This window comes from Clostridium lapidicellarium, from assembly GCF_041224415.1.
Classification (GTDB): domain Bacteria; phylum Bacillota; class Clostridia; order Clostridiales; family Clostridiaceae; genus Clostridium_B; species Clostridium_B lapidicellarium.
The window spans coordinates 1-51,625 of sequence record NZ_JBGFFE010000025.1 but is presented as its reverse complement, the minus strand read 5'-3'; the positions used below and the strand labels follow the sequence as shown (position 1 = coordinate 51,625).

The window sequence follows — 51,625 nt, the reverse complement described above, 5'->3', positions numbered from 1 at the left end:
TAATAATTAAAACTTTTTGGGACATTTTCAAAATTAGTTGACATAGCTTTTTTCAATTTTAATAATATAAATACAATATTGCTGAAAAAAGACAAAATAGATACAGTATATTTCACTGTATCTATTTTCTGCTATACATTAATATTAGATCACTTTTTTCTGATTATTGACTTTGGTATCAGTAATAGTACTGTGTTTATATCCATATACAAAATAAATGATTAGTCCGAAAGCAAGCCATACTACAAATCTCATCAGGGTTACCTTTTGGAGATGTGCTACTAAGAAGGAACAGGATATTATTGCCAGCAGAGGAACAACAGGTGAAAACGGCACTTTAAAGCTTCTTTCTCTATCAGGCTCCGTTCTTCTTAAAACTATAACCGATGCAGATACTATTATAAATGCTGCCAGTGTACCTACATTAGTCAATTCTGAAACAATTCCGATTGGAGTAAAACCAGCTACGGCCATAGTTATAATTCCTACCAGAAGAGTACTCTTCACAGGGGTATGGAATTTCAAATTAACATGTCCAAAAACTTTCGGAAGCAGTCCATCTCTTGACATTGCAAACAATATACGGGTCTGTCCAAACATCATAACAATTAAAACTGAGGTCAAACCACAGATTGCACCTACTGAAATCAGTGCCGAACCCCATTTATAACCTACCTGTTGAAGGGCAAATGCCACCGGAGCAGCTGTATTTTTAAACTTAAAGTAAGGGACCATACCTGTTAATATAGCCGATACCAAAATATACAATATGGTACAAATAATCAATGAACTTATAATTCCTCTTGGTAAATCCTTTTGAGGATTTTTAACTTCTTCCGCTGCAGTAGACACAGCATCAAAACCTATATAAGCAAAGAAAATTACCGACGCACCAGCAAAAACTCCTTTCCAGCCATAGGGCATAAATGGATGCCAATTAACTGGATTAACATGTCCTATTCCTAAAACTATGAATAACAATACAACCGCCAATTTTATAAAAACTATTATATTGTTTGTGGTAGTACTTTGTTTTACACCTACTATCAAGACACCGGTTATGACCACAAGTATAAGTACTGCCGGTAAATTTATAAATCCGCCTTCAAAAGGTGCCTTTGTAATAGCTGCCGGAAGTGTAGCTCCCAGGCTTTCCAGTATACTGTTAAAATAACCGCTCCAGCCTATGGCAACCGTACCAATTGCAAATGCATATTCCAGAATCAGATCCCAGCCTATGACCCATGCCCAAAATTCTCCCAATGCGGCATATCCATAAGTATATGCACTCCCGGCTACCGGAATCATCGCTGCAATTTCTGAATAGCACAGTGCAGCAAATCCACAGGCCAAACCTGCTATCATAAACGAAATCACAAGAGCTGGTCCAGAATAATTTGCCGCTGCTATTCCCGTAAGTACAAATATACCCGTACCTACAATTGCACCTATACCCAACATAGTAAGTTCAAAGGATCCCAGGACTTTTTCCAAAGATTCCTTGCCTTTAGTTTCCGCTATAAGGCTATCTATGGATTTCCTCCTAAATATATTCTTCATAAAATCATTGCCCCCTAAATATTTATATTTTTCATAAACTAGACTTAAATAAAATTTCTAAATTCAAACAATGCATTGTTTTTTAATTTAAAATTATAAATTTATATGAATGTTTTTATTATAATACCACCATTTGTTATACAAATCAATATCATTTTATGAATTTTTTCATTATTTTATTATTATTTTATTATTTTAACTGCTTTATATTTATAATTAATTAATTATGTATACGTTTAATGAAAGTATATGTTTTAATTTATTCATAATTATATACTCACTCACTACAATTTATTGATGCATGTTTATCCTTTAATGGGTCTTTAGTTATAAAATCAAGATTTATCAAAATATTATCAATATTAATATAGCATGTTGATAAGGTATACATTGCAATTACAAACTGAGTTTCTACATATTAACGTACATAGCTGCTTTATTTCCATTCATTCATTATTTTGAACTTGAAAGGATAAATGAATATATCTTTTCAATTCTACTAAAAAATGCAATTTTACAACAAAAAAATAAAGCAGCCAAATTTATATAAATTCAGCTGCAGTCCATAAACTATTTAGCCAGGTTAAGTATTTTCACAACATCGTCTTTTCCAATCTTTACAAAATTACCTACCGTCTCAGTGCCATTGTCGGTACATTTATTTGCCATTTCCTCTATCTTACTTTCAGGTATATTTCCCTCTTTCAAATTGGTTGGAAGGCCCATTGACTTAAAAAATCCAGTAAGCCTTTTTATGCCTTCAAGTGCAATATTTTCTGGAGAGTCATAGGAAAGATCTACATCCCAAACCCTTACTGCAAATTGTACAAATCTATTTACATCGTGTTTATAAACATATTTCATCCATGCAGGGAAAACAATTGCAAGCCCTGCACCATGGGCAATATCAGTTTCACCGCTTAATTCATGCTCAATTTTATGAGACGCCCAGTCTCCAATTCTACCTGTACTCAAAGAATCGTTGTGAGCTATGGTTCCAGTCCACATGATTTCCGCTCTGGCATCATAATTTTTCGGCTCTTTCAGAACTATAGGTGCATTATTTATAACAGTCCTGAGGGCAGCTTCACAAAGTCTGTCCGTAAGATCCACATGTTTTACATTTGTAAAATATCTTTCCATTATATGGGCCATAATGTCAGCAGCCCCGCAGGCGGTTTGATACGCCGGAAGTGTAAATGTAAGTTCGGGATTCATAATTGAAAAGGCAGGTCTTATAAGTACTGTATTCAGTCCTTTTTTATACCATCCATTTTCATTCATGATGACCGAACTGTTGCTGGCTTCCGTTCCGGTGGCAGGAAGAGTTATCACGACACCTACGGGCAGTGTTTTCTTTACTTTAGCTTTTCCACAGTAGAAATCCCACACATCACCGTCATAGGGTACCCCAATTCCAATTGCCTTGGCAGTATCTGCAGCACTTCCGCCGCCTACAGACAATATAAATTTTATTCCGTTTTCCCTGCAGATCTTTATGCCTTCCTTAACAGGACCCAACCTTGGATTGGGTTTTATTCCCGGAAGTTCTATAAATTCAATGCCATTTTCCTTCAGGGACTTCACCACCCTGTCATAGAGCCCGGATCTCTTTATACTTCCACCTCCATAACAGAAAAGAATTTTTTTGGATTCAGAATACTCTTTTACTTTTTTTCCAACAAACCTCTCAGTGCCCCTGCCAAAAATAATTTCTGTAGCATTTTTAAAAACAAAATTTTCCATACATGTCCCTCCTCAACAAATTACCTATAATATATTTTAGCACTTATTAACTTATTATTAAATAATTGCATACATGAAATCAAAGTCTTAAAATTCACTTTAGTTTTAGCTTGGAAAGAGCCTCTGCCAATGATGAATTTATAGGTTTTTCATTTTCCCTCTTTATTTTTCTCATATATTTTGAAACATCTCTCCTGTTCAAGCCATTTTCAGATTTCTCAAACCTCTTGTTAAAAAGTGATGCTTTTTCTCTAAAACTGCAATTAGGACATACATATATTCTCCCCTGGCCTTCTCCTCTGAGTTCAAGTTTTTTATGACATTCAGGACACCTTATATTTGTAAATCTACTTATATTTTCCCTATAGCCGCACGCCCTGTCCTGACAGACATACATCATTCCTCTTTTTCCCTTTACCTGAAGCATGTATTTTCCACAGCGCGGACATTTCTTACCTGTAAGATTATCATATACAAATTTATTGCTGCTCTTTTTAACATCATCCACCAAATCCACTGCATACCTTCTCATTTTTTTTGAAAACACGAGGGGCTTTTCCCTTCCAAGACTTATATTTTCAAGTTCTCTTTCCCATTTTGCCGTCATAAGAGGCGATTTAAGTCCTTTAGGCACCAGATTTACAAGCTGTTTTCCCTTGGAAGTCGGAACAATTTCCCTGCCTTTTTTTTCAACATAAAACATATTAAACAGTTTCTCTATTATATCCGCTCTGGTAGCCACAGTGCCAATACCCCCGGTTTCTCCCAGAGTTTTGGCATTTTCCCTGTCCAATTTAACATATTTTTGAGGATTTTCCATGGCAGACAAAAGAGTTCCTTCAGTAAATCTAGCCGGCGGTTTTGTCTGAAGTTCGTTCAATTTTACGGCTCTTATGTTTAAAGTATCTCCCTTTTTTATTTTTGGAAGTACCTGGTCATCTTTCTCAGTTTCTGTTTTTACGCTTTCTCCTCTCTCATATACCTTCTTCCATCCACTGGATTTTACTACATTTCCCCTGGCCGTAAACAATTCTCCGGCAATGTCTGCCTTTATGGAAGTCTGGACATATTCATAGGGAGGAAGCATAACTGCTAAAAATCTTCTTATAACCAAATCATACACGTTCATTTCCTCGGGACTTAATTTAGATAGCTGGACTCTTTGTTCCGTTGGAATTATCGCATGATGATCTCCAATTTTGCTGTTATCCACAAAGCTCTTGCGGGCAATTATCTTTCTACCCATTATCTGCTGTGCAAATTTTTTATAGTTTCCAAGTGAGATCGCCTTCAATCTTTCGGGTATAGTTTCAAATACATCCGTTGGAATATATCTGGAATCAGTTCTGGGATAAGTTAATACCTTGTAGTTTTCATAAAGTCTCTGCATTATGGAAAGAGTCTGTTTTGCAGAATAGTTAAATATCCTGTTGGCATCCCTCTGAAGCTCGGTTAGATCATACAGGGCCGGTGAAAACTTTCTCTTATCATTTTCCATTACATCAACTACACTGCATGGCTTGCCATTGGTCCTTCTCACAATATCTTCCGCCCTGTCTTTATTAAAAATACCAGTTCTGCCGCCATTTTTATCAGCCCATTTCAATTTGAATCTGTCGGAATGGGCAGTAATCTCGTAATAGTTTCTTGGCTTAAAATCATGTATTTCCCTCTCCCTGTCAACTATCATAGCCAGTGTAGCGGACTGCACCCTACCTGCAGTAAGCTGTGCATTGTATTTGCAGGTAAGGGCACGGGTTATGTTGAGCCCCACTATCCAGTCGGCCTCCGCCCTACACTGTGCTGCCCTGTATAAATTATCATACTTGAAAGAAGGTTTTAGGTTCTTAAACCCCTCTCTTATGGATTTATCTGTCTGAGAAGATATCCAAAGTCTTTTAAGAGGTTTTTTTATTCTGGCCTTTTCTATTATCCACCTGGCCACCAGTTCCCCTTCTCTTCCCGAATCCGTGGCAATCACTATTTCCTCTACATCTTTTCTGTTCATCTGGGACTTAACAACATTGAATTGTTTCCCGCTCTGCCTTATAACTACCAATTTCAGTCTTTGAGGAAGCATGGGCAGATCTTCCAAATTCCAATTCTTATATTTTTCATCATAGGCCTCCGGATCAGCCAGTGTAACCAAATGACCCAGAGCCCAGGTCACCACATACCTGCCTCCCTCAAGATAGCCGGTATTTTTTCTATTACATCCAAGTACTCTGGCCAAATCCCTCCCCACAGAAGGTTTTTCAGCCAATACCAATATTTTACTCATATTTATTTCCTTTCATCATAGATTAACCTTGAAAAAAATAGGGATAGTATCTTAAGACTACCCCTGTAATTCTCCTTATTTCATTATAATATTTATCGTCAATATTTACAAGGTGGGAAGTAGATTCACATATTCCGCTTTCAATTTATACACGGCATAATTTTTCAAGCTGCCATTTTGGATATACCTCCCTTTATTTTTATGAGTCAAGGTCTTCAATACTCTGTAAATTTCAGCGGGATATACTATTTTAGTCAATTTTCCAGAAACACATATACTTTTGAACAGCTTGTACTTTTTAACTTTACTCTCAAAGTAAACATTGATCATGGAATTATCCTCCATATTTTTGGCATCCTTATAAACGACAAAATATATATCTATACAATCATTTACAAATTCATCTATATTTAAAATACGCATTTTATCAGGTTCATCCACTGTAACGGAGTATGTTTTCTGGTACTGATCTATATATTTCATCGCATCATTTAATATTGCACTCATTCATATCCCTTCTTTCTCAACATTCACCGTAATATTTTCAATATTTATCTTATCCCGGCATTATCAATTATTAAAAAAAGATTAAATTTTACCTATTGTCAGAACTCAATTTCTGCCATAAGTTAAATTTAACCTCCAGTTTTCCAGTTGGCCAATTAAAATATTAAATTTGGTTACAGAACCAAAAACTTCCCATGGAGAAACCACGGGAAGTTGTATCCTTTCATTTCTCATCTCTCAGGTTAACCTGCTGGAATTGGCACCATTGAATAATATAAATTCAGGTTGCCGGGCATCATAGGGCCAGTCCCTCCACCACTCTTGATAAGAATCAATATTTAATTATTATACTTATATTTTATAATTATCAAAGTATTTTGTCAATATCCTGTTCCCACTTTATTCTAATCTCTTTTCAATTGCCACAAGCATTGGCGGACAATTTATTTGATTTATAAAAGACGTACTTATTACAGTATATTTTTTTTGATCCAGACTTTTCAAATAAGTCCCCAGAACATCTTTTTCAACCTTCCCCTGCTCATGTCCACTGTACACTACCAAAACTACAACTCCATTTTGCCGAATAAGCCTGATGGATTTTTTAAGGGCAGCCAGTGTAGTTTCCGTCCTGGTGGTGATATCATGATTCCCCCCTGGAAGATACCCCAGATTGAATATAACAAGTTTTACCTTTTCATGTATATATCTGTCCATGTTTTCATGTCCGTCATTTATAAGCTCCACCTGTCTTGATAAATTTCTTTCATCTAAATTCTTTTTTGTAATGCCAACTGCCTCTCTCTGTATATCAAAAGCATATACTTTTCCCGAAATGCCTACAAGTTCTGCCAAAAGCACAGTATCATTACCCTTTCCCATGGTGGCATCTACTGCAATATCTCCCTTTTCCAATTTTTTTGCACACAGATCTCTCGCCAGTGCAGCTGCATTGGTAAAATAGTTCTCAGCCATGCTGTTCAACTTCCTTTGACTCATATGATACTAATAAGTATACTCCAAATTTTCCTTTAAATTAAAGAAATCTGAATAATCTATTTCAAAAATTGGTTTTTTTACTCTCGATATATCTATCTTCTTGCTGATGAGCTGAGTCAATATGCCTGCATAGGACAGATCCCCCTGAATTATTGCCCCATATATCACACCTTCTTTATGCACTATCTTTTTATAATTTCCACCTTTGATTTCTATCTCTTCATTATAGGTTTCATCCGGTGCTGACACCAATCCCAGGGACATAGTAGCCAGCCCCAAAAAATTCATGGTATTTTTACTCCCGAAAAAATCTGTCATTAAAAGTCTATTGCCTGCCATATTGTTGGCTGCCACAATCCCTTCCTTTACTGCCGTAGGCCAGATAGGATTCCTTCCGGTCACATCACCTGCACCATAGACATCATCTACATTTGTCTGTCCTTTCTCATCAATGACAAGACCGGATCTATCCGCTTTTACATTACTTTTCTTTAAAAAGTCAATATTGGCTCTTACACCGGCAGCCGGTATTACAAGTTCACAGGGAATTTCCTCCCCTGTATTCAAAAGCATCTTTTTAGGGTTATTGTTCCTGTCAATTACAAGTTTTTCTGCTTTAACTTTTAGTTTTAAATTTACACCTTTTTCTCTAAAAAGTTCATGGTATTTTTCTGCAGCACACTTGTCCAATTGAAGTGCCAAAACCCTATCGTTCATTTCCACAACATATATATTTAGTCCGTGGTTTAAAAGCCCGGCAACTGCATCAACTCCGATAAGCCCTGCCCCAAGCACAACTACATTTTTTACACTTTTTACAGCTTCTTTTATTCTTTCAGCATCCTCCAAAGTTCTCAACCCAAATACATTATTTGCTTCCCTTAAGTTTTCAACAGGAGGTATAAAGGATCCGGCACCGCTTGCTATAAGAAGTTTGTCATAGCTCAGCTCGGTATTATCTGAAAGCCTTATACTGTGTTTACCATCATTGAGCTCAGTAACCTTTACTCCATTTATCCATTTTATATTGTACTTTTCAAAATAGTTTTTTTCTGTAAAATCAAGCCCTTTTATATCCCTGTCACCGCTGATATATCGGTGCAGTATGCATCTGGAATAGACATACCTATCCTCCGAAACCATTATTATTTCCGCATTTGGCTGAAGCTGTCTTAGAGTTTTGGCACCATTTATACCAGAAGCGGACGCCCCTATCACAATATATCTCATGGATTTCACACCTCCTCCAAAGTAATGGCAGACATGGGACATCGCTCTACACACTGCGGCCTGCCGCTTTCCGTATGCTGACACATATCACATTTCATAATCTCTTTACTGTTTTCACTGTCTGCTTTCAATACCCCGTAAGGACATGCCATTATGCACATAAAACAACTTGCACACCGTGATTTATCATATCCCACTATTCCAGTCTCTTGATTCTTGCTCATGGCACCTGTCATACAGGTATACACACATTCGGGCTTGTCACAATGCCTGCAGAATATAGGGGCGTATCTTCCGCTGCTGCTCATGGTAATTCTGCTTCTGTTGTCCGCACAATTATGGGAGACAATACAGGCAGTAGTACAGGTAAGACAACCTATACACCTGTTCCTGTCTATTTTTATCCTCTTCAAAATCATCATCTCCTAGAGTTTTGAATTTTTTTCACATTTACAGCTGTACACTTATAGGAAGGCTCCCTTGAATATCTGTCAAATACAGATGGTGTCAGGAAATTTGTTTCTATATAGTGAATCGGGGCAAATAGCTGGTTTTCGCCGATATTATCCGTAGGTATAACCTTGAATTTACTTTTACACCCATTTATAGACGATATAATTGCATATTCATTTCGCTTTAAACCCAACCTTTCAGCCAATTTGAAATTCATGAAAATATAGGCAGACGCCATGGAACTGTCCTTTACAAATTCAATTTCCCGGGTTCTAGTCTGTGTATGCCACTGTCCTACGGTTCCCCTCCCTGAATTCAATATGTAGGGAAAATCTTCACCTGCAGCGGCCGGATTTTTTACTGGTTCCTCATAGATAAGCTTAACCTTTCCATTTGGCGTAAAATATCTATTGTCCTCAAACAATCTCCTCTCATCATCCAGTTTGTCGCCCTCTCTAAAGGGCCACTGTATTCCTCTTGAAAAAATTAACTTTTTATAATCCACTCCGGTTATATCACATGGCATCCCCCTGCTGAACTCCTTTATCAGTTCAAAAGCATGTCTTGGTGTTTTCCATTTTTCCAGGGATTTTCCTATTTTGAAGGCCCTTCCTATTCCAAGCAGTATGTCATAATCAGTCAATTCTCCCTTCTCTTTTTTAAGTACAGGTACCACCGCTGAAATACGCCTTTCAGTATTTATAAAAGAGCCTTCTTTTTTTAAAGCCGGGACAGAAGGCAAAAACAGATCACATAGTTTGGAAGTATCCGTATCAGCATATATGTCCTGTACAACTAAAAGCTCCAAATTTTTAACTGCTCTTTTGAATTCCCCATTATTTGCCCAGGAATGTGCAGGATTTGTTCCAATTACCCAAAGTGCTTTGATATCCCCGCCGTTTATTCTGTTGATAATTTCATTATATGGAATAGTAGGTTTTTCAGGTATCATCTTTTCATCCACATCTAAAATAGATGAGATCTCTTTTCTGTGCACCGGATTGTCAAAATCTCTTCCCCCGTATAAAGCCGTGGTGTTGCTGTACAATCTTGATCCCATGGCATTGCACTGTCCAGACAGTGAATTTGCTCCAGTTCCCTCTCTTCCCATATTCCCAGTGATAACTGCAAGATCTATTATGGCCTGGGCAGTTCTCACAGCTTGCCATCCCTGGTTTACCCCCATGGTCCACCAGAATGAAACCTTTTCACCTTTGTGAATCAATCCGGCAAGCTTAATTATATCTTTACCTGAAATGCCTGTCTTTCTCTCTGCATATTCCAGAGAATATTTTTTAACGTGTTCTTTGAATATTTCAAAATTTTCTGAACAATTCACGATATAATCTCTGTCAATCCAGTTTTTATTTATAAGCACATTGGCCAGGGTATATAAAAATACAATATCAGATTTTGGTTTTATACCTATCCACCAGTCAGAATTGACCGCCGTTTCCGATTTTCTCGGGTCAATGGTTATTATTTTTGCGGTTTTATTCTCTCTTATGCGGCTCCAGGCAATGGGATGTGCAACTACGGGATTTGCCCCGACGAGTACAATGGTATCTGAAATTTCCAAATCCTTCAAAGTATAGGGCGGAGCATCAAATCCAAAACTCTGTTTATAGGCCACAGCCGATGTACTCATGCAAAGTCTTGTATTTCCATCACCGCTGATCCCCATATACATTCTCCCTATAAATCCCAGAAGTGCCATTTCTTCAGTCGTTATCTGTCCTGTACTCAAATATGCAGCACTCTGTTTCCCGTATTTTTTCTGAATGGAGTTCATTTTGATTGCAAAGGTTTCAAATGCATCTTTCCACGAGACAAAATGAATTTTTCCCTTTTTATCTCTTATAAGCGGCATTCCCCTGGTTTTGAATTTAGTACATTGTCTGGATAAATTCAATCCTTTTATACAACAGAATCCATCGTTTACAGGATACCCTTTGGTTGGAAGTATTTTCTTTATTTTATTGTCATCCACATAAAAATCCAGATTGCACGCAAGGGAACAATAATTGCATGTAGATTGTTTCACTTTCATGATAGTTAGATCATCTCTCTTTCTTTACGGAATTAATTCTAAGAAAATTCACAATTAAAAATGAAATCACGGATAATACCACAAATATAAGGAACCCCTTTTGATACCCGCTTAAGCTCCTGCCAGTTTTATCTATGAAGGATGCCATAAAAGGCGGTATGACGAAACCCCCGAAAGCTCCCAGTCCTCCGACCCATCCTGAAGCTCCTCCGACTGCATGCGGGACTGCTTTAGGAAGTATCTTAAATACAGCCGCATTTGTGACTCCCATTCCAGCTGCTAAAAGCAGAATTCCCAAAACGGCTATAGGCAGTGAAGAAGTTATAGTCATGCATACTGCCCCTATAAGCATCACAATAAGTGCTGCCGCCGACGTATATTCTCCTCCTCTTTTATCAGATATCTTACCGCCATAAATTCTTATGAGAGATGTGGCGATAGAATACACAGCCGTCAAAAGACCTGCCATTTTCAAATTGAGTTTGAAAAAGCTTGTAAAATAGGTAGGCAGCCAGCTTGTCAATGCTAGGAAACCTCCAAAGGTAGTAAAATACACCAGAACCAGTGCCCAGGTTTTCAAAGTTTTTGCCGAAATCATCAGACTTTCACTGAGCTTGTTATTTGGGAACAGCTCCTGTCCATACTTTTCTGAAGCTATTTTCCTTGCTTCCTCTTTTTCCGCCCCCGAATTAATCAGTTGAAAATACCATGCATTTTTCCCTATGACGGCATAGGCTATGGTACCTATTATCAGAAATATAAGCCAGGCCAGATAAGAACCTGACAAGCCCAGCAGAGGAAGTGCTATGTTTGGAAGCAGCAGCGTAAATATTCCCGGTGCCAGATTCCCAACACCTCCATATATTCCAAGAGCTATCCCCTGTTTATCCTGAGGAAACCAGTAGGAAGCCTGGCTAACTCCTACAGAAAATGTGGCTATTCCGCACCCCGACAGTGCGCCAAAGATCAAAAGCTGGGAATAACACCCGCCCAGATCCTGTTTGAAAAAAGCCATAATCACATACAGGCCGGTCATGCCAACTATCGAAAGCAGGAGCAGCACTATAAATGGTTTTTTACCCCCATTTACATCCACCCAGGCTGCAAAAGGTATTCTGAGAAGCGATCCTGACAAATTCGGTATGGCAACAAGTAATGCCAGCAAAATGGGGTTCAGATCTAGAAAACTGTGTTTGAATACAGAAGCCGTCGCCCCATAAAGAGCCACTGCTGCAAACCCCACAAAAAAACCCAACGTTGCCCCTGCAAGCCCCTGCCTTGAATTCCCCTTCAAGTTCAAATTTTCCATATTTTTTATCACTCCTTTTTAATATGCCGTATAAAGTTTTTCACCAGTTGATATGTTCTTTAACTTCGGCTTCTGGATTAAGTCTTACCCCTTTTAAAGCCCATCTCTTAAATTCCTGATATCCGGTTCTGTCCACAATATACCCCACATGTTCTTTTCCGCCGGGAGCATTTTTATCCATATAGTTTTCTATATAGTCATAGGTATTTAAAATTATTCTTATAATGCTGTCTTCATTGTCTATCCACTTGATGAACTCACGCCCAATTCTGGGATCCTTTTTACCGGTTCTTCCCATTATAATCAGCTTGTAGTATTTTTTACCGTTCCTTGTCCATGCACCTGCCGGGCACTTGCCCACACATTCCCCGCAGCCTATACACTTGCTGCCATCTCTCACAACTTTAAAATTTTCAAAGCTGAGAGCATCTGCAGATCTGAGTTTACAGTTATTGACACAGGACTTGCAGCCTATACACCTGCAGCTGTCATACTGCGGCTCCGTCATCCCTACGATCCCAAAGTCATGCATCCTGGCCTTTATACAATCATTGGGACACCCTGTGAGTGCAATCTTCACGTGATAGTCGTTGGGAAATATGGCTTTTTCTATTCTTTTTGCAAAAGCAGTAGTGTCATAGTTTGCAAAAGGGCATACCCTGCTGCCTATACAGGCGCAGACATTTCTTGCACCTGAAGCCGGATATCCTCCGTTTACATTTTTCTGGTTTATTTCAAGTCCTTCAATAACAGGCTGTATGAGTTCATTTATCAATGCTATATTTTTCATATCAATGCCCGGTATTTCAAATCCCTGCCTGGTTGTAATGTGAATTGTTCCATTCCCATATTCTTCTGAAATTTTTTGAAGCAGGGTAAAATATTTTGCTTTCATATGCCCTCCCGGCACTCTTATCCTTATAGCCGTTTTGCCTCTTTCCTTAGTCACCCTGAATGCGTTTTTTTTCAGGGCTTTTACATCAATATCCATAAACAACCCTCCTCTTCTAATCCACCATATGTTTGGCCTTAACATAGTTAAATACCGGGCCTTCCAGACATATATAGGTGTCATTCATCCTGCAGTGACCGCATTTGCCTAAACCGCAGCACATTTTTCTCTCATAGGAAACCCAAATGTTTTCTTCACTAATTCCCCTTTTTAAGAATTCATCTATTGTAAATTTCATCATCATCGGGGGACCAACTACAATGGCCTGTGCCTGATTCAGATTTTTGATTGGAATATTCTTGATATATTTGGTAATAAGCCCCACATTCCCATGGTAATTTTCATCTGCCCTATCCACCGTTAAAATTACATCGACATTTCTGCTCCACTTTTTTATGCTGTCTTTAAACAAAATATCCTCCGGCGATTTGAAACCCATAAGTACATGGAAATCTGCAATTTCATCCCTATTATCTGAAAAATAGTCTATTATGCTTTTCACAGGTGCCGTACCTGTTCCCCCTGCAGCTACAACAAGTTCTTTATCTTTATATAAATCCACATCAAAACCGTTACCATATGGACCTCTCATAAAAAGCCTGTCTCCTTTACATAAACTGTGAACCACATCTGTAACCCTTCCTACACGTCTTATAGTCAAATCCACATAGCCCTTGCCGATTTCACAAACGGATATGGGCGCCTCACCGCACTTGGGTATGGAGATCTCAAAAAATTGCCCTGGTTTAACTCTTCCTGAGAACTCCATTCTAAAAGTATAATCTATATCAGTATGCTTTTTTACATCCAATATTTTGCTTTCTTTCGGCAGATATATATTCCCCATCTATTTCACCTCCCTGGCTGCGTTATTCAATTTATTCACACAATTTGAAAAGGATATATATTCAGGACATACATCGTCACATCTTCCACAACCAACGCACATATTGTATCCAAATTTCTTTCTAAAATCATAGATCTTGTGCATAACTTTAAACCTCATTCTCTCTCCATTGCTTTTTCTAAAACTATGTCCCCCTGCTATATCCGTATATCCGTCCACCATGCAGGAAGACCAGACTCTTCTTCTTTCACCTGCGTTTTCATTGTCCCGGTAGAAAATATCCTGCATGGAAAAGCACGTACAAGTTCCGCATACCACATTGCACCTTCCACAGGCAATACATCTCGCAGAATACTCATCCCACATAAAATTATTGAAAATATTTTCATCTATATTTTCAGGAATCCTTACTTTTATATCATTTGATTTTACAAAATGTGGTTTTACATCGCACTGCCCTTCATTTTTAAAAAACGGTTCAAAACTTCTGTCCCTGCATTCCACAAAAACCTTTTTATCCTTATATCTCACAAATAAATCATAATCCAGGGTAGTGTTACACCCCATGCTGCAGCAAAAACAATTCTCAAAACTGTGTTCACATTCCATAAGTACAAATTTGACCTTATCCCTCAGCTTCCCATAGTAAATATCTTCGGGTCCATTTCTCAGATAAATTTCATCAATTCTTTTTATGGCATTAACATCACAGCTTCTTAAAAACAGCAGTATCTTTTTGCTGTCCACTTCGGGTTCTTTTACAGAATTTTCAGTAAAATAAAACAACGTCTGGGTAATTGGGAGAAGTACTTCCCTGGGTGAAAAATTTGATTTTTTATTGAACTCTATCTCCTCAATGGTATTGACCTGCATATATCTCACCGAGTCCGTATCAGAAAATCTCCCCTTGCCTTTTAAATTCACCGGGGCATATATCCTATAATGCCTGCTCAGTTTTTCGAGGAAATTATTGAATTCTTCAGTATCAATTAAAAATCCCATTCTTTTTTTCCTCCTTGAAATAAAATATTCAAACAAAGATTGCTATATATTTAACATATCACAAATACGAAAAATATAATGTGACATAGATCACGCTGCAATAAAAAAACTGTGTTTACACAAATTATGTAAACACAGTTTTTTTATTTTACCGCAGCCGCGTCTTTGTCCCATCAGATTCCCCTGAAATACAGTGACAGTACTTTTGGGTCTACGACTATTATCTTCCTATTTTGAAATATGATCATTCCCTTTTTTTTGAAACCGTTCATGCACCTTGAAACAGTTTCCCTGGTACTTCCAAGCATATCCGCCAGATAAGTTATACTCATATTCAAATCAATAAGTGTTCCCTCTTCAGTTTTCACGCCATAATCCCTGGATAATTTCCAGAGTTTGGCTGCCAGCTTTTTATCCATTCTCAGAGGCACTGTATTTTTTAGCTGCCTGTAAAGTCTTCTTATTTTTTTGGCCATGGAATTCATAATCACACATGTGAGATCAAAATCCCCGGACATTATTTCCATCAAATCCTTCTTTAAGAAATACAGAATGCAGCTGTCTTCAAAAGCCTGGCAGCTTATGGATACAGGTAGATTTTCAAAAGTAACTTCATTTATAAATTCCCCGTCGTTCAAGATATAGATAATTCTTTTCTGCCCTTCTTCCGACATCCTGTACATGGTCATCTTTCCATTCAGAATAAAGTAAATTCTATCAACCCTGTCCCTTTCATAAAACAGTATCTTGCCTTTAGGGACATATTCTTTAAAGGACTTTTGTTTTAAGAGCTTCAAAGTAGATTCATCCATATCTTTAAACATGGAAAGTTTATTAAAATCAAAGTTACCAATTTCAATCATAATTGCACCCCTCTTCTACTTACTCCATTTTACCACAGGTTTCCTCGCGGCTTTAACCTCATCCAGCCTCTTAATATAAGTTGTATTTGGAGCGGATCTGACTATATCCGGATTTTTCTCCGCCTCCTCTGCGATTTTTATCATATTTTCCACAAATTCATCCAGAGTTTCTAACTTTTCATTTTCTGTAGGTTCTATCATCATGGCTTCTTTTATAATAAGCGGAAAATATATTGTCGGTGGATGATAGCCGTAATCTATAAGGCGTTTGGCAACATCAAGGGTGGTAACACCATTTTTATTATTTTTCAGCCCTCCAAGTACACATTCATGCTTGCAGGCACCCTCTACAGGCACATTGTAATAATCTTTAAGACTTTCCTTTATATAATTTGCATTTAAAACTGCATTTTCACTGACTTCCCTAAGACCTTCGGCACCCATGCTCAATATATAGGAAAAAGCCCGCACCATCACACCAAAGTTTCCATAAAAGTTCCTGACTTTTCCTATGGAATAAGGCCTGTCATAATCGAGGTGATACCTTTCATTTTTTTTGGACACGATGGGAACAGGTAAAAACTGTGAAAGCTCTTTTTTAGTCCCTATAGGACCACTTCCTGGTCCTCCCCCGCCGTGAGGTGTTGAAAATGTCTTGTGCAGATTTATATGACATACGTCAAATCCCATGTCACCGGGCCTCGTTTTCCCCATATTGGCATTCATATTTGCACCGTCATAATAGAGAAGTCCCCCGGCACCGTGAACAAACTTTGCTATTTTCGAAATATTTTTTTCAAATATGCCCAGTGTATTCGGGTTTGTAAGCATGAGTCCCGCCACTTCGTCATCTAACAGGGACTTTAAAGATTCAATATCAACCGTTCCATCTTCATCAGACTTGACTTCCACTACATCAAAGCCTGCACAGGCAGCCGAAGCAGGATTGGTTCCATGGGCCGAACCAGGTACAATTATTTTCTTTCTCTTAAAATCCCCCCTTTTTTCATGATAGGCCTTTATTATCATAAGTCCCGAAATTTCACCGTGGGCTCCTGCCGCAGGCTGCAGCGATACGGAATCAAATCCCATTATCTCGGAAAGTTTTCCACTCAACTCATACATGAGCCTCAAAGCGCCCTGGACCGTTTTCTCGGGCTGATAGGGATGAAGTCCGGTAAATCCATCCAAATTTGCCATATCTTCATTGATCTTGGGGTTGTATTTCATGGTACAGGAGCCAAGAGGATAAAATCCGGTATCCACACCAAAATTTTTATTTGAAAGCCGTATAAAATGTCTCACAACATCCACTTCGCTCACTTCAGGAAGCTTCAGCTCTTCTTTTTCTATGAACTTTTCAGGAACAAGCTTGGAAATATCCTCCTCAGGTACATCACACTGCGGAAGAGAATAAGCTCTCCTTCCCTTTTTAGAAAGTTCAAAAATAAGTTTGTTGTATTCACCAATCATACTACATCGCCTCCAATACAGAAACCAATTTATCTATTTCGGATTTTGTCCTCTTTTCAGTAACACACAATATCATGGAATTTTCTCCCACTTCATATCCCCCCAATATATTGTGCTGAAGCAGCTTCTCATTCACTTTTCTCACTGGAACTTCAGATCGGATCAGAAATTCGTTAAAAAACGGCCTGTTGAACACCGGTTTATACTTTCCGCTTTCAGTAAGTTTTTTAAAGGCATAATGAACTTTCTGTATATTCTGGCAGGCAACCTCCCTGATTCCTTCTTTGCCAAGTGTAACCAAATATATCAGGGCAGCCAGTGCGTTTAAAGCTTCATTAGAACATATATTCGAAGAGGCTTTTTCTCTTCTTATATGCTGTTCTCTTGCCTGAAGTGTAAGCACAAAACCTCTTTTACCTTCCCTGTCCGTTGTTTCTCCTACAATTCTGCCGGGAATTTTCCTGAGATATTTCTTTCTTGCAGTTAAAAATCCAAAATATGGTCCGCCATAATTCATCCTGCTTCCAAGGGGCTGCCCTTCACCCACAGCTATATCTGCACCGCACTCGCCGGGATTTTTCAGTATACCGAGGGAAATGGGACTGCAATATACTATCAAAAGTGATCTGTTCTTATGGATATACTTTTCCATATCTTCAAGTTCCTCTATTATTCCAAAAAAATTTGGTGTCTGGACTATAACTGCCGCAGTATCTCCATCCAGCTCGGCCTTAAGTCTGTCTATATCTGTAACTCCACATGTTTCGTCTATTTCCACAAGCTCCAAATCTTTAAATCTCAAATAGGTCTCAAGCACTTTTCTGGCTTCCGGATTAACGGTCTTAGATACAATTATCTTTTTTCGTCTCACGATATTTGCAGCCATCTGTGCAGCTTCAACACAGGCCGTGGCTCCATCATACATGGATGCATTGGAAACATCCATCCCTGTCAAATCAGCCATAACAGTCTGATATTCAAATATACTCTGTAGGGTACCCTGGCTTATCTCAGCCTGATAAGGAGTATATGCAGTATAAAATTCAGATCTCGATATTATGTGTCTCACTATGGAAGGTATATAATGATCATAAGCTCCTGCACCTAGAAAACAGGTTAATTCACTACAGCTCCTATTCAATTTCGCAATATCGTCAATATAGGACTTCACTTCAAGTTCGGACATTCCATCATTAATATCCAATTTTCTTTTCAGACGTATGCTCTCAGGTATGTCAGAAAATAAGTCATCTATTTTATTTATTCCTATTTTTTTCAACATAATTTGTCTGTCTTCATCCGTCAGCGGCAAATAAGGATGCATAATATCACTCTCCATCACATAAATTTTTATAATTTTTTGAATCCAAGAGTTCGCTAAGTTGTGAATTATCTGACATTTCAATGCAAATTATCCAGTTTTCATAGGGATCCTGGTTTACATATTCAGGATTATCCACAAGTCCCTCATTTACTTTAATCACCCTGCCCGATACAGGCATATACAGATCTGAAGCTGCTTTTACAGATTCCACCGCTCCAAAGACTTCACCCTTCTCAAATTCTGAATCCACCTCGGGCAAATCAACAAATACAATATCGCCTAAAGAATCCTGGGCAAAATCAGTTATGCCCACATAAGCTTTATTCCCATCATCTGCCTTTATCCATTCGTGATCCTTCGTATAAAATGCTCCCTCTAAAGTTTTCATCTACAACTTCCTCCCCATCATTTTTTATAATTTTTTTTATAAAATCTTTTATTTACAACTTCCGCTTTAAGAAACCTGCCTCTTATTTTTACAAAAATCTCAGTTCCAAGTCTGGAATAACTCGAGTTTACAAGAGCAAGTCCCAAATTCTTCTTTAGTGACGGGGATCTGTATCCCGTAGTCACTTCACCTATCTTCCTATCTTCTTTAAAGACCTCATATCCCTTTCTTGGAATACCCCTGTCTATCATTTCAAATCCAATTATCTTCCTTTTAAGCCCCTCTTTTTTCTGCTTTAAAAGGGAAATCTTCCCTATGAAATCTTTTTTGTCCAGTTTTACAAAAAATCCCAGTCCGGCTTCAAGAGGAGTAATGAATTCAGAAAGTTCATTGCCATAGAGAGGGAGATTCACTTCAAACCTCAGTGTATCTCTTGCACCTAGTCCCACTGGTTTTATGCCCTCTTTCCTTCCGGCTTCAAGTATATTGTTCCACAGATATTCTGCATTTTCAGTACTGGAATAAATTTCAAACCCATCTTCTCCCGTATATCCTGTTCTGGATATCATGCATTTTCTCCCGCAGACCGATACATCCCTCCTGCAAAAGAAAAACTTAATTTCCTCCAAATTCACATCGGTGAGTTTTTGAAGTATGTTTTGGGCTTCAGGTCCCTGAAGTGCCAGCTGTATAATGGAAGAAGATATATTTGCAATTTTCACATCAAAACCATCACAATTTTCAAGCATCCAGTTGATATCCTTTTCAATGTTTGCAGCATTTATGACCAAGAAGAAATGTCCTCCATCAAATCTGTATACTATAATATCATCTACAACTCCGCCATTTTGATAACACATGGGGCTGTACATCACCTGATTGTCCTCAAGCACAGATGCATCATTTGTAATCAAATTCTGTACAAATTTCAGGGCATCTTTTCCCCTTATATCAGCTTCACCCATATGCGAAACATCAAATAAACCAGCTTTTTCCCTGACCGCATTGTGTTCGGGTATTATGCCCTCAAATTGTACCGGCATAGACCATCCTGCAAAATCTATCATCTTTGCACCATATTTTTTATAGGAATCAAACAGTGCAGTTTTCTTTAATTTCTCCACAGCAAACCCTCCTGATCATATTTTTAGATAGCAAAAAAGACATGAAAACAAACTGTTCACATGTCCCTGTTCATTTACCTGAGAGTTTCGATGCAAAACATCTTTCACCTTCGGTACTGCTTTAAAATGCAGATTTTCCAGAGCTTTGTCCCATGACGTTATATTATACCTGAAAGTTTCTGATATAGTTGTGAAAATATATCATTGCTCCTTCGGTTAACATACGTTGTTATCTCACGCCACAATCATCCAAACCAACTTTTATACTACTACATTAATAATACATCCTAAAGCAAATTATTTCAATAAAATATTTCCAATTGAGTATATTATTTATAGGTATTCAATATACTGCTGTATATATCCTCCATCAGGGTCAATCCGCCGCTGTATCCGACGTAACTCCTGTTCAGCACCAGCCTGTGCAGAACTGGAATAGATATATTTATCCAAAATCCATTCAGCTCAGAAGCTATATCCCTGTCCCAGGAACTTCCCAATATAAGAGGCCTGTAATTTTCAAGGGGATATTTTCTCAGGCTTTCATGAATTTTACCTCCGTCTATTTCAAATATAACCTTTGAAGAAAAAGTATCCGACAGGTGGACAAATTCCTGTTTTATGCCATGTCTATATTTTTCAGGAGTGTCATCCGTTATATACTGCTGTCCCGGGACAATTCCAAGTTCATTCACCAGAAATTTGCTTATTCCCAGCGCATAAAAAGAATCCGTTATATTAAAAAACCTATCTGCCATATCATATCTAAATTCTATGAAAAAGTCCAAGGACCTCTCAATATAATAATAAAATCTCTTTTCCTCCTTTTCTATAAATTCTTCAACTCTTTTCCTGTCCAGTTGTGCAAATTCTGCAACAGTTCTCAAAAATTTGCCGGTTTCCTTTGCCCCTATTGGCAGTATTGGATAGTGCAGGTATGGAGTCCCATACTTCTTTTCCAGATGCTTTGCAATATTCAGCCCCACCCAGGGTGAAAGCACCAGATTAAACTGGGCGTCGGGAATTGTCTTCCACTCATTCACCCCTTTCGACTCCGTACCAAAAAGTATATTTACTTTAAGGCCTATTCCCTGAAGCAGCTTTTTTATTCCCAGCAAATTGCCGGTCCAGAAGGAATCTTGATAGGGAAGCACAGACCAAACATTTACAAGACCTCTCTTCACTTTTACTCTCTTTTCCCCTATAAATTGATCTATGATGGCTTCAACCACCATCTCGTGCCCTTTAAAATTACTCCCCCTGAATCCACCTGTCTCGGCGCAGACTATCGGAATACCCCTATCTCTATATTCACTTACTATTTCTTCCACATCATCCCCTATTATGTCCGCAGTGCACCCTGTCAAAACCACTAACAGATCAGCTTTTAAAACTTTCAAAGCTCCATCTATAACCTGTCTCAATCTTTTTTCTCCCCCAAATACAACTTCCCTTTCAGTTGTATTTGTACAGGGAACAGAGCTCCCGCCTGAATATCCTATACCCTGGTATCCCGAGGCGACACTCAGTCCGTCATAAAGCTTGATTCCGCAGCCAGGACCGGAGTGTATTATTGGAATAGCTTTTTTGATGGCCAATACAGACTGTTCCGCTCCCAATGCACAATAATGCCTGGGCTGCTCAACTATATCAGTCGTTTTTGCCATTACATCCACCTCCTAGAAAAGTACAGGGATCCTGCTTCAACCACCAATCGGTATAGGGAAGCTCACAGTGACAGGCAATATTTTTTACAAATTCTTTAGTGGCAAGAACATCAATTATTTTATTGCCATAATTTATAAGTCCCCCGTATCCAAGTCCAAACTGCTCATCCCCCATTAAAAATGTAGGTATTCCAAGCTTTGGTCCCCAGGAAGACATCCCACCGTGTCTGGCTACCAGCAGGTCGGGTTTCAACCTATTGAGTATATTTACCAGTTCAAAGGGCTGCTTGTTGCACACATCATAATTTTCAATGTCGCCATAATTTCTCACTACATGTCCCAAGCTGTCACTTTCGGGATTTCTGTCGTCATAACACGGATCGTGGTGAAATATGGCTGCCCCCACCACTTCCATGTGAAGATCTCTTAAAAGAGCTATGAGACTGTGACCATGGGCTGCCCCAGCAGTTACATACACTCTTTTGCCCTCGAGTTTTTCCCTGAGCCTTTCAAGCTTTGGGGCAATCCTGTGCTTCTCCGATTTTATGAGTTCCTCCACTTCACTTTCCCTGCCGACAGCTTTTCCAAGCTCCCTAAACCACATATCAGTTCCAGTTATCCCATATGGAGGCGGCGACTTGACTTCAGCCACCCCATATTCCTGTTCGAGTCCAGCAGCCAGATATGTCCCCAAGGTAGGACATACCTGCACTGTAGCAGCAGATTCAGATATTCTCTCCAATTTTTCTATATTTGAAAAAGGGACGATGTAATTGGGCTTCAGCCCTATTCGGCCAAATAAATCCGTAAATATATCACTCCCCCAAAAATTAATTACATTTACAACGTCACTTTTCTTTTCAACGGGGGGCTTAACAATTTTCCTCAAAATAGCATGATAAGCAGCATCAAAACCCGTCGTCCAAATTCTTGATCTAAACCCCTCACAGGACACATATGCCACAGGTATGCCCAATTCTTCCTGTAATTTGTCAGTCACGCCTTCCACGTCATCTCCAATAATTCCGGAAGCGCAGGATGCAGTTACAAAAATTGCCTTGGGATTGAACCTTTTATATGCTTCACGCACAGTCTTTTCCAATTTGAAAACTCCGCCGTAAATCATATCTTTTTCCTGCAGATTGGTATTTAGCAATCTGGCATTTTTCAGCGGCATATTTCTTCTCCTCTGTCCCACCCTGTTTGTAAAATTATAATCTTGGAAATCGGCACAGCACCCTATTGGAGCATGATTTATTACCACTGCATCTTGTATCATAGCCAGCTGACAAAGTGCATTTCCCGAGCTGCACCCGAGGCATTGGCTAAAACTTCTTCTTCTGTCGCATAATTTGCCTTTTTTATAGCTATCGCACAATTCTCCGGCAGTTCCGGCAAAACCCGTAATTGAACCCAGCCTGGATTCCCTTACCTCCACTTCCGGGGATTTTATATCAATACCCAATACTACACCTCCTCTTTAAAAAGCTGGCACTACTGCAACTCCATACTTTTTCTTTATAAAATTCTTGACATCTTCTGAATTGAGAGCTTTTACTACTGCTTTTATTTCTTTTCTATTTTCATCGCCCTTCCTCACAACAATTATATTTGCATAAGGTGATTTACTGCCCTCCCTGAACAGTGCTTTATTGGGATCCATCTTAGCTTCAAGTACAAGATTCGTATTTATTACAGCACCGTCCACATCTTTTAATACCCTGGGAAGTTGAGCCGCATCCACTTCCTCGAATTGCAGATTTTTAGTATTTTTGGCAATATCCGAAGGCGTTGCACTGTAATTGGCTATCCCTGATTTCAATTTGATAAGCCCCTCTGTCTCAAGAAGTGCCAGTGCCCTGTATTCATTGGATGAATTGTTAGGTATGGCGATTTTGGCACCATTTTTAATATCATTTTTACTTTTGATTTTATCGGAATAAAAACCCATTGGTTCAACATGGACTTTTCCAGCCACAGCAAAATTATATCCCTTTTCCTTGGCTACGGATTTCAGATAAGGCAAATGCTGAAAATAATTTGCATCTATTTGTTTTTCCTGCAGGGCGGGGTTAAGCTGGTCCTCGTCATCCAGCACCACGACATCTAAATTAATGCCCTCCTTTGCCAGCATAGGTTTTACATGATTTAATATTTCCGCATGGGGCACCGCTGCCGCCCCTATCTTTACTGTAGTATTTTTGTTCTTGCCGCTTCCGCCGTCCGTACTGCCAGAACTATTCCCGCAGCCCGGAAGCAGTCCAATCACTACAGTCAATGCCAGTACCAGCAACATCACACTTTTCTTTTTCACATCGATTCATCTCCTTTAAAACATTCAATCAAATTTATATCTCTTTTTATTTATATATCTGGAAATATGATCTCCAGAAAACTGTATAAGCTGTACCAGACAAATCAGCAGCACAACAGTAGCTATCATAATATCTTTGCGAAATCTTTCATAACCAAAACGTATTGCCAGGCTTCCGAGACCTCCCGCTCCTATTGCACCGGCTACGGCAGTAAATTCAATAATGGATATGATTGAAATCGTAATCCCCCTTACAAGGGAAGGCAGTGCTTCTGGTATCAAAACTTTTAATATTATCTGAAAAGGCTTTGCACCAACAGCCAAAGCCGCCTCAATTTTTCCCCACTGTACTTCTTCTATAGAAGTTTCAATAATTCTGGCTAAAAAAGGTGCTATCCCTATGGATATTGGAACAATAGCCGCTTTCATCCCAAGTGTAGTCCCAACAATCAACCTGGCCAGAGGCAGCAAAACTACAATTAATATTATTGAGGGAAGGGATCTTATTGCATTTACCACAGCTGCCAGAACCTTATTCAATTTTTCATGTTCCAGAATATGTCCTTTCTTAGTAACCACCAATATGATTCCAAGCGGCATACCTATAAGAAGCGCTATGAAACCTGATATAGCCACCATCTCTATTGTTTCCGACAGTCCCTTTAGGATCAGCATTTTAAAATCTTCGGTCATATTACCTCACCTCCAGGACAGTGGGAATTTATGCTGAGGTTTCTCATTATTTTTACAAATTTCTTGGCAGTATCGCTTTTGGGATTTAAAAATATTGAATCAGTACTTCCCACTTCTACGATTTTTCCCTCTTCAATTACAGCCATGTTGTTGCAAATGTATTTAACGACATCCAGCTCATGGGTTATAAGAAGAATGGTCAAATTGAGTTTTTTATTTATGTCCCTTAAAAGTTCCAGTATGGAATAGGTAGTCTGCGGATCAAGAGCAGAAGTGGCCTCATCACTCAAAAGCACATCCGGTTTATTGGCAAGAGCCCGGGCTATACCAACTCTCTGTTTCTGGCCGCCGCTCAATTGGGCAGGATAAGAATCAACTTTATCATTTAAATCCACCAAATCCAGTATTTCACCTACCCTATTTTTTATTTTTTCTTTGGAATAGCCCGATATTTCCAATGGAAAAGCCACATTTTCATATACAGTCATGGAATCGAACAAATTAAAATCTTGAAATATTATTCCTATTTTTTTTCTGGCTTCTCTAAGTTCGTCTTTATTCATATCCGTTATATTTTTGTCTCCAATTACAACAGTTCCTGAAGTCGGCTCCTCGAGTCTGTTAAGGCAGCGTATCATAGTAGATTTACCAGCCCCGCTGAACCCTATTATTCCAAAAATATCACCTTTTTCAACTTCCAGATTTATATCTTTCAACACTTGAATATCTCCCTTGGGAGTACTGAAAGTCTTGCTCAAATTTCTTATACTTATCATGATAGTCAGCTTTCCTCCCTTCTTCTAAGATTTTCAACAGACAATAAATACTATAATAACAAAAAAGAGACCGGATTTTATTCTGCAATCAAATAAAATCTGGTCTCCAGTTTTTCTGGTCAACCTTTATACAACAAAATATCAAACAGCACTGAGATTCTTATCCGTAAGACCATGTTTTAAAAATATTTCTTCCAGTCTCTTTTGAGACATAGGCTTCGGTATTACAAATTTTTTGTTTTCCTCTATTGCCTTTGCAAGAGATCTGTATTCATTTGCCTGATTTGAGTCAGGATCAAATTGTATTACAGTCTGCTTGTGAATTTCAGCCTTCTGCACCACATTGTCCCTGGGAACAAAATAAATAAGCTGAGTGCCCAGTTCTTTGGCAAATGCCTCCAGCAGTTCCCTTTCATTGTCCACTTTTCTGCTGTTGCATATTATTCCGCCCAGTCTCACACCACCTCTGTTGGCATATCTTTTAATACCTTTTGATATATTGTTAGCTGCATAGAGAGCCATCATTTCGCCGCTGGCTACAATATATATTTCCTTCGCCTTTCCTTCACGGATGGGCATGGCAAAGCCCCCGCACACCACATCACCCAGCACATCGTAAAAAACATAATCCAAATCATCGGTATATGCACCCAGCCTCTCCAGCATGTTTATAGAAGTTATAATACCTCTGCCTGCACACCCTACACCCGGTTCTGGTCCGCCTGATTCAACGCATCTTATGCCATTGAATCCTTTTTTCATTATATAATCTAAATCTACATCCTCTCCTTCTTCCCTCAACGTATCCAAAACCGTCCTCTGTGCCAGTCCACCCAAAAGCAGCCTGGTTGAATCTGCCTTTGGATCGCATCCTACCACCATGACATTTTTGCCAATTTCAGATAGCCCCACTGTAAGATTTTGCGTAGTTGTAGATTTTCCTATGCCGCCTTTTCCATAAATAGCTATTTGCCTCATTATATCATTCCTCCATATTCTTGTCTTTTTTATTTTAAATTTTTTACAGCTGCTAAAGCAGCAATTTATAGCAAAAATTACGCGCTTGCACTCACTATGGTCGTGTATATTTTTTCAATTAGGGTAAGTGCTCCTCTGTATCCTATATATGATTTAGATAAAACAACTTCATAGGATGCAGGGAATCCCACTTCAACTATAAATCCCTTCAACTCCTTGGCCAGATCCCTTTCCCAGGTTGTTCCAAAGATAATAGGGGGCTTGTGCCCGAAATCAGTATTTCTTATTTTTTCATGGATAACATAGCTGTCTTCCTCGAATTCCACATCTGTAGAAACATCATCCGCTATGTGTCTATATTCATTTCTAATGGCCGCTCTGTATTTTTCAGGTGGATTTTCAGTTATAATCTGACTGGCAGGTATGAGACCAAGCTGATTTACTAAAAATTTCGTAAGTGCCAGGTTATACGCGCTGTCGCCTATAACGGCAAATTTTGCCGGAAGCCCCCACCAGTACTCCGCATAGAAATCAGAAAAATCCTCCAAATATTCATAGTATTTTTTCTCTTCATTTTTTATAAAGTTATCAGCTTTTTCCTTATCAATTCCCGCAAAATCAACTACTTTCCTCAAAAAACTGCTGGTTTCCTTTGCTCCTATTGGAATTGTGGGGATATGCAGATATGGCTGACCATATTTTTCTTTAAGGTGTTCTGCGGTTTTAAGTCCCAGCCATGGAGACAAAACCAAGTTAAACTGGGCCTTTTTTATACTTTTCCACTCGTCTACTCCCCCGGACTCATGTCCAAACAAGATGTTCACCTTAAGTCCCACACCTTCCAATATTCTCTTTATTTCAACTAGATCTCCCCTCCAGAAAGTATTGTGGAAGGGAAGGAGGGACCATACATTTACAAGCCCTTTCTGGTAAGGTCCGTCGTAATCACCTACATACTGATCTATAATGGCTTCTGTAACCAGTTCATGCCCTATAAAATTATTACCTTTAAATCCTCCTGTTTCCGCATAGACTACAGGAAGACCTTTGGCCTGAAACTCGCCCACTACAGAGCCCACGTCATCTCCCACGGTATCGGGAATACAACCTGTCATAACTACAAACAAATCTGCATCCAGAACCTTGAAAGTGGCATCTATGAGTTCCCGAAGCCTGTCCTCTCCCCCGAATATAACTTCCTTTTCATAGATGTTGGTACTTGGCACAACAGAAGCCCCTCCATATCCACCGCCTTGAAAGCCATTATAAAAAGCTATATTGGCTGTTTGTTTATCCACGCATCCGGGACCGCAATGACAGATTGGTATTACTCTTGGAATTGCAAAAGCAGTATGCATGGCTCCCAGTGCACAGCCATATCTTACCTGTTCAATAGAGTTCGATTTCTTTTTCTTAGTTTTATTTGTACTTTCCTTTTCACATTTTAGTTCCATATTGGACACTTTATTCACTCCTATTCTCTAAAAATCAGTTTCATTTTCGTAATATATAAGGATCCTTCTGTTAAAGCCACCATTTGGTATAAGGCAGTTTGACATGCTCCTTAATATCCTGGTGAAATTTTTTATGGGCAAGTATGTCCAGAATGGTCTCACCTAAATTTAAAATTCCTTCATATCCTACAGCATGGTGCTCGTCACCAAGTGGTGCCGAAGGTATACCCATTTTCGAAGCCAGCGGTGCAAGACCTGCATGTCTTATAAGTATGAAATCAGGTTTCACATTTTTAAGCAGTATATAGAATTGATACTGCTGCCTGTTGCTCACTGTAAATTTAGGCACATCTCCATAATTATCCACCAAAAATTTCAGTGAGTTCTTCTGTGGGACGTTGCTGTCATATACAGGATCATGATGAAATACAAGCGATCCATCAACTTCAATTCCCAGTTCTTTAAGCACTGCTATAAGTCCATGTGAATAAGCAGAACCTGTCGCTACATAGCCTTTTTTACCCTTTAGAAGTTTTCTCAGTTCTGCAAGTCTCGGGGCTATTTTTTCGTGCTCCCGCTTTATATACTTCTCTGCCTTTTCCTCCCTATGGGTCACCCTTGCAAGTTCACGTATCCATGCATCAGTTCCGGCTATTCCATAAGGCTGGGGGGCTTTGACTTCCGGAACTCCAAACTCTTCTTCAAGTCCAGCAGCCAAATAAGAGGACAGCGTATAACAAAATCCAACAGTAGCTGCTGCCTCCGACATCTGCTCCAAATCTTCCACTGTTGCCAGATCCACTACATAATTAACTCTAAGTCCAAGCTCTGCAAGCATAGGGGTGAACACGTCGCTTCCCCATAAATTTATTACATTCACCAGATCTTCCTGTTTCTTGGGATTTTTTCTTACCAGCTGTCTGAGTATTCCGTGCTGGGTGGCATCAAAACCCGTGCTCCAGTGTTTGGATCTGAACCCTTCACAGTACATTGGAATAACAGGTATTTTAAGCTTTTTCTGCATTTTGGAAGCTATACTGTCTATATCCTCTCCTATTATTCCGCTGGCACAAGATGTTCCAATAAAAATTGCCTTCGGATGATGTCTGTTCCAGGCATCTTCTATTGACTGTTCCAACTTGCCGAGAGCACCAAATACCATATCAGTTTCCTTTATATTACTATTTATTATCTTGATATTTTCCACAGGTAAATTCCTGATAGCCAGCCCATTTCTATATATGGAGTTATAAGATGCCTGGCCTACACCACAACCTACGGGAGCATGCTGAATCAAAACTGCATCCCTTATATTTCCCGCCTGGCACTCTACCATTTCTTCACTGCATCCAGAGCCCTGGGTAAAAGGTCCAATTGTTTCGCAAAGCCTTTTCCCTCCATTGTGTTTGCATCCCGCACAGGTATAGGCGGAATCCCTGGAAAGCTCTGAAGCTTTCCCTGTTTTCCATCCAATAATGGTACCCAGGCGTTCTTCCCTCGTCTTTACTACAGAAGTATTCAAATCAATTTTCATAAATTAGATCCTCCCTTACTCATATTTATAATTTCCAATTTTATACGTCAACTAACTGATACATGTCCCAACAGCTTATTTTCAACAAATTGTATTATAATATCCAAAAACAATCCTAGAAAAGCTATCACAATGGCAGCTGCAAATATATTTCTTATAGCATAATTTTCCTGATTGTTTAAAATCAGCCATCCAAGCCCCGAGCTTGCACCCATCATTTCAGCTGCTATAAGCATAAAAAATGAATATCCGCCGCTAATCCTGATTCCAACAAAAACTGAAGGTAAAATTGAAGGCATCCCCACTTTCCAAAAAAGCTTCCAGCCTTCCAGTCCAAATCCACTTCCTGCTTTTATTACAGAATAATCCATATGTTTGATTCCATATACGGTATTAAACATTATAGGCCAGGTACAGGTCCATGCAATCACTGCTATTTTAGGGATCTCACCGATACCTGAAAATAAAATCAGCACATGGAACAATATAAATGGGTTAATCTGGGAAAAAATCTCTATAACGGGCTCGGCCACTAGATTCACTTTTGAAAACCATCCGCCAAGCAGGTATCCAAGCGGTATGCCAACCACAACCGATATAATAAAACCCGTCAGTGCCCTTTCTATACTTATACCTGCATTGGCAGCCAAATTTCCTGAAACAAACATGTCCTTTAAGGCTAAAATCACGCTTGAAAACGGCGGGATAAACAGTGAATTCACTATCTCCAACCTGCTTGCAGCTTCCCATACTGCAATAAATATAAATACCACCAGAAATTTATAAAAAGTATCTTTTTTACATTTCACTCAAATCCCACCCAACTTATTTGTCCATATTCATATAATCATGTGTCTTATTCTTATCCATTTTGTCCATATTCATATGATCATGTTCCTTCTTATCCATCTGCATATGCTTCATCTGAACACTGCTGTTACTATTGATATCCGAAACCTTTGAAACATGAGCGGCATAACTTCCAACGGCTATAACTGCAGAAACAACCACAACTACAAAGAGAAGCTGTATTTTACTAAATCCGCTTACATTTTTCTTCCATGCAGCAAAGCTGAACACATGTGTAGAGCCTTTCCAGAAAAACAATTTATTCTGGCTGTATATCAAAAACCTGTTTAAAACAATTCCCAAAATTACAATGCAGACACCTGCCGCATACATTCTCGGTATTTGATTGTTCATTGCAGAATTGTGGAAAAGCCATCCCACTCCTGCAGTAGCACCTATCATCTCTGCCGATATAAGCATGAAAAATGACATTTCAACTCCTATTCTAAGTCCCAAAAATATAGATGGGGCCGCTCCTGGTATGACTACCTTTTTCAGCATTTCAAATTTGGATGTATTCATGGACATGGCAGTCTTAATCAGAACGGGATCCAACCTTCTTACCCCGGACACTGTATTGTACAAAATAGGCCATAGACATACCCATGCAACTACTGCCAGCTTTGCCGCCTCACCTATACCAAAAAACAATATAAATATTGGCATCAGCGAAAATGGATTTACCTGGGAAAATATCCTGAAAAGCGGATTCACTATATCCGCAGCCTGGGTCAGCCACCCTCCGAGCAAGAGCCCAAGGGGTATTGCAGCAGCCGCCGCAATAATAAGCCCCATAATAACCCTCCAGAGGCTGACTGCAACATGTACCATCAGTTCACTTTTCAGAGTGAGTTCACATAATTGAACTACCACTTCAGAAAAAGGCGGAATGAATTGGGAATCCAGCAGACCAACCTCAGGCAGAATCTGCCATAAAACCAGAATGAGAATTACTCCCGAATATCTTAAAATATAATACTGAAAATAATTTTTAATTTCATATATTTCCTCATGCATATTCCTGAACACTCCCAGCTAAGCCAAATATTTATACAGAAACTTCTGTCTGTTTTTTATCAGCATCTCTATGAAGAAGTTCCCATATTTTGTTCCTGCTCAAATTGAATTCCTGGGACGTCCTAATTTGGGAATTAATCCTCGGCCTTGGAAGTTTTACATTTATAATTTCTTTGATTCTTCCTGGACTAGTTGCCATAACAACTACCCTGTCCGCAAGAAAAACAGCTTCTTCTATACTGTGAGTGATAAATACAATTGTTTTATTTGTCTTTTCCCATATATTCAACAATTCCTCCTGAAGGGATTCTCTTGTCTGGGCATCCACTGCGGCAAAAGGTTCATCCATAAGCAGGACTTCAGGATCATATGCCAGTGCCCTGGCAATTGCAACTCTCTGCTTCATGCCTCCTGAAAGTTCATGCGGATATCTGTTTTCAAATCCCTTCAACCCCACAAGCTCTATAAATTTTTCACTTATTTTTTTTCTTTCCTCTTTAGGTATCTTTTTTATTTCAAGACCAAATTCAATATTTTTTTCTACAGTTCTCCAAGGAAATAAAGCATATCCCTGAAGAATGATTCCCCTGTCTAAAGCAGGTCCTGTAATAGGTTCCCCATCTATATACACCTTCCCAGAAGTTGGTTTTGAAAGTCCTGCCAGTATATCCAGAAAAGTTGACTTTCCACAACCGCTGGGCCCTACCACCGTAATAAATTCTCCCTTTTTTACCTTTAAATTGAAATTGTCAAGTGCCAAAAACCTTTCATTGTCCTGTCCATTTTGTGAGCGCACATCATAGACTTTCCTTATATTGTCCACAACAATTTTATACTGCCTGTTTTTAATATTGATATTCTCATAACTCATTTAATAACTCCTCCTTCTATAAATTTGAATATATCCGCATTATTCTTTTACTATATAATTCGGCTGTGATCCCAGATTCCCATATTTGTCGAATTCGTGGGTAACTATATCACTGACTTTTACCTTGGCATCTTTAGGAAGTGCCCCGCTTGTCTTACTTCCATCTATCCACTGCTGTATATCCTTGTCCTTTATAACTCCGTCATCTGCATAATAGTGATTGGCACTTACAGGTACTCCTATGGAATCAGACACCCACTTGTTGACCTTGGCACGTTCTTTTTCATCAGGTACGCTTTTGTTTATGTACCTTTCCCCCTTTTTAACTGCAACTATAAATTTTGCAACTTCATCCGGATGCTGCTTTATAAATTTATCTGAAAAATAATAGAGATAGGTCCCTCCATTTTCACCTGCTATAGGTCTGCTGGTGGTCAGAATATTGCCTATGCCGCTATCTTCAATAGATTTATAATAGGGCGGGTGAACTACTGCAATTTGAATAAGTCCTTTTTTTAAAGACAGTACCTGTTCTATATCGGGCATCTGAATCCATTCAATTTTACTCATGTATATCTTGTTTTTGGAAAAAAGTATATCCGATAGAAAATCCACGCAGGAATTTCTGGAATTGGTTCCTACCTTTACCTTACCCGGATATTTGTTTATATCCGCCAATGTCTTTATAGGACCATTTTTATTGCTTATCCACCACATATGCTGAAGGTGAGTGTCAGTCACACTGTCCGGCGGTTCGACAATAGATCTGGCCACTCCTTTCACTTTTGCCCCTCCCTCGGCGGCAATTGCCAGGTTGTTTGGATGGGCATCTCCAAAATCATTGTTCCCGTTCAATATCGAGGGAAGGCGCTGTGCCGGCTGTGTATCTCCTGTATACTGTATCTTCAATCCCTGTTCCTTAAAATATCCTAATTTGTCTGCTACTAAAATAGGTGCAGCTGTACAATCTTTTCTGCTCCATGTCTTAAGTACCTGAAGCCCTCCATTTTTTTCCGAAGCCTGCTTTCCTCCCCCGCAGCCTGAAAAAATCGATGCTGTTAAAATTACTGAAACCACTATTGAAACCAATCTTTTATTTTTCAATTCAAACACCCCTCATATAATCAAGTTTTAAGATATAAAAGAATTTTGTTTCCAAACTACAACTTTTTTTCTACGAAACCTATGGCTTTATTTATAAATATACCTAAAAGAGCAATTGTAAGCGCTGCTGCAAACAACCTGTTGATTTGAAAGTTGACTTCCGAGTTGAGAACCATCCACCCCAGACCTGAACTCGCTCCTATCATCTCTGCCGCTATGAGCATCAAAAATGCATTGCCCGCACTCATTTTAAGTCCTGAAAATATACTAGGTGCGGCTCCCGGCAAAACAACTTTCCAAAAAAGTTTTACTCTGGATGTGCCCATGGCCTGGGCCGCTTTGACCAGCAGAGGATCTATAGTCTTTACTCCAGTTATAGTGCTGAATAATATGGGCCATATGGATACCCAAAATATTATGGATATTTTTGCAACCTCTCCTATTCCAAAAAGCAGTATAAAAACCGGAAACAGAGAAAACGGATTTACCTGCGCCAAAATTTGAAGCAGAGGATCAAGTATCTCCTCCAATTTTTTAAATCCTCCTGCCAGTAAAAACCCCAAAGGTACGGCCATAACTCCAGCCAGGACAAAACCTACCGCCACTCTAAGTATGCTAACTTTAACATGAACAAGCATTTCATTTTTCAATGTAAGACTTATAATAGTACCCACTGTTTCTGTAAATGTAGGTATGAATTGATGATCAACTATTCCAAGTACGGGTGCAACCTGCCAGAAAACCAAAAACAAAATCACGGCTATACTCTTTCTGAAAAACTTACTAAACTTTTTTCCCGCACCCATTTTTCGTTTTTTATTTGTCTTATAGGTTTCACTATCTATGTCCATTTATTACATCTCCCTTTTTTCAAACATCAAAATAAAAAACACCAGAAACCCATCGTCAACAGGTATCAATACCTATTGAAACAAGTCTCTAGTGTCTCTAGTGAACTCTCAATAAATTTATAATTGTAAAATAAAAAACTTTCCTGTAAAGATAAAATACAAGAAAGCACTTGTTCTCTCATCTTTCAGATAATACAATCTGCTGGAATTAGCACCGTTAAATAAATTTAGGTTGCCGGATATCATAGGGCCAGTCCCTCCATCACTCTCGATAAGATTTGTTTATTTTTTATATATTAGCTTGATAATAGCAAATAATACACATAGTGTCAAGAGTATAAATCAATTTTGTTCTATTTCTTTTTCTACCTCCTGCAGTTGATCCTCTCCAAATACTTTGATGCCATTTTTCCTCAACAATTCAGCAGTTACACCCTCTCCTCTCTTTTTTATGCCGCTAAACGTACCATCATATATATACAGGCTTCCGCAGGAGGGGCTATTTTGTTTCAAAATGGCTACAGCTGCTCCATATTTCCTGGCCAATGCAAGTGCCTTATCAGCCCCTGCCTTGTATTTGGCAGTGAAATCATGTCCAAATTTGTCCACTACAGTATCTCCCGCTTTTTCACAGGGTTCTCTTGGAACAGAAAACCCACCTGCCACCTCGGGACAAATTCCTACAAGTCTGCCTTCCCGCATCCATCTCACAAATCTTGGATCTAAACAAGCAGCATCCTTGCCGTCATAACGAACTTTTTTACCGCATAGACAGCCACTTACTAAAATTTTTCCCTTCACCAAAATTTCAGCCTCCAATCTTCAAAAACATTTACCCATTAATTTTACTGCTCTTTTTATACCTTCTTCTATAGTACTGTACATTTGAAATACTCTTATCCCCCTCTCATGAAGTTTAATTACAGGTTCAAAGCCGATACGCAGTACAAGTACCCCATTACAATCTTCTATGCACTTCATAACACCGGATATTCTATCATCATGTCCGCTGCATTCCTGAGGACCTCTGCAGTACATCTCCACATTTCTTTTCTCACGGAATTTAATGTCATCGTCCGACACATCATATACATAAAACTCAGATACATGTCCAAAATGTTCATCTACATAATCTCCGGAACTGCTGGCAACTGCAAATCTGTAACTTCTGTGCCCACTATCATTTTTATGGATTTCCTCAGGTTTGTCAATAGTAGTTATATTCTTATTGTAATTTCTAAACTGGGCTGATACATCCCTGTCAAGGCTTCCTATGGCATCTGCCCTGCACTGTCTGCAGTGATACATCTGCTTTAGATACTTGCCACATTTTTTCCTCATATCTGCCAATTCGTATTCATCTACAGTGTCCCTGTTCCCAAATACGCTTCCCTTTACAGGTATAAGCGGCATTATATTGGTCATATATGCACCACATTCTTTGACTTTTTTCACTATTTCAGGAATATGGGCATCATTGATTCCCTTTATCATTACAATATTTATCTTGCACACAATACCTTCCCCTGCAAGATATCTAAGCCCCGACAGCTGGTTGTGAAGTAAGATCTTGCCTGCTTCCACCCCCACAAAAGTATTTCCCCTGTAATTCACATATTTATAAATCTGTGCATCTATTTGGGGATCCACGGCATTTATAGTTATAGTGACATGAGTGACTCCCAATTTTACCAGTTCGCCGGCATAAGCCGGCAGCATTAACCCATTTGTAGAAAGGCAAAATGTAATATCCGGGCACTCTTTTTTTATAAGTTTTATGGATTCCCTGGTTTCTTCAAAATTTGCAAGAGGATCTCCCGGTCCTGCTATGCCTACCACAGTTAGGTTTTTTACACTGTTTTTTACTATTTTAAATTTATCCCTCGCATCCTTCGGAGATAAAATTTCACTTGTAACGCCGGGCCTGGATTCATTTATACAATCATATTTTCTATTACAAAAATTACAGCTCACATTGCATTTTGGAGCCACAGGTATGTGCATTCTGGCATATTTATGGGCAATACAGTTATAACAAGGATGCTCAAATGTCTTTTCCTCAATACTTCTTGCAAAATTTATAGACATATTCTATTATCTCCTTTTTTTAAACAATTAAAATATAAAAAGGCCAGACAAGCTAAAAAATTTAGCTTGTCTGGCCTCCAGTATTTCTGGTCAACCTTTCACGAAAAAATTCACAGTATTTAAGAGTACACAAAAACTTTATTCAATTCCTCTTTTATTTCACTCACTTTATCGAGCTTCTCCCAAGGAAATTCCACATCAGTTCTTCCAAAGTGTCCATAGGCAGCTGTTTTCCTATATATTGGCCTTCTGAGATCCAAATCCCTTATGATAGCAGCAGGCCTTAAATCAAATATTTTATTTACTATATTGACTATTTTCTCATCAGACACTTTCCCTGTCCCAAAAGTATCCACACTTACGGATACAGGTCTCGCCACACCTATTGCATAGGCAATTTCAACTTCTATCTTATCTGCCGTGCCTGCTGCTACCAGGTTCTTAGCTATCCACCTTGCTGCATAAGCTCCGGATCTATCAACTTTTGTAGGATCTTTGCCTGAAAAAGCTCCGCCGCCGTGTTTTCCAAATCCGCCGTAGGTATCTACTATTATCTTTCTTCCCGTAAGCCCCGAATCAGCTTCAGGTCCCCCCTTTACAAACCTGCCTGTAGGGTTTACCAGATATTTTGTATTATTATCTATAAACTTTTTAGGTAGTACTTCCTTTATGACCTTATCTATTATATCTTTTTCAATCTGGTCGTGTCCTATATTTTCCTCATGCTGTGAAGATACTAAAACTGTATCCACACTGACAGGTTTTTCGCCTTCATACTTTACCGTGACAAGGGTTTTGCCATCCGGTCCCAGATAGGGAATAATGCCCTTCTTTCTGACATAAGCCAATCTTCTTGAAAGTTTATGGGCCAGTGATATTGGAAGCGGCATATATTCCGGAGTTTCATTTGTGGCAAACCCAAATACCATTCCCTGATCTCCTGCACCTATAGCCTCTATATCATCTTCTTCTCCTCGTTTTGCCTCCAGGGATCTATTCACCCCCTGTGCAATATCTGAAGACTGTTCATCTATGGATGTTATGACAGCGCAGGTACTGGCATCGAACCCAAATTTCGAACCTGTATATCCTATTTCTGCAATGGTTTTTCTAACTATCTTTGGTATATCCACATAAGCTTTGGTAGATATCTCCCCAACCAGTAGCACAAGTCCAGTATTTACGACTGTTTCACAAGCTACTCTGCCATACTTATCCTGCTCAAGAACTGCATCTAGTACTGCGTCTGATATCTGATCACAGATTTTATCAGGATGTCCTTCTGTAACTGATTCTGATGTAAATAATCTACTCATTTTAATTCCTCCAATTTATTTTTTATTTAATATTTTCATTTGCATATGATAATTTTGATTTTTTGCCGTGAAGTAATTTATATATTCCCACCATCAACACCACCCATACAGGTGCAATGTAAAGTACAACCCGAGTAGCAGGCAGAAATCCCATCGTGACAACAATAGCTAAAAGATAAGCTATGGTAATATATGAAGAAACAGGGTAAAAAGGCATTTTGAATTCAATCTCAGCATCTTTTCTGGATTTTTCCCTGCGAAATTTCAACTGGGTTACAAGTATGGTACCCCATGCAGTTAAAATAGCTATGGTCGTTGCCGAGGAAATATATGTAAAAAATTTTTCTGGCATAAAATAATTTAAAATTACCGCAATCAGTGCCACAATTATACTAAAGAGTGTACCTACATAAGGTACCCCGGATTCATTCAGTTTTCCAAATATTTTGGGAGCATTGTTGTTCAATGCCAAGCTGTAAAGCATTCTCCCGTTTATATACAAGGCACTGTTCATTCCGGAAAGAGCAGCTGTCAGAATTACAAAATTTATAAATGAAGCAGCTGCAGGGATACCAACTTTAGAGAATACCAGTACAAAAGGGCTTCCGTTTAATCCTATTTTATTCCACGGATAAAGTGCCAACATTGTTAAAACAGAACCTACATAAAAGATAAGTATTCGCCAAAATACGTCATTGATGGCCTTGGGTATGGACTTTTTCGGATTCTGTGCTTCTCCTGCCGTTATGCCAATAAGTTCCACTCCACCAAATGCAAAAGTCACAAACACAAACGAAAGCATAAATCCCTTAAATCCGGTGGCAAAGAATCCTCCATTTTTCTGTAAATTAGAAAATCCAACAGATTGTCCACCGTTATTAAACCCAAATAATATGATGAGCATTCCAAAAATAATCATGCATATTATTGTAACAACTTTTACAAGTGCAAACCAGAATTCAAACTCTCCGTACATTTTAACACCAATCAAATTAACTGCAACAAGTATCAATAAAAATATGAGTGCGGTGATCCATTTGGGAAATTGAGGGATCCAAAACTGGACGTACACTCCCATGGCAGTGAGCTCTGCCATGACAGTAGCAGTAGCCTGAAACCAATATGTCCAGCCCGAAAAAAATCCTGCAAAATTTCCCAGGTAACGCGTAGCATAGGCGCTGAAAGATCCTGAATTCGGTTCGTCAACAGCCAGCTCCCCCAAAGCTCTCATAATGAAAAAGATAAATATTCCACCTATCAGATACGCCAAAACTATGGCAGGTCCACCAGTTTTAATAGCATCTGCAGATCCATAAAACAATCCTACACCTATGGCTCCTCCGATAGCTATCATCTGAATATGTCTGTTCTTCAGATCCTTTTTTAATGATCTACTGCTTCTATAATTGTCCATTTTTATTTATAACCTCCAAATAATAAAAAAATCTATATGTGAGAAGGCATATAGATTTCTACTGCTTCTCATCTTCCAGGTAATACCTGCTGGAATTGGCACCGTGATATACAAAAACTATATATACAGGTTGCCGGGCGTCATAGGGCCAGTCCCTCAAACCACTCTCGATAAGAATTACACTATTTAATTTTATATGGATTTATTGATCGATTGCTAAAAAAAACTTCCCGTGAGAAATCACAGGAAGTATAAATTCCGCTACCTCTCATCTTTCAGGTAATACCTGCTGGAATTGGCACCATTAATTGTACAATTGCATTTGTACAACCGGTTGCCGGACATCATAGGGCCAGTCCCTCCGCCTCTCTTGATAAGAAAACCTATAAATATTATAAATTATTTATATTTAACTTATATTCAATATACAATTCTTTATCCATTTTGTCAATAGAAATTTTTTATTATTCATATAAGTTTTTGCTGAAATATCTGTCGCCCCTATCTGGAAATATAGTAACTATATTTCCCCTGTCTATGGTATCGGCCAATTTCAATACTGCTGCAAGTGCTGCTCCTGAAGAGGAACCAACTATGAGCCCCTCTTTTTTCGCCAAATCCTTTACCAGCAAAAAAGCTTCTTCATCATTTACCTTTATAACTTTATCCACAAGCTTCAAATCCATAGTATCAGGTAAAAAATCATTTCCTATACCTTCAATGGCATACCCATGCTCTTCAGTGCCGCCGCCCAGGGTAGATCCTTCCGGATCAGCCAGTATGGCCTTTATACTGCTGTCCTTTTCCTTTAGATATTTTGCCACACCCGTAAAAGTTCCACCACTTCCCGCTCCTGCAACAAAATAATCAATCTTTCCCTTTAGCTGTTCATATATTTCAGGCCCCGTAGTAAGATAATGAGCCTCAGGGTTATCGTTGTTTTCAAATTGACCCAGAGATATGGAATTTGGTATTTGTTTTAAAAGTTCCCGGGATTTCTCAATGGCACCCCTCATCCCGTCCTTTTCCGGAGTGTGGATAATTTCCGCCCCCAGTGCTCTCATAAGAACCTGTTTCTCTACAGAAAATTTTTCAGGTACCGCAAATATCACTTTATATCCCCTATTCAAGGCTCCCATTGCAATACCAAGTCCGGTATTGCCTGCTGTAGCTTCAATTATAGTATAACCTTTCTTAAGTTTCCCCGCCTTCTCTGCTTGTCTTATCATATAATATCCAATTCTGTCCTTTACACTGCCGCCAGGATTGAAATTTTCAAGTTTAGCATATACATTGATTCCATCCTTCAAATTAAATCTATTCAGCTTCAGTATGGGTGTTTTACCTATCATTTCCTTTATGTCGTCAAAAACTTCCATAATAAAAATCTCCTTTGAAATTTTATTTGATATTTTTCAAGTTCCGGAATTTTGAAAAATAAAGAGCTCCTGCCTCTGTACAGAGGCAGGAGCTTGTTCCCGCGGTTCCACTCTGTTTATATAATATAAATCGCATATACACAAAATAAAAATACGATAAATAAAATAAAACTCTTATTGGTACAATCATACCTCAACATTTTAACGGATGTACCCGCTGAAATCTACTTCACTCAGGTTCGACTCAGTGCTCCAGGATGCACTTCAATCACCTCCCGCTAGGACTTCCTCACACCACATGGAAATTCTCTCTAAAATAGCATTGTGTAATCTACTCTTCCCATCATCACATTCAATATAATTTATATTTTGATGATACTACATAAATTCCAATTAATCAAGTAAAATTTAATATAAATTTTCTACACGATTACTTTGGATAGTTAAGCCTTTTATCTGAAATATTCGTCAGAACTTCCTTGAGAAATCTATTTGCCCAATACTTAGCCATGGGAAGATTCATATCCAAATAATTCCCGCAATCTTTTGGCGCAGCACCTGGTATATCTCCTTCAAAATTTAATATAAACTTATACATTTCCACCAATAGGTCCACAATATCCCTTGACTTGTAATCTCCATGTAGGATCAGATAAAATCCTGTTCTACAGCCCATAGGTCCGAAATATACGGTTTTCTTTCCATAAACACTGTGGTTTCTCAAGAAAGTTGCCCCCAGGTGTTCAATAGTATGAACCTCAGCAGTGTTCATAACAGGTTCGTCATTGGGGCTCGTCATTCTTATATCAAATGTAGTCAAAACCACATCTCCAAATCTATCCTTTCTAGAAACATAAACACCAGGTATCAATTTTAAATGATTAACAGTAAAGCTTGAAATCTTATCCATTATAATATTGCCTCCTTGAATTTAATTATATATTATAAAATTTAAAGTGCAAGACACAAATATCAATTTAACAAATTCCATTTGTAATTATTTAAAATAGTTCATATTCTTAAAAGGATACACTCTTAAAATCACATGTCCCTTAACATCCTTCAAATTTACAGGCCCTATTATTCTGCTGTCAGTACTATTTTCCCTATTATCTCCAAGCACAAAAACATAACCTTTGGGCACAATATACTCCGCGGCAGCTGAATTGCCTTCAGTTACAACTTCTTCCGGAAGATAATTTTCAGTGAGAACTTTTCCATTTAAATAAACCTTTCCGGACTTTATCCCAATTCTATCTCCGGCTATTCCTATAACTCTTTTTATATAGTTGTCTCCATTTTCATCATGAGAGTTGAAAACAACCACTTCGCCTCTATTTATATGTCCAGTTTCAGTACTTATCTTTTCCATAAATATAATATCCTTATCGTTAAAAGTCGGCTGCATGGAAGGTCCTATTACATCAGCCCGAGCAAAGACATAACTTTTGCATACAAATGCCAGTCCAATAGCCAAAATAATGTAAAGAGCATATTCTCCAAACTTCTTAAAAAATCCCTTATCTTTCACAATATCACGCCCCTTCAACTACTCTCATTATAACAAAAATTTACCACATTTCATATTTTAATCTCAAACTTCAATATTTACATATCTTCTATTTCAAATACGGCTCCACATGTATAATTGCATATTTTATTTCAAATTTCGCCTTCAACATACTCTCTATCTTTTCGGTTATTCTGTGACTTTCAAGTACAGTAAGTCCAGCGCTGACGTCTATTACAATGTCAAGTAAAATATTATTTCCATGCACTCTGGCTTTTATATCCTCAACACTTTTTACACCTTCAATCTGATTTATACTTGCAATTATGCTGTCCAGCTGTTTGCTGTCGAAACCATCTGTCAGGCTGCTGGCGGATTCCTTAAAAATTCCTACGCCCGTCTTTATTATCAATATGCCCACTATTACTGCCGCCAGCGGATCTATCCATGTCAATCCAAACTGCGAGGCTATAATTCCACAGGCAGCACCCAAGCTGACCCACGCATCCGAAAGATTGTCCTTTGCCGCAGCCATCAGAGCAAGACTCTTAATTCTAACTGCCTCCTTTTTATTATACCTGTATACTGCATATACCAATATGGTACATAAAATGGAAACCACTGCAGAAATCATATCCGGGGCCTTGGTCTTGAAAAATACAGCCGAATATACGGAATTGTAAAAGACCTCGACTCCAACAGCTATCATTATCAGAGAGGCAACCAATGTAGATACGGTTTGTGCTCTCAGATGGCCGTAGGCATGATCTTCATCGGCAGGTTTTCTCGATATTTTAAGCCCTATAACAATGGCAAGTGAAGCTATTATGTCAGTAGAATTATTGATACCATCTGCAAAGAGAGCCCTGGAATGAAAAATATATCCTACAAAAAGTTTAAACAGGGATAAAAATACATATACTGCAATATTCACTTTAGTTCTTTTTTCGGCAACCTTGATATCCTTATAATCCTCTTCCATTTATTTTCTCCTAATTATATCTTTAATTATAATCTATAATTGTATTTTTTCCAGCTCATCATTTCGTATCCCTAAGTCTTAAAATCAATCCAGTTCTATCCTGATTTTACTTCCGCCCATGCCAGACTCGGCCGGAGTAACTATAAGCTTTGCAGGCATTCTTTCCTTTATAGAATCAAGATGGCTTATTATACCTATAGACAATCTATCATTGTGAATTTTCTCCAGTGAATCAATAACTATTTCAAGCAAATTTTCATCCAGTGTACCAAAGCCTTCATCTAGGAAGAACAATTCCAAAGGTGCCCTGCCTTTCAGTTGTATTTGTGAAGATAATGCAAGTGCCAGCGACAGTGAAGTTACAAAAGTTTCACCTCCCGATAAAGTGGATGCATCTCTCTTTTTGCCCCCATTTTTATAATCTCTTATAAAAAATCTGCTGTTTTCATCAACCTCCAGGCCATAAGCTCCGCAGGTAATTTCCCTCAATTTTCTGTCTGCTTCCAGAGATATATATTTAAGCTGATTGCCTGCAACAAATTCAACAAACTTTTTACCTTTGAACAATTTTTCAAGATCATCCAAAAGCGCCAATTTGTGTTCAACTTTTTCCTTCTTTTTTAAAATATCCTTCAATTGGGAAAGTTTCATATTCAAGGAATTGACTTCTTCCTGCAATTTAATTTTACTCTCATACGAATTTCTCAGCTGAAAATTTTTCTTGTCTTTGATATCCTGTATTTCAATCCACTGCTTTTCTGTCAAAGTCCCTTCCCCTATTTTCCCGCGTAAGTTTTCTATGGTACCTTTCAATTTAACAAGTGAATTCCTATATTGCCCTATCTTTTCATTAAGCCTGTCTATTTCAGATTTCCCTATTAAATTTTCCTTAACCTGGCTAGTATTCTCAAAACTCTGTTCCTTTAAAACTTTTTCAAGTTCTCTATCTTCATCAGATTTTCTCTCGCTGAAGCTCACCAAATTACTCTGGCAGGCTATTATCCTGTTTTTATATCTGTCGTATCTTATGTGCATTTCTTCACTGTCTTTTTTGATCTCAGCATACATCATCTCCACTTTCTTTACATATGCCGATATCTGCTTACTGAGATATTCAAGCTCTGTTTCCTCTCCTGCTTTATTTTTTATACTTCTTTCCCTCTCAACTATATTTTTATTTTTTTCCTGAAATTCAGTCTGCTTTCTACTCAATTTTTCCTTTACATCTGCAATTTCACTGCTAAGTATTTCTCTCTGGGATTGAATTTTAGCAAAATCATCCCTGAGTTTTTCTACCTCAATTTCCAGGTCGGCTTTTTCCCTTTCTCTTTCAATTATTTCATTTTTTTTGCCTATGAAATCTTTAACAGACAATTCAGTTTTCAGTGCACACAGTTCTTTTTCCTTTATCTTAAATTCTTTTTCTTCTTCTCTTAAACTCCGTCTGAATTTATCCAGTTGTATTTCATTTTGTTTCCGTGCTGAAACAATTTTATTGTATTCTATATTCAAAAAATTCTCTTCTTCTTCCAAAATTTTTAACTTTTTATCAAGTTCAGATTTGTTTATATCAAATTCATAGATCTTATCTTTAAGTTGAGCAAATTTATTCTGCATGACATCTGCAGGAGTCAATTTAAAATTTTCTCCAAGTTTGCAGAGTTTTTTACCGTTTTCCTCCAAAATTCCCTTTTCTGAATCAATATTCGTCTTTATTTTTATTATCTCCTCGGATAAAATTTTAATCTTGTTTTGTTTTTCCTCCAAATTCTTTTTCAATTCATTCACAGGTTCCATGTCAACTTCATTTAAAACACTCCCTCCACGATATACAGAACCGCACACAGGACACAAATCACCCTCTGACAGCGTATTTCTCAAAACACTCACCATATTACGCCTTTCAAAGCTTTTTAACTTTTCTTCCAATTTATAGGCTTCAGATTTCAAAGTGGACTCCATACTGGATTTCTCTCTTAACTTTTCCGTCAAATCTCGTATGATTTTTTTATTTTTTTCCGCAGTATCTTTATAATCAAGGTAATTATCCCATTTGCTTTTTATATCCGCTGCTTTTTTTTGAAAATTCAGAAGTGTATTTTTATCCCCCGGACAATTTTTTATAAGTTCATTCAACTTACTTTCAATCCTGTCTATAATTTTTTGTTTCTCATTTACATCTTTAAGCATGCTTTTCTCTTTTTTCAATTCATTTTCAATAGCCACACTGCCGCTATCTATATTTCCAATCAAATCCTCTTTTTGATTCGACAAATTTTTATAATCATTCAGCAGAATAATTCCATCATCTATTTTTTTCTTGTATTCTTCGGACATCTTAAGAGAATTTATCAGCTTTTCTTTGGAGTCTATATCATCTGATAATTTTTGGGCATATCTTTTATTTTTTGCTTTTTCATCGTTCTTCTTCACAAGCTCTTTTTTCAAGCAGACAATATCACTTTTTAAGTTTTCCTCCTGCTGCTGAAGTTTTTTAAGAAGCACACTTTCGTCAATGGCATCTAAAATTTTCTGCTGTTTTAACTTTAATTTAGGCAGCTCATCATGTCTTTTTTTTTCAAGCCTGTTCAATTCAGCACAAACCTCATCTCTGTGCTGTGTTATATTAGCCATTCCACCATTTAAACTTGAAAGCTCTTCTTTCAAAATTTTTACCTGTCTAACGGTATCTTCATAACTGTCCACGTAAGGTTTGACTTTTAATGCAGATTCGGCCATTGCCACCTTTTCTTCATATTCATTTATACGGCCTCCCTCTTTCATAAAAGACTTTTGCTCATCTATTTTTTCATGCAACTCTCTTTGAAATTTCCAAAGCTCTTCTGCCCTGTTAAATTTCTGTGTTATACTGTCGTATTCATTTTTACATAACTCATACTGCCTCTCAGCTTTTTCAAGGCTGTCTTTCTTCTCCTTGAAAAATTTTTCATCAACTCCTTCATAGCCTGCAAGCTGACCTTGAAGAAGATTCTCTTTTTCCCTTTCCCTTCTAATTTTCGAACCCAGCTTAAAAGATAAGTCGTCCCCATATTTTTGAAGCCCAAACAGCCTTTCGAGCATATCTCTCCTGTCCTTTCCCTCAAGTTTCAAAAATTCACTGAATTTACCCTGGGGAAGTACCACGGTTCTAGTAAAGTCTTCCAATTTAAGTCCAAGTATTTCCTCGCATTTTTCAGTTACCTTTTTAGCCCCTTCCTCCAGTATGTTTTCCATGCCGCACGTAACATCCAATATCCTGGCGGATTTACTCCTTACCTTCCCAGTTTTGCTCTCTCGTCTAAATTCTCTTTCCACCCTGTATATCTTCACTTTTTTATCCGATATCTGAAATTCATAACTTACCATCAAACTTGTACAATTTACATTTATAAAATTGGAACTTTTTCTTGCAATTTCTCCGTAAAGAGCCAGAGTAATTCCGTCCAGCACAGTTGATTTTCCGCTTCCAGTAGGCCCGAATATTCCAAATATGCCTCTTGAAGTCAACTTTCTAAAATCAATCGTCTGTGTATCCATAAAACTGTTGAGCCCTTTTATTTTAAGTTCAATTGGTTTCATTATCTCCCTCCTCTCCAACAATGGACAGAAGCAAATCCACTAATTCCGGCTCCGGTTCAACTTTCCTCTCTCTTATGTAAAATTCCCTGAATATCTCTTCAAAGGATTTATCCAAAAAACTGTTCACTTTTTCACTGCTGCAATTTTTGTCCCTTATTTTAGGAACGATTTCCAGTATATCTTTTTTGGCAGTCTTCATGGATTTTATTTCATCTTCCCTTATGTATCTGTCAGTATCTATTTCCATATAAACCCAGCAATTTCTACTGCTGTTTTTCTTACACTTTTCAACAGCCTCTTCTATACCGGTACACTTCCAAATTTCTATAGGCTTATATACATTGAATTCAACTTCCCTGATACTGCAGTCCTTTCCAGCCTTTACGTCCACGATAAAACATTTTTTCTTGAAATTTATCTCTTTCCTATTATACTGGATTGGTGAGCCCGAATATCTGACTCTTCCTCCAGTTCCAGGCACCACTTGGGGTTTATGAATATGGCCTAGGGCAATATACTGGGCTTTTACAGGAAGACAGTTTCCATCTACAACAAAGCTCCCACCAAGCTGAATATTTTTTTCTGATCCTGCCTGGCTGCTACCCATTACAAAAAGATGGGAAACTGCTATATTTATAGTATCCTCCCTGTAATTTTTACTTAAATTGTCAAAAAGTATTTTTATTTTATTATTGTAGGATTTAACTCTGTCCTTTTCACCCTCCATATCACCGTATAAAACTTCATCAAGTCTTTTCTCGCTTGGGTAGGGAACTGTAATAATCACGGCCCTTTCTCCATTTATTTCAATTTCAATAAATCCTTCGCCGGAATTGATAACCTTATGCCTGCCATAGCTGCCGCAGGGCACAACCGATTTGGGAGTACCTACCATTATGATACCGTGATCCCTGGCAAGCGGCCCCGCAGCCACAAGTCTGTCCGGATTGTCATGATTGCCTGATATAACCAAAGTCAGCCTTTCCCCATTCGAAGACAATTTCTTCAAAGTGTCATAGAACATTTTTTCAGCCCTGGCCGGCGGATTATAGCTGTCATAAATATCACCCGCAATGATTATCAAATCCACATTATTGTCATTTACTATTTTTACAAAATCTTTAAGAAAAGCCTCCTGTTCATCCATGCGGCTGCGTCCCTCTAAATTTTTGCCGAGATGCCAGTCAGAAGTGTGCAAAATTCTCATGATTTCCTCCTTAAAATGGTACTTTTATTCACAATTATAGCATAAAATACAGACATTAACTTAATATATAAAAAAGGACACGGAATTATAAACCATGTCCCTTTACAGCAATTCTTCTTGGAAAAAGCAAAATGATAATCACTTAATCAAGCTGCATACATCATTTGCAAATTGTACCGGATCTTCCACTGGAAGTCCCTCAATTAAAAGTGCCTGATCATACAATAGATTTGAATAAACCTTTAATCTGTCCTTGTCTTCTGCAAATGCCTTCTTAATAGCCTTAAACATAGGATGACCGGTGTTTATTTCCAATATCTTATCTGCTTTTATATTTTGGTTATTGGGCATTTTGTTAAATATCTTTTCCATTTCAATTGATATTTCTCCCTCGTTTGAAAGACAGACAGGATGAGTTTTCAATCTATTCGAAGCCTTAACTTCCTTTACCTTACCCTTGAGTACATTTTTCATAAAATCAAACAATTCTTTGTTTTCCTCAGTTTCCTTCTTGCTTTCCTTGTCGTCCGAATCAAATCCCAGATCCTTGCTGGAAACGGATTTAAACTCCTTATCCTTATACTTTACAAGCATCTTAATGGCAAATTCATCCACATCATCAGTAAAATACAGTATTTCAAAATTCTTATCCTTAACCAGTTCAGTTTGAGGTAATTTTTCAATCTTTTCCACATCATCGCCAATTGCATAGTATATATATTTCTGATCCTCTTTCATACGTGAAACATATTCATCAAGAGTCACAAGTTTTTTCTCCTTGGAGGAATAGAACATCAGAAGATCCTGAAGTATTTCCTTATTGGCTCCAAAATCAGCATAAACTCCATATTTAAGCTGTCTGCCAAAATTCTTATAGAATTCAACATATTTTTCACGATCTTTTTTAAGCATTTGAAGAAGTTCGCTCTTTATTTTATCTCTTATCCTTCTTGCGATAAATTTAAGCTGCCTGTCGTGCTGCAAAAGTTCCCTCGAAATGTTGAGAGAAAGATCTGCCGAGTCAACCAGACCTTGAACAAAACTAAAATAATCCGGCAACAGATCAGAACACTTTTCCATTATCAGGACACCGTTTGAATAAAGCTCCAGCCCTTTTTGAAATTCTTTAGTATAAAAATCAAAAGGGGTTTTAGATGGAATGAAGAGAAGCGTGGTATAACTTACTACTCCTTCTACACTTGAATGTATCACCCACAGAGGTTTGTCATAGCCAAAATGCTTATCTATATAAAACTGATTGTAATCCTCCGGTTTCAGCTCATTTTTGTTCTTTCTCCAGATAGGTACCATGCTATTTAAAGTTTCATCTTCAAAATACTCTTCTTTCTCCTTGTCATTGTCTTTTTTGGGTCTGCTCTTTTTAACCATCATTTTAATTGGATACTTTATAAAATCAGAATATTTCTTAACCAGCGATTTTATTTTATACTGATCCAAAAATTGATCATAGTTCTCATCTTTAGTATTTTCTTTGATCTTAAGTATGATTTCAGTACCTACAGTTTCCTTTTCACAGGGCTCAACGGTATATCCTTCGGCTCCTTTTGACTCCCATTTATAAGCTTTATCCGAATTGACAGAACGGCTTTTCACAGCAACCTTGTCAGACACCATAAAGGCAGAATAAAAACCAACTCCAAATTGACCTATAAGATCCACCTTGTCTTTGTCCTTAATGTCGTCTTTATTTTTAAACGCAAGAGAACCGCTTTCCGCAATAGTACCAAGATTGTTTTCAAGTTCCTCCTCTGTCATTCCTATACCTGTATCAGTAATTGTAAATGTCCTTTTATCCTTATCTGGAGTTATTCTGATAAAGAAATCATCTTTGTTGAAATTTACATTTTCATCTACAAGTGACCTATAGTAGCTTTTGTCGATAGCATCACTGGCATTTGATATAAGTTCTCTTAAAAATATTTCTTTATTTGTATAAATTGAATTAACCATTAAGTTAAGCAGCTTTTTTGATTCTGCCTTAAATTCCTTTACAGCCATATTATCATTTCCTTTCACTTATATATAAATATATCCAAAAGACAGGAAACAAACCCCTGCCGCAATTATCATTGCCCAAAATATAACTTTTGTTAGCACTTATATTACTTGAGTGCTAATTTTATTTTAGCAATAATTCACTCTTTGTCAATACGTTTTTGCAAATTTATTTGTCATGAATTGTTTTTTAAACTTTGAATCAATTTTACCGGATTAATTATTCTAGCCGAACTACATGATTTGATGTTTTTACCAAATTCAATAGCACTTCCAGTTCTCAATGCTGTTTCCCAAAATTCATCGGGAGTTATGCTTGGCTTAATTTCACAGGCAAGAGCATAAACACCTGCTATGTAAGGAATTGACCAACTCCAACCACCTTCCCTGTAGAAAACATAATCCTTACATCCTGTAGGACTTGCCGTACATCTTGAGTCCATTGGAACAAGCAGTGTATTATTCAAATCATATTTTCCTCCATAATACTCTTTTTGCCAGAATAAGCCTGGATTATAAGACGAAGAAACATCAGGATCAGACAAAGGGTTTCTTCCAAGTCCATTAAATTTAAATCCATAAGTATTTTTAAGTGATGATGAAACTACAAATATATTTTCTTTTTTAGCTCTGTCCACCGCTTTTATCACTTCACTATAACCAACATCTGTCGGGTTCCATCCTATTGAAATGGAAATAACTCTTATCTTTTTACCCTGAGGTAAATTTTTATTGAGTTTTATTATTCTATTTATGGCACGCGCAGTATAATTAAAATTTATTTTTGATTTCTGGGCTATATCCATAGGATCCTGTCCTATATAATATAAATCAGATTTTGGAGCAATACCTGTTTTTTTGCCAACAGCTATTGAGGCTACTGCAGCTCCATGCATTGAAGTTTCACGCCCACAATGAAGCTCTTCGTAAGATTTGACATTATCTTTATATTCAGCATGATTTACAAGAAGGCGCTGATCTATTATTGCAATGCCAATATTTTTCCCATTTATTCCCAAGTTATGAAGAGTTCTTATCCCAAGTCCTGGATTTTTCCCTAATGACATAATTTTCTCGGGTAGAGAAATTGATACTATATTTTGAGGCCATTTTGTCCTACTATCAAAACTTGAATTTAGAAGTTCTTTTTTCTTTCCATCAATATCAGCTCCCGATAAATCCTTTGAACGTAAATCTATTTCTTTGTTGTTTTTAAAATTTGAACTTAACTGTGACAGATTATTTACTTTTCTGACCTTCCAATTTGCCGGTGTCACTTTTACTGCAATTCCAACAGTATCTTTATTTAATGCAGTATTGGGTCTTGCCAGCATACTTAAAGGTATCATGCTAATAATAAACATTATAAACACCATAATTAGAATTTTATACTTTCTCTTCATGCAGAATGTCTCCCCATTTTTTTAATTTTATTATATATAAATTCTAATATTTATTTCTAAAGAAAAATTTATAAAACCAATTAAGATTTAATTAAGATTTCACGTTTAAACTTTGACATTTAAAATAAGGCCCCATCCTTTTAGGATGAGGTCCTTACATTACTTCAATTTTTTTTCATACTTTTCAACCATTTTCTTAACCATCTGGCCGCCTACGGAAAAATTATTTATTGAATTGGTTTTTTTGTTGTTTGCAGCCAATTCCCTGGCTGCTTCCATTTTTAATCTTTCCATACCAACTCTAGCTTCGGGGACCAATATTCTATTTCTTCTAGACATAAAATTATCATCTCCTCTACAATAGTTTGTACACTTCAGTGAAATATATAATAGGATTTGACTCAGTTCAACTTATTTTTAAAATAAAATTTCTTCTGCTAAAGCCAACATGAACTATATTTTCAATTTATTCTTAGTGTAAAATTACTGTAGGGTTATTTAAGATGAGAAATGGA

Annotated in this window: 44 protein-coding genes and 5 riboswitches; all 44 genes read right to left on the bottom strand. The window is 37.9% G+C overall.

The window, feature by feature from the left end; genetic code table 11:
• Positions 1–144 precede the first annotated feature (144 nt).
• The 44 genes from bcaP to AB8S09_RS13370 all read right to left on the bottom strand — a co-directional run bounded on the left by bcaP (position 145) and on the right by AB8S09_RS13370 (position 51,449).
• Positions 145–1,560: a branched-chain amino acid transporter BcaP gene (bcaP, locus tag AB8S09_RS13585; RefSeq protein ID WP_294181613.1), complete on the bottom strand. Its 1,416-nt coding sequence runs from the start codon at positions 1,558–1,560 to the stop codon at positions 145–147.
• A 570-nt stretch (positions 1,561–2,130) separates the two neighbouring features.
• Positions 2,131–3,306 (bottom strand): iron-containing alcohol dehydrogenase, encoded by a 1,176-nt coding sequence (locus tag AB8S09_RS13580; RefSeq protein WP_294181615.1) that lies wholly within the window; start codon positions 3,304–3,306, stop codon positions 2,131–2,133.
• Positions 3,307–3,400: 94 nt separating this feature from the next.
• A complete protein-coding gene (locus tag AB8S09_RS13575) occupies positions 3,401–5,587 on the bottom strand; it encodes a DNA topoisomerase III (protein ID WP_369869316.1) in 2,187 nt (728 codons plus the stop codon).
• A 105-nt stretch (positions 5,588–5,692) separates the two neighbouring features.
• Complete coding sequence (locus tag AB8S09_RS13570; protein WP_369869315.1) at positions 5,693–6,094, bottom strand: hypothetical protein; 402 nt, start codon at positions 6,092–6,094, stop codon at positions 5,693–5,695.
• A gap of 105 nt (positions 6,095–6,199) precedes the next feature.
• Positions 6,200–6,328, bottom strand: coding sequence for a hypothetical protein (locus tag AB8S09_RS13565; RefSeq protein WP_294181621.1), 129 nt, complete (start codon positions 6,326–6,328; stop codon positions 6,200–6,202).
• Positions 6,322–6,425, bottom strand: a riboswitch (SAM riboswitch). Its footprint overlaps the gene before it by 7 nt.
• Positions 6,426–6,493: 68 nt before the next feature.
• Positions 6,494–7,069 carry a tRNA 5-(aminomethyl)-2-thiouridylate-methyltransferase MnmM gene (gene mnmM, locus AB8S09_RS13560; protein ID WP_369869314.1) on the bottom strand — a complete coding sequence of 192 codons (576 nt, stop codon included), beginning with the start codon at positions 7,067–7,069 and terminating at the stop codon, positions 6,494–6,496.
• A 30-nt stretch (positions 7,070–7,099) separates the two neighbouring features.
• Entirely contained in the window at positions 7,100–8,323 is a 1,224-nt protein-coding gene (locus AB8S09_RS13555) for an NAD(P)/FAD-dependent oxidoreductase (protein WP_294181626.1), read from the bottom strand.
• A gap of 5 nt (positions 8,324–8,328) precedes the next feature.
• Positions 8,329–8,736, bottom strand: coding sequence for a 4Fe-4S dicluster domain-containing protein (locus AB8S09_RS13550; protein WP_294181628.1), 408 nt, complete (start codon positions 8,734–8,736; stop codon positions 8,329–8,331).
• Between the two features lie 5 nt (positions 8,737–8,741).
• Complete coding sequence (locus tag AB8S09_RS13545; protein WP_369869312.1) at positions 8,742–10,826, bottom strand: molybdopterin oxidoreductase family protein; 2,085 nt, start codon at positions 10,824–10,826, stop codon at positions 8,742–8,744.
• A gap of 10 nt (positions 10,827–10,836) precedes the next feature.
• On the bottom strand, positions 10,837–12,135 hold the full coding sequence (locus AB8S09_RS13540; RefSeq protein ID WP_369869311.1) for an MFS transporter: 1,299 nt from the start codon (positions 12,133–12,135) through the stop codon (positions 10,837–10,839).
• A gap of 40 nt (positions 12,136–12,175) precedes the next feature.
• Complete coding sequence (gene asrC, locus AB8S09_RS13535) at positions 12,176–13,126, bottom strand: sulfite reductase subunit C (RefSeq protein ID WP_294181634.1); 951 nt, start codon at positions 13,124–13,126, stop codon at positions 12,176–12,178.
• A gap of 16 nt (positions 13,127–13,142) precedes the next feature.
• On the bottom strand, positions 13,143–13,934 hold the full coding sequence (asrB, locus tag AB8S09_RS13530; protein WP_369869310.1) for an anaerobic sulfite reductase subunit AsrB: 792 nt from the start codon (positions 13,932–13,934) through the stop codon (positions 13,143–13,145).
• Positions 13,935–14,936: an anaerobic sulfite reductase subunit AsrA gene (gene asrA / locus AB8S09_RS13525; RefSeq protein ID WP_294181639.1), complete on the bottom strand. Its 1,002-nt coding sequence runs from the start codon at positions 14,934–14,936 to the stop codon at positions 13,935–13,937.
• 173 nt (positions 14,937–15,109) lie between these two features.
• On the bottom strand, positions 15,110–15,799 hold the full coding sequence (locus tag AB8S09_RS13520) for a Crp/Fnr family transcriptional regulator (RefSeq protein WP_294181641.1): 690 nt from the start codon (positions 15,797–15,799) through the stop codon (positions 15,110–15,112).
• Positions 15,800–15,814: 15 nt separating this feature from the next.
• A complete protein-coding gene (gene gcvPB / locus AB8S09_RS13515; protein ID WP_369869318.1) occupies positions 15,815–17,269 on the bottom strand; it encodes an aminomethyl-transferring glycine dehydrogenase subunit GcvPB in 1,455 nt (484 codons plus the stop codon).
• 4 nt (positions 17,270–17,273) lie between these two features.
• Complete coding sequence (gcvPA, locus tag AB8S09_RS13510) at positions 17,274–18,596, bottom strand: aminomethyl-transferring glycine dehydrogenase subunit GcvPA (protein WP_369869308.1); 1,323 nt, start codon at positions 18,594–18,596, stop codon at positions 17,274–17,276.
• Positions 18,597–18,600: 4 nt separating this feature from the next.
• Positions 18,601–18,984, bottom strand: coding sequence for a glycine cleavage system protein GcvH (gene gcvH, locus AB8S09_RS13505; RefSeq protein WP_294181648.1), 384 nt, complete (start codon positions 18,982–18,984; stop codon positions 18,601–18,603).
• A 17-nt stretch (positions 18,985–19,001) separates the two neighbouring features.
• Positions 19,002–20,108, bottom strand: coding sequence for a glycine cleavage system aminomethyltransferase GcvT (gcvT, locus tag AB8S09_RS13500; protein WP_294181649.1), 1,107 nt, complete (start codon positions 20,106–20,108; stop codon positions 19,002–19,004).
• A 56-nt stretch (positions 20,109–20,164) separates the two neighbouring features.
• Positions 20,165–20,259: riboswitch (glycine riboswitch) on the bottom strand.
• A gap of 178 nt (positions 20,260–20,437) precedes the next feature.
• Complete coding sequence (locus tag AB8S09_RS13495; protein WP_294181650.1) at positions 20,438–21,775, bottom strand: nitrogenase component 1; 1,338 nt, start codon at positions 21,773–21,775, stop codon at positions 20,438–20,440.
• Positions 21,759–23,240, bottom strand: a complete 1,482-nt coding sequence (locus AB8S09_RS13490; RefSeq protein WP_369869307.1) for a nitrogenase component 1 — start codon at positions 23,238–23,240, stop codon at positions 21,759–21,761. Before AB8S09_RS13490 ends, AB8S09_RS13495 begins: the two co-directional genes overlap by 17 nt.
• Before the next feature lie 15 nt (positions 23,241–23,255).
• Positions 23,256–24,089 (bottom strand): MetQ/NlpA family ABC transporter substrate-binding protein, encoded by an 834-nt coding sequence (locus AB8S09_RS13485; RefSeq protein WP_294181653.1) that lies wholly within the window; start codon positions 24,087–24,089, stop codon positions 23,256–23,258.
• A gap of 24 nt (positions 24,090–24,113) precedes the next feature.
• A complete protein-coding gene (locus tag AB8S09_RS13480) occupies positions 24,114–24,782 on the bottom strand; it encodes a methionine ABC transporter permease (RefSeq protein WP_294181655.1) in 669 nt (222 codons plus the stop codon).
• Positions 24,779–25,558, bottom strand: coding sequence for a methionine ABC transporter ATP-binding protein (locus tag AB8S09_RS13475; RefSeq protein WP_294181656.1), 780 nt, complete (start codon positions 25,556–25,558; stop codon positions 24,779–24,781). The genes AB8S09_RS13480 and AB8S09_RS13475 overlap by 4 nt, the downstream gene beginning before the upstream one ends.
• A 141-nt stretch (positions 25,559–25,699) precedes the next feature.
• Positions 25,700–26,536 carry a nitrogenase iron protein gene (nifH, locus tag AB8S09_RS13470; protein ID WP_369869306.1) on the bottom strand — a complete coding sequence of 279 codons (837 nt, stop codon included), beginning with the start codon at positions 26,534–26,536 and terminating at the stop codon, positions 25,700–25,702.
• Positions 26,537–26,613: 77 nt separating this feature from the next.
• Positions 26,614–27,990, bottom strand: coding sequence for a nitrogenase component 1 (locus AB8S09_RS13465; protein WP_369869317.1), 1,377 nt, complete (start codon positions 27,988–27,990; stop codon positions 26,614–26,616).
• A 70-nt stretch (positions 27,991–28,060) separates the two neighbouring features.
• Entirely contained in the window at positions 28,061–29,524 is a 1,464-nt protein-coding gene (locus tag AB8S09_RS13460) for a nitrogenase component 1 (protein ID WP_369869305.1), read from the bottom strand.
• Between the two features lie 47 nt (positions 29,525–29,571).
• A complete protein-coding gene (locus tag AB8S09_RS13455; protein WP_294181662.1) occupies positions 29,572–30,333 on the bottom strand; it encodes an ABC transporter permease in 762 nt (253 codons plus the stop codon).
• A gap of 16 nt (positions 30,334–30,349) precedes the next feature.
• A complete protein-coding gene (locus tag AB8S09_RS13450) occupies positions 30,350–31,390 on the bottom strand; it encodes an ABC transporter permease (RefSeq protein WP_294181664.1) in 1,041 nt (346 codons plus the stop codon).
• A 31-nt stretch (positions 31,391–31,421) separates the two neighbouring features.
• Positions 31,422–32,261, bottom strand: coding sequence for an ABC transporter ATP-binding protein (locus AB8S09_RS13445; RefSeq protein WP_294181665.1), 840 nt, complete (start codon positions 32,259–32,261; stop codon positions 31,422–31,424).
• Positions 32,262–32,300: 39 nt separating this feature from the next.
• The gene (locus AB8S09_RS13440) at positions 32,301–33,365 is read right to left on the bottom strand and encodes an ABC transporter substrate-binding protein (RefSeq protein WP_369869303.1); all 1,065 of its coding nucleotides are present in this window, start codon (positions 33,363–33,365) and stop codon (positions 32,301–32,303) included.
• A gap of 56 nt (positions 33,366–33,421) precedes the next feature.
• Positions 33,422–34,216, bottom strand: a complete 795-nt coding sequence (locus AB8S09_RS13435) for an ABC transporter permease (protein ID WP_294181670.1) — start codon at positions 34,214–34,216, stop codon at positions 33,422–33,424.
• A gap of 175 nt (positions 34,217–34,391) precedes the next feature.
• A riboswitch (SAM riboswitch) is annotated at positions 34,392–34,494 on the bottom strand.
• A 64-nt stretch (positions 34,495–34,558) separates the two neighbouring features.
• Positions 34,559–35,017 carry a 2-thiouracil desulfurase family protein gene (locus AB8S09_RS13430; protein ID WP_294181850.1) on the bottom strand — a complete coding sequence of 153 codons (459 nt, stop codon included), beginning with the start codon at positions 35,015–35,017 and terminating at the stop codon, positions 34,559–34,561.
• Positions 35,018–35,038: 21 nt separating this feature from the next.
• The gene (gene nifB / locus AB8S09_RS13425; RefSeq protein ID WP_294181672.1) at positions 35,039–36,304 is read right to left on the bottom strand and encodes a nitrogenase cofactor biosynthesis protein NifB; all 1,266 of its coding nucleotides are present in this window, start codon (positions 36,302–36,304) and stop codon (positions 35,039–35,041) included.
• A 119-nt stretch (positions 36,305–36,423) separates the two neighbouring features.
• Entirely contained in the window at positions 36,424–37,620 is a 1,197-nt protein-coding gene (gene metK, locus AB8S09_RS13420) for a methionine adenosyltransferase (protein WP_294181674.1), read from the bottom strand.
• Positions 37,621–37,642: 22 nt separating this feature from the next.
• Positions 37,643–39,034: an amino acid permease gene (locus AB8S09_RS13415; protein ID WP_369869302.1), complete on the bottom strand. Its 1,392-nt coding sequence runs from the start codon at positions 39,032–39,034 to the stop codon at positions 37,643–37,645.
• 65 nt (positions 39,035–39,099) lie between these two features.
• Positions 39,100–39,211: riboswitch (SAM riboswitch) on the bottom strand.
• A gap of 88 nt (positions 39,212–39,299) precedes the next feature.
• A riboswitch (SAM riboswitch) is annotated at positions 39,300–39,414 on the bottom strand.
• A gap of 84 nt (positions 39,415–39,498) precedes the next feature.
• Positions 39,499–40,413 (bottom strand): PLP-dependent cysteine synthase family protein, encoded by a 915-nt coding sequence (locus tag AB8S09_RS13410; RefSeq protein ID WP_294181678.1) that lies wholly within the window; start codon positions 40,411–40,413, stop codon positions 39,499–39,501.
• A gap of 430 nt (positions 40,414–40,843) precedes the next feature.
• A complete protein-coding gene (locus AB8S09_RS13405; protein WP_294181680.1) occupies positions 40,844–41,323 on the bottom strand; it encodes an S-ribosylhomocysteine lyase in 480 nt (159 codons plus the stop codon).
• 87 nt (positions 41,324–41,410) lie between these two features.
• The gene (gene lepB, locus AB8S09_RS13400; RefSeq protein ID WP_294181682.1) at positions 41,411–41,944 is read right to left on the bottom strand and encodes a signal peptidase I; all 534 of its coding nucleotides are present in this window, start codon (positions 41,942–41,944) and stop codon (positions 41,411–41,413) included.
• Positions 41,945–42,032: 88 nt separating this feature from the next.
• Positions 42,033–42,905, bottom strand: coding sequence for a cation diffusion facilitator family transporter (locus tag AB8S09_RS13395; RefSeq protein ID WP_294181686.1), 873 nt, complete (start codon positions 42,903–42,905; stop codon positions 42,033–42,035).
• Positions 42,906–42,989: 84 nt separating this feature from the next.
• Positions 42,990–46,484, bottom strand: coding sequence for an SbcC/MukB-like Walker B domain-containing protein (locus AB8S09_RS13390; RefSeq protein ID WP_294181688.1), 3,495 nt, complete (start codon positions 46,482–46,484; stop codon positions 42,990–42,992).
• A complete protein-coding gene (locus AB8S09_RS13385; protein WP_294181690.1) occupies positions 46,471–47,691 on the bottom strand; it encodes an exonuclease SbcCD subunit D in 1,221 nt (406 codons plus the stop codon). The genes AB8S09_RS13390 and AB8S09_RS13385 overlap by 14 nt, the downstream gene beginning before the upstream one ends.
• Before the next feature lie 138 nt (positions 47,692–47,829).
• The gene (gene htpG / locus AB8S09_RS13380) at positions 47,830–49,710 is read right to left on the bottom strand and encodes a molecular chaperone HtpG (RefSeq protein ID WP_294181853.1); all 1,881 of its coding nucleotides are present in this window, start codon (positions 49,708–49,710) and stop codon (positions 47,830–47,832) included.
• 173 nt (positions 49,711–49,883) lie between these two features.
• Positions 49,884–51,110, bottom strand: a complete 1,227-nt coding sequence (locus AB8S09_RS13375) for a S8/S53 family peptidase (RefSeq protein ID WP_294181692.1) — start codon at positions 51,108–51,110, stop codon at positions 49,884–49,886.
• A gap of 159 nt (positions 51,111–51,269) precedes the next feature.
• On the bottom strand, positions 51,270–51,449 hold the full coding sequence (locus AB8S09_RS13370) for an alpha/beta-type small acid-soluble spore protein (RefSeq protein WP_294181693.1): 180 nt from the start codon (positions 51,447–51,449) through the stop codon (positions 51,270–51,272).
• Between the last annotated feature and the right edge of the window lie 176 nt (positions 51,450–51,625).

Excerpts from the sequence above, each read along its gene's own strand:
- gcvPA (WP_369869308.1), bottom strand. The coding sequence starts at position 18,596 with ATGCATCCTTATTTGCCGCTGACGGATGAAGACAGACAAATTATGTTG.
- AB8S09_RS13520 (WP_294181641.1), bottom strand. The coding sequence starts at position 15,799 with ATGATTGAAATTGGTAACTTTGATTTTAATAAACTTTCCATGTTTAAA.
- AB8S09_RS13405 (WP_294181680.1), bottom strand. The coding sequence starts at position 41,323 with ATGGATAAGATTTCAAGCTTTACTGTTAATCATTTAAAATTGATACCT.
- AB8S09_RS13460 (WP_369869305.1), bottom strand. The coding sequence starts at position 29,524 with ATGAAAATTGATTTGAATACTTCTGTAGTAAAGACGAGGGAAGAACGC.
- AB8S09_RS13415 (WP_369869302.1), bottom strand. The coding sequence starts at position 39,034 with ATGGACAATTATAGAAGCAGTAGATCATTAAAAAAGGATCTGAAGAAC.
- AB8S09_RS13575 (WP_369869316.1), bottom strand. The coding sequence starts at position 5,587 with ATGAGTAAAATATTGGTATTGGCTGAAAAACCTTCTGTGGGGAGGGAT.
- AB8S09_RS13375 (WP_294181692.1), bottom strand. The coding sequence starts at position 51,110 with ATGAAGAGAAAGTATAAAATTCTAATTATGGTGTTTATAATGTTTATT.
- htpG (WP_294181853.1), bottom strand. The coding sequence starts at position 49,710 with ATGGCTGTAAAGGAATTTAAGGCAGAATCAAAAAAGCTGCTTAACTTA.
- metK (WP_294181674.1), bottom strand. The coding sequence starts at position 37,620 with ATGAGTAGATTATTTACATCAGAATCAGTTACAGAAGGACATCCTGAT.
- asrB (WP_369869310.1), bottom strand. The coding sequence starts at position 13,934 with ATGGGGAATATATATCTGCCGAAAGAAAGCAAAATATTGGATGTAAAA.
- AB8S09_RS13570 (WP_369869315.1), bottom strand. The coding sequence starts at position 6,094 with ATGAGTGCAATATTAAATGATGCGATGAAATATATAGATCAGTACCAG.
- AB8S09_RS13435 (WP_294181670.1), bottom strand. The coding sequence starts at position 34,216 with ATGGACATAGATAGTGAAACCTATAAGACAAATAAAAAACGAAAAATG.
- AB8S09_RS13480 (WP_294181655.1), bottom strand. The coding sequence starts at position 24,782 with ATGACCGAAGATTTTAAAATGCTGATCCTAAAGGGACTGTCGGAAACA.
- AB8S09_RS13465 (WP_369869317.1), bottom strand. The coding sequence starts at position 27,990 with ATGGAACTAAAATGTGAAAAGGAAAGTACAAATAAAACTAAGAAAAAG.
- AB8S09_RS13385 (WP_294181690.1), bottom strand. The coding sequence starts at position 47,691 with ATGAGAATTTTGCACACTTCTGACTGGCATCTCGGCAAAAATTTAGAG.
- mnmM (WP_369869314.1), bottom strand. The coding sequence starts at position 7,069 with ATGGCTGAGAACTATTTTACCAATGCAGCTGCACTGGCGAGAGATCTG.
- AB8S09_RS13445 (WP_294181665.1), bottom strand. The coding sequence starts at position 32,261 with ATGAGTTATGAGAATATCAATATTAAAAACAGGCAGTATAAAATTGTT.
- AB8S09_RS13565 (WP_294181621.1), bottom strand. The coding sequence starts at position 6,328 with ATGAGAAATGAAAGGATACAACTTCCCGTGGTTTCTCCATGGGAAGTT.
- nifB (WP_294181672.1), bottom strand. The coding sequence starts at position 36,304 with ATGTCTATAAATTTTGCAAGAAGTATTGAGGAAAAGACATTTGAGCAT.
- AB8S09_RS13475 (WP_294181656.1), bottom strand. The coding sequence starts at position 25,558 with ATGATAAGTATAAGAAATTTGAGCAAGACTTTCAGTACTCCCAAGGGA.
- AB8S09_RS13450 (WP_294181664.1), bottom strand. The coding sequence starts at position 31,390 with ATGCATGAGGAAATATATGAAATTAAAAATTATTTTCAGTATTATATT.
- asrC (WP_294181634.1), bottom strand. The coding sequence starts at position 13,126 with ATGGATATTGATGTAAAAGCCCTGAAAAAAAACGCATTCAGGGTGACT.
- AB8S09_RS13495 (WP_294181650.1), bottom strand. The coding sequence starts at position 21,775 with ATGGCAAAAACGACTGATATAGTTGAGCAGCCCAGGCATTATTGTGCA.
- AB8S09_RS13545 (WP_369869312.1), bottom strand. The coding sequence starts at position 10,826 with ATGAAAGTGAAACAATCTACATGCAATTATTGTTCCCTTGCGTGCAAT.
- AB8S09_RS13390 (WP_294181688.1), bottom strand. The coding sequence starts at position 46,484 with ATGAAACCAATTGAACTTAAAATAAAAGGGCTCAACAGTTTTATGGAT.
- AB8S09_RS13580 (WP_294181615.1), bottom strand. The coding sequence starts at position 3,306 with ATGGAAAATTTTGTTTTTAAAAATGCTACAGAAATTATTTTTGGCAGG.
- bcaP (WP_294181613.1), bottom strand. The coding sequence starts at position 1,560 with ATGAAGAATATATTTAGGAGGAAATCCATAGATAGCCTTATAGCGGAA.
- nifH (WP_369869306.1), bottom strand. The coding sequence starts at position 26,536 with ATGAGGCAAATAGCTATTTATGGAAAAGGCGGCATAGGAAAATCTACA.
- AB8S09_RS13555 (WP_294181626.1), bottom strand. The coding sequence starts at position 8,323 with ATGAGATATATTGTGATAGGGGCGTCCGCTTCTGGTATAAATGGTGCC.
- AB8S09_RS13370 (WP_294181693.1), bottom strand. The coding sequence starts at position 51,449 with ATGTCTAGAAGAAATAGAATATTGGTCCCCGAAGCTAGAGTTGGTATG.
- AB8S09_RS13395 (WP_294181686.1), bottom strand. The coding sequence starts at position 42,905 with ATGGAAGAGGATTATAAGGATATCAAGGTTGCCGAAAAAAGAACTAAA.
- asrA (WP_294181639.1), bottom strand. The coding sequence starts at position 14,936 with ATGGGATTTTTAATTGATACTGAAGAATTCAATAATTTCCTCGAAAAA.
- AB8S09_RS13540 (WP_369869311.1), bottom strand. The coding sequence starts at position 12,135 with ATGGAAAATTTGAACTTGAAGGGGAATTCAAGGCAGGGGCTTGCAGGG.
- gcvH (WP_294181648.1), bottom strand. The coding sequence starts at position 18,984 with ATGAAAACTTTAGAGGGAGCATTTTATACGAAGGATCACGAATGGATA.
- AB8S09_RS13410 (WP_294181678.1), bottom strand. The coding sequence starts at position 40,413 with ATGGAAGTTTTTGACGACATAAAGGAAATGATAGGTAAAACACCCATA.